Source organism: Bacteroides gallinaceum (genome assembly GCF_030373775.1).
In the GTDB taxonomy this organism is placed as follows: Bacteria; Bacteroidota; Bacteroidia; order Bacteroidales; family Bacteroidaceae; genus Phocaeicola; species Phocaeicola excrementipullorum.
In genome coordinates this window covers 57,672-115,342 of sequence record NZ_JAUDEN010000009.1, presented here as the reverse complement: position 1 = coordinate 115,342, position 57,671 = coordinate 57,672, and the positions used below count along the sequence as shown (strand labels likewise).

Here is a 57,671-nt window from a genome sequence, read left to right as displayed (position 1 = left end):
GTATATACGACATTACCTTTTATGGTTTTTCTCCGGCGGAAATAATTGAAAATTTCTGGAAAAATCATGGTTCCATACAAAGCAAAATGGAACGAAGGAAGTCCATCATACAAGAACTTACTGTGTCTGGAAGCAGTTTCACGTACAAAGATTTAGCTTATCTATTGCAAGTGGAGTACGGTACACGATATGATTATCATTCCATTACCAACGGGCAAGGAAATCGATTAGCCTATATTGCTGATTCAATGACCAAATACCAGCAACTTGACCTAAGTCGATACAATAATGCTGTGGTCTGCATTCGTGTTTCTGCTCAATACCCGTTAACCAACAAGGAACTGGACGATTTTAAGTGTAATGTCCGCTCATGGCTGAATTATGAAGACATTCAATTTGGCATTATAACAGAAGATAGTGATTGTAAAGAAGCAACGATTACTTTATTATTAAACAAACAAGCATAAATAAAGCACAGCAAAGGGAAGACTTGCAGTTCATTCGAGTAAACAGATGAAAATAAGAACAAGCCAAAACAAATTATTTTCTTCTCTATTTTATGTTTGATAGCATTTATTCTCCACCACAACCGTCAGTAATCCGTCAGTATATAAAAGTAAAAAGGAGCTAAGTCAGCGACTTAACTCCTTCATTTTCACCAGTCGGGGTGACTGGATTCGAACCAGCGACCACACGCCCCCCAGACGCGTACTCTAACCGGGCTGAGCTACACCCCGAATTGCGAGTGCAAAGGTAACGCTTATTTTTGAATAAACAAGCGTTTTGCGAATTTTTATTTTGTCTGTTGCCCTTAATTTATTTTGCCTGCCGGCAGAGGGGATCTCTCTATCCCATCGTTTCGCTATAGAAATCAAGCAGTTCGTAGATTTCTTCCTGTGTTGCCGTTTGGTTGATGCGGATATCCCCCACATCGGCAAGAAGCGTAAAATTGATGATTCCTGATGAAGAATTCTTTTTGTCGTGCCTCATGAAATTATACAGCGTTTCATAATCCTCACATGTGAAGTTGAGTTTGCCATAGTTTTCTTTGATGAACTGGATGGTCTGGCGGAGCTTGTCCTTGGGGAACCCGACCCGGATATGCGACAGGTAAAGCTCGCATACCATTCCCCACGCCACTGCATAGCCGTGAAGCACTGGGAGGTTGTTGTGGAGAGAGAAACTTTCGAAAGCGTGCCCGGCGGTATGTCCGAAATTCAGCGCTTTGCGGATATTTTTTTCGAACGGGTCTTTTTCAACAACGGCTTCCTTTATTGCCACAGACTCGCCGATAAGTTGCTGGAGCTTTGTATAATCAATGCCGTATGTGTCGAATTTCAACAGTTCAGCCCAGTGAGAAACGTTGCTGATAAGCCCGTGCTTCAGCATCTCAGCATAGCCTGACAATAAGTTCCTCCGGTCGATCGTCTTCAGAAATTCACTGTTGATGAGCACCTGGTCGGCGGGACAGAATGCGCCGATTTCATTTTTCAAGTCATTGAAATTGATTCCGGTTTTTCCTCCTACCGCTGCGTCCACCATCGAAAGCAGTGTGGTAGGTATGTTTATGTAAGAAATGCCCCTTTTGAAAGTGGCTGCGGCGAATCCGCCCAGGTCTGTAATCATTCCGCCTCCCAGGTTTATCATCAGCGAATGGCGTGTGCCGCCTTTTTCGCTCAGTTGTTTCCATACATAGGCCAGGGTTTCCAGATTCTTGTGGATGTCTTCGGGACCGACATTGATTTGTATGGCATCCTTTATGAAGTCCATGTCCTTTATCAGGGGAAGGCATTGCACGTTGGTATGTTCGTCGGTAAGGATGAACAGCTTGTCGAACGAGTGGGCGTTGACAGCTTCAGTCAGCTCTTTCTTGAAATTCTGACAGATGATAATTTCCTGTTTGCTCATATCTGTAGTGTTTGGAAGGCAAAATTAGAAAAAAAGTTAGAAGGATATTTGTTTTGGCTTACAAATAAGTATTTTTGCGTCCGGATTTTTTCCGGATGAAACATATGGGGAGAGCATTCCTGAACGGGCTTGCTGTTTTGATCTGAAAAATAAGTTAAAAGAGTGGGGGATTCGCTAAACCTTTGGAAGCGATGCGTGTCAAAAACACATTCATATTATTTTTAATTGGGTTTTAATAATGAAAAGATGGGTTTTGGGTTTACTGCTGATGGCAACTGGTGCCATTTCTGCTTTTGCACAAAGCGGAGGCGGTAAGGTGACTGTTTCGGGAACCGTAGTGGACGGAACAGACAAATCTCCGGTCATTCAGGCCGGCGTGCAAGTGTTGTCAGTGAAAGACAGTTCGGTGGTTGCGGCCAACGTCACGGATGTTGACGGAAAGTTCCGGGTTGCCGCACGTCCCGGGAAGTATTTGCTGAAAATTTCGTATATCGGTTATCGGTCCGATTTCCGCACGGTTTATCTCAACGCAAACCGTCCGCGTCTGAATATGGGCGAGATACCGCTTGAGATAGATGCAGTCATGTTGGGAGAGGCTGTGGTTGTGGCCGAAGCCCCCGAGGTGATAGCAAAGGAAGATACTTTGGTCTATAACAGTTCGGCTTACCGTGTGCCTGAAGGCTCTGCGCTTGAAGAACTAGTAAAAAAGCTTCCGGGAGCGGAGGTGGACGAAAGCGGCAAAATAACCATCAACGGAAAGGAGATTACCAAAATCATGGTTGACGGCAAGGAATTCTTTGCCGACGATCCGAATGTAGCGATGAAGAATCTCCCGGTGAATATCATTGATAAGGTCAGGGCATACGACAAACAGTCGGATATGGCAAAGATGACAGGTATCGATGATGGCGAAGAAGAAACGGTGCTCGACCTGAGCGTGAAGCCGGAACTGAACAAGGGATGGATAGGCAATGTGGACTTGGCTGCCGGAACTGAAGACCGCTACAGCGGAAAGATGATGGTAAACCGTCTTGTAGGGGGCAATCAGTTTACGGTTATCGGATCGGCTAACAATGTGAATGATGCCGGCTTTCCGGGCGGCGGAGGTGGCTTCAGAGGAGGAAGCCAGAACGGGCTGAATGCAACGAAGATGATCGGCTTCAATTATGCGGTTACAACGGAAAAGCTGGAAAGCGGAGGCAGCGTGAACTTCAACTATAAGGATACCGATGTCAGGAGCAAGCAGAACTCTGAAACCTTTGTTTCTTCCCAAAGCAGCTCGTTCAAGAATGCGATTGACGCTTCGCGCAACAAGTCAACCAATCTGAAGGCGGATTTCCGTCTGGAATGGAAGCCTGATACGCTGACATGGCTGATGTTCCGTCCGCGTTTTACTTATGGAAAGACAGACAACGGAAGCAGCTCTAATTCTTTTACATTCAACGAGGATCCGGAGCTGACCACCGATGAGCTTGTTGCTGCTGACGACATCACTTCGCTGGTGTCGGAAGAAAAGATTATCAATACGATTGTGCGCAATACATTGTCGAAGGCGGATAACATCAACGCGCAGGGGATGCTGCTGGTAAACCGCAGGCTGGGAAAACCCGGACGGAACATTACGATGAGGATGCGCTATAACTATACGAACAACGACAGCGAACAGTTTTCTGCTTCGCACACGGATTATTATCAGACGGCAGAAGAGGCTTTGGCAAACGGAGTGATGTCGGAAATTCTGAACCGTTACATTACTACTCCGACCAGAACGTCTGATTATGCGGTGCGTCTGTCGTATAGCGAACCGATATTCAAGGGAGGTTTCCTGCAGTTCAGCTATGACTTCCAGTACAGGAACTCGAAAACGGAAAATTCCACTTTCGACATGCCGGACGACTGGGCCGTGAACCAGGGATTCCTGTCTGACCAGGCCGTGTTTAATACCGACTTGAGCAAGAACGCCGAATACAACTATTTCAACCATCAGGCTGAGGTGCAGCTCCGTGTGATCCGCAACAAGATGCGCTTTAATGTGGGCGCGTCGTTCCAGCCCCAGCGTTCAACGCTGAGCTATACCATGGGTGACTATTCGATAGATACCGTGCGCACGGTGTTCAACTTTACTCCGACACTTGATTTCCGCTATAATTTCTCGAAAACGAGCCAGTTGCGCGTAAACTATCGCGGGCGAAGCTCTCAGCCGAGCATGACGGACTTGCTTCCCATTACGGACGATACGGACCCGCTGAATGTAAAGCTTGGAAACCCGGGGCTGAAACCGGAGTTCACGAATACGTTGAGGATTTTTTATAATACCTTCAATACGGAGAAGCAGCGTGGCGTGATGACGCACTTCAGTTTTCAGAACGTGATGAATGACATCAGCAACCGAAGGACATATGACGAAACAACCGGAGGCTACCGTACGATGCCGGAGAACATTAACGGCAACTGGAATCTGTTTGGCATGCTTGGCACGAATACGGCTCTGAGGAACAAGAAGTTTACCATCAACACTTTCACAATGGCCCGCTACAACAACATTGTCAGCTATATAAGCAGCCGTGAAACCTTGTCGGATACGGACAAGAATAAAACGCGCCAGCTGGTAATGAGCGAGCGTCTGCGCGGAACATACCGGAACGACTGGTGGGAACTGTCGCTGAACGGTTCGCTGACGTACAATCATTCGCGGAACAGTTTTCAGGAACAGAACAATATGGACACGTATCAGTTCTCCTATGGTGCCAGCACGAATTTCCGTCTGCCCTGGAACATGTCGGTTTCGACGGATATATCCCAGAATTCCCGCCGAGGATATACCGACAACAGCATGAACCGTGACGAGCTGATATGGAATGCCCAGATTTCACAAGATTTCTTGAAGGGAAATGCGGCTACGGTCAGTGTGCAGTTCTACGATATCCTGCGCCGTCAGAGCAATATCAGCCGTACCATATCGGCAGCCATGCGTCAGGATACCGAATACAATGCTATCTACAGCTATTGCATGGTTCATTTTATCTACCGCCTGAACTTGTTCGGAGGCAAGGGAGGGCGTGCTCCGATGGGGCCGGGCGGATTCGGCAATGGCGGGCATCACGGACCGGGCCCGAGGCGTTTCTAAAGCCATGAAGAGGGTGTGCCGGCTCATGTTCCTTATCTCTAGCCTGGAGATGTATGTCTTCAGCGTGGATATATATCTTTAGGCTAGAGATGCATATCCCAAGGCTGGAGATAAACTTGTTTCCATGTGTTTCGGCTTTCTGATATTGTTCTTTATCCGTTTTGTCTTTTGTTTTTTCACAAAATACTTGTATTTTTACGGAAATTCAAGTTCTGATGGAAATCGTAATCTGGAGCCACGTCTTTATGGCCGCATTCTATATCCTTTATTTTGCGGTTATCATAACCACCGTGTTTGTGGTTATACTTGACAACCGCAATCCGGTGAAGACTATGGCATGGATACTTGTGCTGTTCTTTCTGCCTGTTGCGGGACTTGTCTTTTATCTTTTTTTCGGGCGGAGCACCCGCAGGGAGCATCTCATCAGCCGGAAAGGGTATGCCCGTCTGACCAAGCGTCCGATGGCCGAATACCAGACTCAGGTTTCGCTGCATGCTCCTATCGAAAAACAGACGCTGATGAATTTCTTCAGCCATGTGAACGGAGCGCTTCCGTTCGGAGGTAACCGGACGACCGTTTATATAGACGGAGCTTCTATGCTGGCCGATCTGATAAAGGAGCTTTACCGGGCGAAACACCACATTCATGTAGAGTTTTATATTTTTGAAGACGACGCGGTGGGAAGACTGGTACGTGACGTGCTGATAGACAAGGCGCGCGAGGGGGTGAAAGTGCGTGTGCTGCATGACGACGTAGGATGCTGGAAAGTCAGTCATGCCTTTTATGAGCAGATGCTGTGCGAAGGAATCGAAGTCATGTCGTTTCTGAAAGTCCGCTTTCCCCAGTTTACGGGAAAAGTAAACTACCGCAATCATCGGAAGATTGTAGTGATAGACGGAAAAGTGGGTTTTGTTGGGGGCATGAATCTTGCGGAAAGGTATGTGAAAGGTGTTCCGTGGGGAGTGTGGCGCGACACGCATGCAAAGCTGGAGGGCAAGGTTGTGTATGGCTTGCAGACGGCTTTTCTTACAGACTGGTATGCGATGGACAGAACGCTGTTTACGTCGGCCGAGTATTTTCCGAAGACAGATGTGCGGGGAAATGTGGTTGCGCAGATTGTAACTTCCGATCCGGTGGGCGAATGGAGGGACATTATGCAGGGGCTGATGATGGCCATCTGCAGTGCCCGTCGTTATTTTTATGTTCAGACTCCCTATTTTCTTCCCGATGAAGAAGTGAAGACTGCCTTGCAGACGGCGGCTCTTGCGGGAGTCGACGTGCGTATCATGCTTCCCAAAAAGGCGGACACCTGGCTGATACACAAGGCATCTCTGTCATATCTGGCAGAAATGATGAAAGCCGGAGTGAAAATCTATCTTTACCGCAAAGGGTTCATTCATTCCAAACTGATGGTTTCGGACGATGAGTTCTCGACAATCGGTTCCACGAATATGGATTTCCGGAGCTTTGAACACAATTTTGAGGCCAATGCCTTTTTTTATGACAAGGATACGGCATCGGCCCTGAAGGAAATATTTCTGGCAGACCAGCGCGACTGCATGCTGCTTTCGCTGAAAGTGTGGGACAAACGTTCGTGGAAGAGCAAGGTCACAGAGTCGGTTGTCCGTCTGCTTTCTCCGCTGCTTTGAAGAGCGAAAAGTTCACGCTCCCGTAGTGTCTGTGCTCAACGAAGTTGGGATGCTTCTCAAAGCTTTGGTCCTTGCCATGCTCAAGCACGAAAAGTCCGTCTGGTTTCAGCAGGTTGTATTTAAAGATCAGATCCGGAATCTCTGCCAGTTCTTGCAGCGCATAGGGCGGGTCGGCAAAGATAAAGTCGAACTGCTCGTGGCATTTCTGTATGTATTTGAACACATCGCCTTTCAGAGGAAAGCATCTGTCGGTTTTCACTTCATTCATTATTTTGCGTATGAACGCATGGTGCTGCGGGTCTTTTTCTACAGATATGACCCGTTCGCATCCGCGCGAAACGAGTTCGATGCTGATGCTTCCGGTTCCTGAAAAGAGATCAAGAGCCGTAATGCCTCCTTCATCAAAGTCAATGTAGCCGTTCAGCACATTAAACAGATTCTCTTTGGCGAAATCCGTAGTCGGTCTTGCTTTAAAGGTATGGGGCACATCGAAATGCCTCCGCTTGTATATTCCACTGATTACTCGCATGAGATGGTAATTGTTTGGCCTGGTTAATGGTTCTTTCATCGGAATTTATCCGATAGGCAAAGGTACGAACTTTGTCCATGAAATGCAATAGTTCCTCTCCTTGAGGAGGGTGCTTCTCCGGTTTTTCCTTGATGTTTACACAGGATTGAAAGCCTTTTAAACAATATTGAAGCTATCGTTTCTTCTGCTGGACAATATTGTACGTTAATGAAATTTATAGCAACGAAATTGAAAGCTGCGGCGGCCTTGTTGGAATATTTTTGCAGCCGTAATACACGGGCCTTATGCCCGTAATTTATTAATCATAAAATAAATAATACTATGTCGAAGAAAAGATGTTATGTGCAGCGTATGCTTATGTGTTCGCTGCTGGCTGGCGGCTGTTTCTGTCTTCCCGGTTATGCCGGAGGGGGAGATAAGCCGGAGGCAGGAATGAAAACGGATGTCGTTGATGACATCGCACAGACGAGGAAGATTTCCGGTGTCGTATTGGATGATATGGGACCGGTAATTGGTGCAAACGTTTCTGTAAAGGGTACTTCCTCTGGTACTATTACGGATTTGGATGGAAGATTTGCTCTTGAAGTTCCGGAGGATGGAATTCTTGTTGTTTCGTTTATCGGTTATTCTTCACGGGAAATCCCGGTAAAAGGCAGAACCGACTTTACTGTTAAGCTGAGTGAAGATACGGAAATGCTGGACGAGGTGGTTGTGGTCGGTTATGGTGTGCAAAAGAAAGTGAACCTTTCCGGCTCTGTTTCTGCCATCGACGGTGAACAGATTGCTTCCAAACCTTCTACAGACGTGTTGTCTGCTTTGCAGGGAGAAATGCCTGGCGTGACAATTACGCGTACTGGCGGACAGCCGGGAGCGGAAACCGACGGAATGCAGATCCGTGGATATTCATCCGTAAACGGAGCTTCGGCTTTGGTTCTTATTGATGGTGTCGAGGGTGATATGTCAATGCTGAATGCAGATGACATAGAGTCTATATCTGTTTTGAAGGATGCCGCTTCGTGTGCCATATATGGTGCCCGTGCTGCTGCCGGAGTGGTGCTGATTACCACGAAAAACGGTACGGAAGGAAAGCCTAAGGTTTCTTATAACGGTTATGTTTCTTTTAATATTCCCGGGAATATGCCCGAGCGTATTCCAGCTTGGGAAGAGCAGGAATTTATCAATCTGTCGCGTATTCCGACAGGTGGTCCTGAATGGAATGCGGAAAAGTCATCGTGGGTGGGAAATCCGAATTTCAATTACCGTCCTTTGGCAAACGGTCGCTGGGATCTGTTTGACAGTGTGGACTGGTTGGGTGAAGGAACCAAAAACTTTACGTTGCAGCACAATCATTCGGTGTCTGTAAGCGGAGGGACCGACAAGGTCAATTATCTGGTGTCTGCCAACTATTATTATAAGAACGGTCTGTTGCAATATGGTCCGGATGATTATGACCGTTATAATCTCCTGGCAAAGATGAATGCCAGCCTTCACAAATATGTGGACTTGAGCGTCAATATCCAGTATCAGGGAGGAGAGAGAAACGAAAACTCATATGGTGCGGCCGATATCATGTCGCTTCTCTACTCCAACCGCGGACGTCAGCCCATTTATCAGCCTGAAGCGGAGAACTATCCGAACATCTATAACGGTGATTTGCAGAATAATGCCATCGACATTATGAAGAATGCCGGCGTAACAACCACCAAGAATGAAGCATTTATCGGAAAGGCTCAGTTGACAATCAAGGATTTTGTAAAGAATCTGCGCATCAACCTGAGTGCATCGCGCAATGCCGGATATTACTCTGAAGTCAGCAACAGCTGTACACTTACATGGTATAAGCAGACGGGTGCTGTGCAGCGGACACTTAATCCAGCTAACTCATTGACAAAAGCGAAGAACTCGTCTTACCATGATTTGCTGGAAGCTACAGTCAATTATTCTTTCAGCCTGAAAGACAAGCACAACTTCAGCATCCTTGCAGGTACGTCGTATGAAAACTATCGCTTGGACGGTATTGAAGGGATAGCCCGCAATATGTTATCGAACGATTTTTATTCGTTCAATTATTATGACAGTTCCATTGCCACGAACAGCAGTTTGAGTGATAACATTGAAACGTGGGCCATGATGTCCTACTTCGGGCGTATCAACTATAACTATAAGGAGAAATATCTTTTGGAGGCTAATTTGCGCTATGATGGAAGTTCCCGTCTGGCTCCTTCCAAACGCTGGAAAGCCTTTCCTTCAGTTTCGGCAGCATGGAGAGTGAATGAAGAAGAATGGTTCAATGCTGATTGGGTTAGCAATTTGAAGCTGCGTGCTTCGTGGGGACAGCTGGGTAACGGAGCCGTACTGGGGCTGTATGACTATATTCCGCTGATTTCTTATTCACAGAGTGATATGCCTTCCACTTATTTCGGTGAACGGTGGTATTATCAGGCGAGTCTGGCATCGGAGGATAAAACTTGGGAAACGGTGGAAACCACTAATTTGGGTATTGATTTCGGCTTGTTCAACAATCGTCTGAGCGGAACATTTGAGTATTATTGGAAGTTTAACAATGATATGCTTTCTGCTTTGCAGTTGCCTTCACAGATTGGTATTGATGTCCCTAATATGAATGTGGGCAAACTGAAGACCTGGGGATGGGACTTCAATATCAGCTGGAGAGATAAGATCAAGGATTTCAGCTATCAGATAGCCTTCAATATTTCGGATAGCAACAACAAACTCGTCAGATATGACGGTGCCAGCTATATCGGTGAGGGATTGGTAGAATTGCTGGAAGGCTATCCTATCAATACGATTTGGGGATATCAGACAGACGGTTTTTGGTCGAGCCGTGAAGAATATCTGCAATACAAGGCGGATCATCCGGGATACTCTACTTTCAATGACGGTGTTATTTCGGGAGGTGATGTTAAATATGTCGCCCAAGGAGATGCTGACCATACAATCGGTTCAGGTGAAGGTACTGCTGAAAATCATGGCGACTTGGTTTGTTTGGGAAACATTACTCCCCGCTATTTGTATGGAATCAGTCTGTCTGCTCAATGGAAAGGTTTCGATTTGTCGCTTATGTTCCAAGGAGTTGGCAAGCGCGATGTGATGTTAAGCAAAGATATGTTTCCTCTGTTTAAGGACGAACTGATGCCTTGGACCATTCATAGAGATTATTGGACGGAAACCAATACGGATGCTTATTGGCCGCGCCTTTATCAGTACAAGTCGGATGACTTTAACAGCAAGCCTGCCGACCGTTGGCTGCAAGATGCTTCTTATTTCCGTTTGAAGAATGTTACGTTGGGATATACAGTGCCCATCAGCAAGAAATACATGGAGAAACTGAGAATTTATGTGACAGGACAAGATCTGTTTGAGATTACTGACATGTTTTCTGTCATAGATCCTGAAGCAAAGAACAATGCTACGAGAAGTCTGTATCCATTCTTCCGCAGCTGGACATTGGGATTGAATATAACCTTCTAAAACTTGAAACATGATGAAGAGAATTTCCGCACTGATATTTGGTGCAATAATGATAAGCGGATGTTCGTTGGACAAATATCCGGAAACGACATTGACAGACCAGACTTTCTGGAAAACAGAAACCGACTTGCGGGGAGCATGCAACCGGCTTTATGTGGATCTGCCAGGATTTTTGACAGGAAACGGACATGACTTCCGTTCCGATGAACTGGTGAGCTATGTGCCGGATGATGTTTCTTCCGGAAACCGAAGCGTTCCGGAAAGGGATAATGACTGGAGTGATCCGTATAATAAAATCGGTGTGTGCAACAATATAATCGTAAAAGGCGGAGAAGCGCCGCTGCAGGAAGAAGTCCGCAGCAGATGGATTGCCGAGGCACGTTTTTTCCGTGCTTATTATTATTTTGATTTGGTTAAAAAATATGGGGACGTTCCCCTTATACTGAAGGTATTCACTTCAACGGACGACCCGGAAATCAAGAAAGGACGGGATTCGCGTGAAACGGTTATTCAGCAATGCTACGCTGATTTGGAATTTGCTTGTGAATGGTTGCCGGACATTGATGAATTGTCTGATGACAGCAATTGGGGACGTGTTTCCCGTTCGGCAGCTTTGGCTATGATTGTACGTATCGGTTTGTATGAGGGTACTTATATAAAGTATCACAATTTGGCAGAAGGCGACAGCAAGGCCCATCTGAAGAAAGCGATTGATGCGGCTCAAACACTTATGAGCGAAGGAAAGCATGAACTTTATCCGAATTTCCAGACCTTGTTCTATTTTGACGGGGAAGGACGGCAGAACAAAGAGAATATCTTCGTGAAACTTTATGGACCGAACGGAGCATCGAATGCGATTGTCTATCATAATCAGTCGTCTACCAAGGCTACACAGGGAGGAATCACACGCCAGATGATTGATAATTTTCTGTATGATGACGGTCTTCCGAAAGGCAAGTCTGCTTATGGCCAGTCGCCGGATACACATTATGATGATATTTTTACTCATAGAGATCCCCGCCTTGCCATGACTGTGTTTAAATATAGAGAAGCAGATGCTTTTAAAGGTGCTGTTTATAGGCCCTTTGATAATGTCAATGCTGGAAATACTTATGCTTATCCGATAAAAAAAGGATATATGAACAGTGAATTTGATACAAACGGAAGGGAGACGGTTGACAAGATGGTTATCCGTTATGCAGAGGTGCTTATCTCTTATGCGGAGGCTCTGTATGAGTACAAGGGTTCTATTTCTAACGATGATTTGGAAAAGACCATAAACGCAGTGCGCGGACGTTCTGGTTTCAATGTAGCGTTGACGAATGAATTTGTCAGTGCCAACGGACTGAATATGTTGGAGGAGATTCGCAGAGAACGTATGGTTGAGTTCATTGATGAGGGTCTTCATTATGATGATATCATACGGTGGAAGACGGCAGAAGACGTATTGCCTCAGCCGATGCTTGGCTTGTTTTTTAATGAAGACGAAAGTGCAATGACCCGCAACGAACTAGCCGGAAGGCTTACGGAAGCCGACGGCATGTACAACGGTGCGAAACTTTATGACCAGGCTGATATCTATGTCGTGGAAGACGGCACCGGCCGCAGTTTTAATCCGGACAGGGACTATTTGTATCCTATACCGTCGTACGAACTGGCCACTTCCGGCGGAAACATCAAACAAAATCCAAACTGGTAGAATTTTAATGAAGATCTGATTTATGAATACATTTAAGAATAGAATAGCATTTCTTTTTATGCTTTGCATCTGTTGCGCATTGACAGGATGCAGCAACGATCATGAAGAGTGGGAAGATGGAGATCCCGCTTCCGCCCACATTTATTATTATGGTTTTGAAAAGTGGGGAACCATTCCTGGAGGCAATGATGTAATTTATTCAGTGGCTCAGGGGGAAACTTTGACTGTCCCGACGCAGTTCCATAGCAGGTATGTGCGGTCTTATAGTCCCACGGTTTATTATTACACGACTCCCGTGCCCGGGGATGAAGGTGTTCAGTTGGTTTGCGGTACAGACTATGCGGTGGTTGATAAGGATGGAAATACATTAACACCAAATGCTTCCGGAGCATACGAAATGACATGGCCCAATGCTGCAGGCGGTGTGCAGAACATTTATATCAAGGCATTGAATGGTTCGAAGGGTTCTTTCCGCGTATTGACGTTTGATCCGAATGAAACAATGGACGTGACGGATGTAGCTACTACGACCATTGTAAAAACGGATGAATATGAGGTGCGTGCCTTTTCGGAAAACTATTATGTAACGGTGACGGTTGAATAAACAGATTGTTATAAGGAGTGCAGAAATATCGGCTTGCCGGATTTCTGCACTCCTTTTAATGTTTAAGAGAAGTCATATAAGCTTGGTTTATGTTGCCTATTCGCACAGGTCCAATGATAACATGTCAAATGGAATATCTGAAGGATATCTGTAAGGTGTCGGTTCTGTCTGTGAATTTATAAACGAAATGTTCTTTATGAATCTTTTCAGAAAATCTTCCTGTTTTTTTTGCTGCATTCCGTCGGATACATACAGCACATCCTGCTGTTGGTCAAGATTCAGCTGCTTCCAGAGATTGAGCAGGTAGTAGCATTTGTCGTTCATGTTCGAGGCTTTGAACGAATTGGCAAGGACAGGCTTCTGATTCTTGAACGCCAACAGATCGAGCGATTTCTGGTGAAGGATGGCAAACACTTCAGCGCGGCTGTTTCCGTTTTTTCTGCTCCGCAGAGTGAGGTATTCGATTGTGGGGCTGATTGATGCGAAGAAGCGCGCTTTCGGAAAGTGGTCTGAAAGCAGTTGGTGTGTCAGCTTGTCGATGGAGAACAATATGGCGATATTGCTCTTGCTCAGAATGTTGCAGAGAATGATTTCGTTGTTCTGCTTGGGAAGGTTCTGATAGAAAAGCAGTTCTGTCTGATCGTCTTCGTAAAGCTCGAAAGGAACCGGTGTATACCTTGACGTATGGATGAGTATGTTGGTTTGCCGGAAAGCATGTTTCAGCGTGTCCGTTTCGGCCAAAAACTCTTTTACGTTCGCAGCCATGGAATGTTGCGGGTTGACATGGAAAGTGCGGAACAGCACGTCCTCTCCGCCTTCGTCCGGATGGATGGCAAATGAAAATCCGTCGGTGCTTAGTCGGATGGATAAGGTATATCGGTCGGGTTGGTTAAAGTCTATCATGCTCTTTAAAGTTAGAGTGGTTTGTTGTTTTGTCTGCAATATTTCCGTGCATCTTGTCTGATTGTTGTTTTTTTGCTTTATATTCGTGTCACAAAAATAGTAAATTTGCTTGAACGATTTGATGTCGCCACTTATTTTATTTCGACGCTATGCTTACAGATGACTTGTTCCAACGGATCCGGCTGAATTTTCCGCATCCTCCCACTGCTGATCAGGAGAATGCGGTCAGGAAGTTTGCCGATTTTCTTGTTTCACCCTCAGACGAGGCCGTGTTTGTATTGAAGGGATATGCCGGAACGGGAAAGACTTCGATTGTCGGCGCTCTGGTACGGACGCTTGACGAGCTGAACCGGAAGTATGTGCTGCTTGCTCCCACGGGAAGGGCAGCAAAGGTCTTTGCACACCATTCCAATCATTCAGCTTATACCATTCATCGGCGGATTTACCGTCAGAAAGCGTTTTCAAATGAAACGGATAATTTTGTGATGGGGGACAATCTTTTGAAAGATACGCTCTTTGTTGTGGATGAGGCTTCGATGATTGCGAATGAAGGATTGTCGGGGACATCGTTCGGAACGGGACGCCTGCTGGACGATCTGGTTCAGTATGTTTATAATGGGAACGGATGCCGGATGATGCTTGTGGGGGATACTGCCCAGCTGCCCCCTGTGGGGGAAGAAGAAAGTCCTGCTTTATCGCGTTCCATGCTGGAAGGCTATGGATTGCAGGTGTCGGAATGCAACCTTACGCAGGTGGTGAGGCAGGCCGGAAACTCAGGGATTCTCTGCAATGCTACGCTCCTCCGTATGCTGATTACTCAAGAAGACTGCTTTTCGTTGCCCAAAATACGGCTGAAAGGCTTTCCGGATGTGAAGATGCTTCCCGGAAGCGAACTGATAGAAACCATCAGCGAGTGCTACGAATATGCCGGAATGGACGAAACAATTATCGTTTGCCGGTCCAACAAACGGGCGAATTTGTACAATAAGGGGATTCGGAGCACGATTCTGTATAGGGAAGACGAACTGAATGCCGGGGATGTACTGATGGTGGCCAAGAACAACTATTTCTGGGGAAAAGACTGCAAGGAGCTTGATTTTATTGCCAACGGTGATGTCGCTGTGGTTCGCAGGGTACGGAAAGTTCGCGAAATGTACGGGTTCCGTTTTGCCGATGTCCTGCTGGAATTTCCTGACTATCAGGGCTTGGAACTGGAGGCCAAAATCTTGCTTGATACGCTGCACAGCGATGCGCCTGCCCTGACCCGGGAACAGAATGAACAGCTTTTCAGCAATGTGATCGAAGATTATGCGGATGTAAGCGTAAAGCGCGAGCGGATGAAGAAGATGAAAGAAGATTCTTATTACAATGCTTTGCAGGTGAAGTATGCTTATGCCGTGACCTGCCATAAGGCTCAGGGCGGACAATGGAAGCGTGTGTTCATTGACCAAGGCTACCTGGCGGAGGAGATGATTTCGCCTGACTATTACCGGTGGCTGTATACGGCCTTTACCCGTGCCACGGAGCGGCTTTATCTGGTGAATTGGCCGGAGAAGCAGACGGAGGGGTGACGGATGCGGAATGTTCCGCCGCGGACTGTATTCTGGGGATAAGCCTGCGGCGGAACGGGCAGTTCATGCTATTCTGCTACCAGATAGGTATAAGTTTCTTCTTTGTAGTACTCGTAATCATCTTCTTCATAAACTTCGTGTATGATGAGCGTGTTTCCGGAGAAGCTCAAAGTGACGAACTCATCTTCATACCATTGGTTGTCCCACGAATAAAATATGGTTCCTGCATCTTTGTTCTTCCATTTCCATGATGAGATGCCGATTGCTCCATCTACGTAAGTAACCATATATGTTCCTGACTTGGAGAAAAGCACTTCGTCACCGAATGTTTCCATTATCTCATAATCCTGCCAGTTGTCGCGTGTTACGGTGGCACTGAATGATTGGTCGCCTTCCGTTAGATTTATTTCCAGTTTATCCATTCTCCAGGTGCGGCACAATGCGTTTGTCATGTCGTCGTCGGCCATCACCTCTTCTTTTTCTACGGTGAGGGTCACCGGGCCGCCTGTTTCGGGAGTCAGTTCGATGCCTGTAACTGTCTTGTCTTCGGCATAGATGATTTTGACGATGCCGAATCCTTCCAGATCGAAGCTTCCGTCAGCGAGTTGGGTGTATGTGCCGTAAATGATGCCGTTGTAGTTTGTTGCGCGCGACGCATCGGTCTTGTCCTGATAGAAGAAGCTGCTTTTCTTTTGTCCGCTTCTTGCCTGTTGTGCATAGTAGCTGCTGCCAGTGATGACAATGTAGTTTCCGCTTGCTCCCAGTTCGATGCTTCTGTATTGGGAGCCGGGTGAAGTGATGTTGTATTTTCCGCTGACGGATTCATACTTTGGGGTTCCTAAACTGATGCTTCCATCATCGTCGCCGCAGGATGTAAGAATCGGCGTAAAGAAAAGCAGCAAAACTGCGATGTACCAGAAATTTTTTAATGTCTTCATAGCTTTAATCTTTTAAATTAATAATGCGTAAGATAATAAGACTTTCTGGATTAAGAAAAAGACAGTTTTGGCTGTTTTTACTATGACTGGCCTAAGTGCAGTTATGAGGGGTGAAAATGTGATTATCCGGATGAAAAAATGATCATACCTTTCATGATATCTCCGTCTTTAAGGTAGAGATATGTGTCTTTAGGTTAAGTATATGTATCTTCAGACTGAAGATTTATATCTCCAGCCTGGAGATAAAGCATATGGGCCGGTATGTATGTCTTTATTTGGCGGAAAAAGGAAAACCTCAAGAAGAAAACTTGTCTTCCTCTTGAGGCTTTCCTTTGATGTGGATGGTGACGGCTTGTCAGAATCCGGCCAGTTCGATGATCTTGTCTACGGCAGCACTCAGTCCGTCGGGGTTCTTGCCGCCCGCCGTTGCGAAGTGAGGCTGGCCGCCTCCGCCGCCTTGAATCAGTTTGGCAGCCTCGCGCACCAGCTGGCCTGCGTTGAGTCCGTTCTTCACAAGGTCGTCGCTGATCATTACGGTCAGCATGGGCTTGTTCTCGAATGCGCTTCCGATGGCCACAAACAGATTTTCGGGAATCTGTCCTTTCAGTTGGAAGGCGATGTTCTTGACCGTATCGGCAGGCATCGGAAGAACAGACCTGATAACTTTTACGCCGTGGATTTCTTTTGCGCTCTCAATCAGTTTCGCCTTTATGTCGGCTTCTTTTTCTTTCATGAACGCTTCTACTTGCTTTTTCAAACCGGCATTCTCGTCAATGTATTTTCTGATGGCCGCTTTCAAATCAGGCGCATTGTTGAACAATGCCCTCAAGTCGTCGAGCGTGTCCTGGATGGAATCGAGCATTTCTTCTACCTTGGCTCCGGTAACCGCTTCGATACGGCGTACGCCGGCAGCTACCGAACTTTCGGAGATGATCTTCACCATTCCGATCTTTCCCGTGGCCGATACGTGTGTGCCGCCGCAGAATTCGATGGACGAACCGAACTGTACGACACGCACTTCATCGCCGTATTTCTCTCCGAAAAGCGCGATGGCTCCCAGTTCCTTGGCCTTTTCAATCGGAAGGTTGCGGTATTCCGTGAGAGGAATGTTCGCGCGGATCTTAGCGTTTACCAGATGTTCTACCTCACGCAGCTGTTCCGGAGTAACTTTCTGGAAGTGAGAGAAGTCGAAACGCAGCGAATCGGGGGTGACGAGCGAACCTTTCTGCTCCACGTGTGTGCCCAATACCTGGCGCAGCGCTTCGTCCAGCAGGTGCGTACACGAGTGGTTGGCTGCACAGGCTGCACGGCGGTCGGTGTCTACGCATGCCATCATCGGTGCATCCAGATGCTCCGGCAATTTCTTCGCGATGTGGATCGGCAGGTTGTTTTCTTTTTTAGTGTCGATTATTTCGATGGTTTCGAATTCGCTGACCAGCGCACCGGTATCTCCTACCTGACCTCCACTTTCTGCGTAGAACGGAGTTTCGCTGAGAACGATCTGATAGTAGGTCTGATTCTTCTGCTTGACTTCGCGGAAGCGGAGAATGCTTGTTTCATATTCCGTATAGTCGTATCCTACAAATTTGGTTTCGCCTTCTTTCAGCACCACCCAGTCGCCGGTTTCAACGGTAGCAGCGTTGCGTGCCCGCTGTTTCTGCTTCTGCATTTCGGCGTTGAACTCGTCTTCGTTCACCGTCATCTGGTTTTCGCGCAGAATCAGTTCGGTCAGGTCGAGCGGGAAGCCGAAGGTGTCGTACAGCGTGAATGCGTCTACGCCGCTGATTTCCTTTTTCCCGGCTGCCTTGGCATCGTTCATAACCTTGTCGAGCAGGCGTATGCCGGTTTCGAGTGTGCGGAGAAAAGTTTCTTCCTCTTCTTTCATCACCTTTTCGATCAGCGTCTGCTGAGCTTTCAGTTCGGGATAGGCGCCTCCCATGTTTTCTATCAGTACCGGAACAAGTTTGTACATGAATGCCTGCTTTTGTCCGAGGAACGTATAGGCGTAGCGTGTGGCGCGGCGGAGAATGCGTCGGATGACGTATCCGGCCTTCGCATTCGACGGCAGCTGTCCGTCGGTGATGGAGAAGGCAATTGTGCGGATGTGATCGGCCACTACACGCATGGCAACGTCTACTTTCGGATCTTTGCCGTAAGTAACGCCTGCAAGGTCGCCGATGGCTTTGATTATAGGCTGGAACACGTCGGTGTCGTAATTCGACTTCTTGCCCTGCAATGCCATGCAGAGGCGTTCAAATCCCATGCCGGTATCAATAACCTTTGCCGGAAGCGGTTCCAGGCTTCCGTCTGCTTTCCGGTTGTACTGCATGAACACCAGGTTCCAGATTTCTATTACCAGCGGATTGTCCTTGTTCACCAGTTCGCGTCCGGGAACTTTAGCCTTTTCTTCATCCGGCCGGAGGTCGATGTGGATTTCCGAACACGGGCCGCATGGGCCGGTTTCTCCCATTTCCCAAAAGTTGTCGTGCTTGTTTCCGTTGATGATATGGTCTTCCGGCAGATACTTTGCCCAGTAGGAAGCCGCCTCGTTGTCGCGTTCAAGTCCTTCTTCCGGACTGCCCTCGAATACGGTTGCATAGAGGATTTCCGGATTGATTTTCAGCACATCCACGAGGTATTCCCATGCCCATCCGATGACTTCTTTCTTGAAATAGTCGCCGAACGACCAGTTTCCTAGCATTTCAAACATGGTATGGTGATAGGTGTCATGGCCCACTTCTTCCAGGTCGTTGTGTTTTCCGCTTACGCGCAGACACTTTTGTGAGTCGGTGACGCGTTTGTATTTTGCAGGGTGGTTTCCAAGAATGATATCTTTAAACTGATTCATGCCTGCATTGGTAAACATCAGTGTCGGATCGTCTTTGATGACCATCGGTGCTGACGGAACGATCTGATGTCCTTTAGACTCGAAAAATTTGACGAACGAGTCACGAATTTCATTTGCTGTCAACATAATCGCTATCTTGTCTTGTAGTTAATATTCTCAAAATCGATTTGCAAAGATAATCGGTTTTATTATTTTTGTCTGTATGTTTGGTACAAAAACTTGATATGTTGTGCCTTAAAAAACTTCAAATCAGGACGTGAATGCGTAAAGTTTACTATATCTATAACCCTCGGACCCGTACGTACGACCGGATTTATCCTACCGTCAGGCAGCGGGTGCTGAGTTACTTGAGGCGTTTGTTTGTGGGAATGGGGCTGGGTGCCGGAAGCTTTATCGCGCTGCTTCTGGTGTTCGGATCTCCTTCGGAAAAGAATCTCCGGATTGAAAATGCCCGGCTGGTTTCGCAGTACAACATCTTGTCGAGCCGCCTGGATGAGGCGGAAGAGGTGATGTCGCGTTTGCAGCAGCGTGACGACAATCTGTATCGGGTGATCATGCAGGCCGATCCCTTGCCTGAAGAGCTGCGTACTGCAACTTATCATAATACCAACCGTTACCAGGATCTGGTGGGGATGGCAAACAGTGAGCTTGTCATCAATACGACGCGCAAGATGGATTTGCTTGCGCGTCAGATATACATCCAGTCGAAGTCGTTTGACGAAGTGGTGGCTCTTTGCAAGCAGCATGACAAGATGCTGACATGCATCCCGGCCATCCAGCCGGTGGCCAACAAAAACCTGAAGCAGACGGCCTCGGGGTATGGCATGCGCATTGATCCCATTTACAAGACAGTCAAGTTTCATGCGGGCATGGATTTCTCGGCCAATGTTGGCACGCCTGTGTATGTGACCGGAAACGGCAAGGTGAAACAGGCCGGATGGGACGGGCTTTATGGCAACTGCATCACCGTTGATCATGGATTCGGATACGTTACACGTTATGCGCACCTCAGCAAAATAAAGGTGAAGGTGGGGCAGGAAGTGGTCAGAGGTGAAGTGATAGGAGAGGTGGGCAGCACGGGCAAGAGTACGGGACCGCATCTCCACTATGAAGTGCATGTCAAGGGGCAGGTTGTGAATCCCGTAAACTATTATTTCATGGATTTGAGTGCCGACGAGTATGACAGGATGATAGAAATCGCTTCAAATCACGGTAAGGTGTACGACTAAAAGACTAGACATATGGCTTTCAAGACAAACAAGGAATTGAAACTGTATTACTCCATCAGTGAGGTTGCCCGGATGTTTGGGGTGAACGAATCATTGTTGCGGTATTGGGAAAAGGAGTTTCCGATAATCTCTCCCAAGAAGGTTGGTGGAAACATCCGTCAATACAGAAAAGAAGATATTGAAAATATCCGTCAGATATACTATCTGGTTAAGGAAAAAGGCATGACATTGGCCGGAGCCAAGCAGCGTCTGAAGGTGGGTCCGGAAAGTGTTGCACGGAACAGCGAAGTGCTTGAACGTTTGAAAAGCATCAGGGACGAACTGGAACAGATGCGCAAGGAACTTGATTACGTAACGTGAGGTGAGTGTTCCGGTATTTAGCGCAGAAGCACGGAATCGCAATCCGGATTTTCGTGCCTCTGCGCCAGAGTCTGGTTAGTCTGTGATTTCATCATCGAAATTCTCGATGCGGGTCACTTTATTGATATGCTCCAGCTTTTTCAGGTTGGAGCAGATTGTATTTACGTCATCCACATCATGTACGAGCAGTTGGATGCGTCCCTCAAAGATTCCGTCGTTCGACTCGATGTTCAGTTTGTGGATGTTCACGTTCAGCTGCTGCGAAATGATTTGCGTCACTTCGTTCAGAACGCCGATTCCGTCTATACCTTTTATATATACGTTGACGGGGAAATTCAAGGCCTTGCCTATTTCCCATTGCACGGCAAGCAGGCGGTTGCCGAAGCTGGATTTCAGTTGCGCGGCGATGGGGCATTGCCGTTTGTGGATAATGATGCGGTTGTTGTCATCAATGTATCCCAGCACATCGTCCCCTGGTATTGGCTTGCAGCAGTCTGCTATGATATAATGCTTCTGAAGTTCATCGGGAGTCAGTTTTACAATCTTTTTCTTGTCGATGTTCAAAGGCTGTGCAGCCTGTTCTGCCTGCTGCGGCTGTTTGGATTTGCTGCTTCCGAAGGCAAAGGATATATATTTCTTCCAGCTTGTTGTGGCAGGTTTCTCTTTCAGTTCGTTCCGCTCAAGATCTCCCAGTATAATGCTTTTCTGTCCGATCTTGTAAGTCAGTTCGTCGGCCGATTTCAGATTATGCAGTGTGCAGAGCTTTTGGATATTTTGCTCATTGTATTCCAGTCCTTCTTTTTTGAAGAAATCGCTGAGCATGTCTTCACCCTGCATTTGGAATTCCTTTCTTTCCCGTTTCAGTATGGATGAGATTTTCGCCTTTGCTTTTGCCGTGGTCGCGAAATTGATCCACGACGGCTGCACTTTCTGCGATTTGGATGTAAGGATTTCCACCTGATCTCCGCTTTGCAGTTTATGGCTTAGCGGAACCAGCTTGTGGTTGACCTTGGCTCCGATGCAATGGCTCCCCAGAAAGGTGTGTATGGAGAATGCGAAGTCAAGAGCCGTCGCATTTTGCGGCATGGTCTTTATTTCTCCTTTAGGAGTGAATACAAATATTTCTGAAGCGAACAGATTCAGCTTGATGGTATCAAGGAAGTCGAGCGCGTCCGGTTGCGGATCGTCCAGAATCTCTTTGATTGTTTTCAGCCATTTGCTGAGTTCTCCCTCGTCTTCGCTTCCTCCGCCTTCTTTGTATTTCCAGTGAGCGGCAAATCCCTGTTCAGCCACATCGTTCATGCGCTCGCTTCGTATCTGCACTTCAATCCACTGTCCTTTGTTGCTCATCAAAGTGACATGGAGAGCCTGATAGCCGTTTGCCTTGGGGTGGCTTACCCAGTCGCGCAGACGGTCGGGGTGCGGTTTGTATATTTTTGAGATGGCTACATAAATGTTGAAGCAGTCGTTGAGTTCCTCTTCTTCGTTTCGGGGGGTAAAGATGATTCTTACGGCAAGGATGTCATAGATTTCTTCAAACGTGATGTGCTTGTTTTGCATTTTGTTCCATATGGAGTAGGGCGATTTGATTCTTGCCAGGATGCGGTAGGGAAGCCCCATCTTGTTCAGTTGTGCCCGTATCGGTGCGGTAAACTCTTCGAATACCGTTTCACGTTCGGCCTGCGTAGCTTTCAGTTTGTTTTCGATTTCCTGATAAGCTTCCGGATGTTCGTATTTGAAGCTCAGGTCCTCCAGTTCGGTCTTGATCCGGTTCAGTCCGAGCCGGTTGGCAAGAGGAGCGTAGATGTAAAGCGTTTCTCCTGCAATTTTGTACTGCTTGCTTGGAAGCATTGAACCGAGGGTGCGCATATTGTGCAGGCGGTCGGCTATCTTAATGAGTATCACCCGGATATCATCGTTCATCGTCAGCAGCAGCTTTTTGAAATTTTCGGCCTGTGCGGAAGCTCTGTCCCCGAAGATTCCTCCGGATATTTTTGTCAGTCCGTCAACGATCTGCGCTATTTTAGGTCCGAACAGGTTTTCAATGTCTTCTACCGTGTAGTCTGTGTCTTCCACGACATCGTGGAGCAGAGCTGCGCAAATAGACGTAGATCCCAGTCCGATTTCACAGCATGCGATGCGTGCAACGGCTATGGGGTGCAGTATATAAGGCTCGCCCGAACGCCTGCGCACTCCTTTGTGCGCTTGTCGGGCGAAGTTGAAAGCTTTGGTGATGATTTCTACTTTTTTTCTGTGCCTGCTTTCAAGGTATCTGTCCAGCAACTCTTGAAATGCGTCGTCAATCAGTTTTTCATCTGCTTGCTCTTGCGTAAGTTTTTCATCTGTCATATTTCTCTCCCTCGTTTTGAATCTGTTTTGCAAAAATAGGAAAAAATATGAATCATGCAAGCGAATGTTAGTTTTTCTTTATCTGATTCTGAGCGACTTACCAGCCCGTATATTACTTCCCTTTATTCCGTTCAGTCTGCGTAACTGATTGATACTCACACCGTATCTGGCTGCTATTCCACCTAAAGTTTCTCCGTTGCGAATACGGTGGTACACGGCTTTTCCTTTGCTTGTTCCCGTTGCATTCTTTACCGCAACGGTTGAGCGTCTTGTCAGGTAGGTGTCTGCCTTGTAAGCGTAAATGCTGTCTTCCTTGTCGATGAAGGTGCTGACCATGTTTGTCGGAAGCCGCAGTGCATACGGCTTTTCGTTTCCGGGTATGAGGTCTTTCTTAAATTCCGGATTCAGTGCGCGAAGTTCGTCAATGTTGATTTTGCATACGTCGGCAACCTGGTTCAGGTTCAGCGGGCGTGAAACGTGGATGGTATCCGTGCTTTCGGGCATTCTCATTTCCATGGGACTGATGTAATGCTCGCAATAATAGGTCATGATGTAGTTTGCCGCTATGAATGCCGGAACATATCCTCGGGTTTCCTTTGGGAGATAATTGTATATTTCCCAAAAGTCTTTGTCGCCTCCTGCGCGTCTGATAGCTTTGTTGATGGTTCCCGGTCCGCAATTGTAGGCTGCCAGCACCAGATTCCAGTCCTGATAGATGTCGTACAGGTCTTTCAGGTAACGGGCTGCGGCACGTGTAGACTTGATTGGGTCGCGCCGTTCATCGACCAACGAGTTGACTTTCAGTCCGTATACTTGTCCTGTGCGCAGCATGAATTGCCATAATCCGGTGGCTCCTTGTGTGGAAGTTGCCATCGGATTCAATGCCGATTCGATGACCGGAAGGTATTTCAGTTCGAGCGGAAGGTCATACAGGTCAAGCGCCTCTTCAAAAATTGGCATATAGAAATTGTTTGCGCTCAGCATAAACGCTACTTTCTGCCGGAGGCGGGTTGCATACATGTCAATGAATTTCCGTACAATTTCGTTGTATGGCATTTCTATAATTGCGGGAATCCGTTTGAGCCGGTCCATATAGATGGAGTCGCTGACGGGCGGATTCTCGGTGCGCATGGTGCAGTTTTCGTTCGGGTTGATATAGTGCTTTGATATCCAGTCAAGATACAGGCTGTCTGTTGTAGAGATCATGCCCTGGGGCAAATCAATTTCCTCCTTTTGTCCGTCTGCTGCACTAATGACAATACTCTTTTCCGTTTCTTGTCCCGAAAGCAGTGATATGCTGAGGGTTGTGCAGGTAAATAAGCTGAATAATAGTTTTTTCATGGTTTAAAAATTAATGCTGCATTGCACTCCGATTCCTTGCGGACGGCCTCGGAACGCATCGTTAAAAACTGTCGGCTGCCATGTCATGGTCAGGTCTTTGCTGATATCGAAATCAGAAAGCTCGGCATCTACGTATGCGTCGATCACCGAGAGCAGATATACTCCGATAAAGGCGAATATGCTTAAGTCCCTTTGCCGGCGGTATAAGTCTTTTCTTCTTCTGAAAAGGTCTTGATAATGTTCCAGTCTGTCATTCACGTCTACGCCGGGGGGAAGGAAGTCTTCATAGCTGTTGTTGTTCGGATTGTTGCTCATGATGTCCTGATAGGCTTGAGAGTAATCCTTGTACATTTGCCCGTTCCACGTCAGCGCATAGGCACAACCGACAAATCCTCCGTAGATAATAGGCAGCTTCCAGTATTTTCTGTTGTATATTTGTCCGGCTCCGGGTATAACCAGGCTGAGCCATACCGTCTTGTTAGAGTTGGGGATCCACCGTTTCTTCTCTTGCTGCGGCATTGGAACCGTTGACTGGATTGAATCATTCTTTCGTGCCAGTTCGGCCGTGTCTATCGGCGCTTCGAGGGATGCGATCTTTTCATTTTCCAGCCACTCGGCAGAATCACGGGCAAATGTGAGCGTGTCTTTCAAGCTGATTGCCTGAAGCGAGTCTTTCCGGTCCATGGCCCGGATGGAGTCTGCCGACAGGATTCTTTCCCGGTGCTTGCGTGCACGCTGGGCATGCGCTTCCGTGTATCCCATGAATGAAGCGCAGCAGAACAGCAAGAAGGACAGAATATATGTAAATGTATGCGGTTTCAAATTGTCTGTTGTTTATTCCGATTTCTTCAAGGAATCCAGAATTTCCATTATACGTTCAAGGTCTGATTCACTGTTGAAAGGAATGCTGATCTTTCCTTTTCCTTTCGGAGTGCATGATAGCTGCACTTTTGTTCCGAAAAAAGAGCAGAGATGATTCTGCAGCATGGTATATTCTTCTGAAAGTTTCGTGCCTTTAGGAGTAATCTTTTTTCCTCCCGATTCCACACTTTCTCCCGATGCCAGTGCTTTTACGATTTCTTCAACCTTTCTGACCGAGTATCCCTGTGAAATGATTTCGTTGAATATCTTGATTTGGGTTTTCGGATCGTCCAGCGCAAGAAGCGCTCTGGCATGTCCCATATCTATTTCTTTGTTTTTCAAAGCCATCTGTATGGGGGCAGGCAGTTTCAGCAGGCGCAGGTAGTTGGTAATGGTGGCGCGTTTTTTTCCAACCCGTTCGCTTAGCCGCTCCTGCGTCAGTCCGTATTGTTCGATGAGATGCTGGTATGCCAAGGCTATCTCCAGCGAGTTCAAGTCTTCTCGCTGGATATTTTCAATCAGTGCCATTTCCATCACATTCTCGTCATCGGCTGTGCGGATGTAGGCGGGAATTGTTGTGAGTCCGGCCATTACGGATGCCCGATAGCGCCGTTCTCCTGCAATGATCTGATAAGAGTCTTCCGACAGTTGCCTCAAGGTTATCGGTTGGATGATACCTATTTCCCCGATAGATTCGGCCAGGTCTTGCAGGGCGATCGGATCGAACTCCCTTCTCGGCTGGTTCGGATTGACAGAGATCTTGCTCAGCTCGATTTCATTGATTGATGAAGAACCTGACGTCTTCACTTCTTCGCTTGAAATCAGAGCGTCAAGCCCTCGTCCCAATGCATATTTCTTTTGTACTGCCATTTGCTTACTTACTGTTTCTTGTTATAATTTCATTGGCCAAGGCCAGATGGTTTTTCGCTCCGGTAGAGTCTGCATCATACAGAATGGCCGGAATGCCGTGGCTGGGAGCTTCGCTCAACTTGACATTCCGCTGGATGATTGTCTTGAATACCAGCTCCTGAAAATGCCTTTTCACTTCATCGTAAATCTGGTTTGCCAGTCGGAGGCGTGAATCGAACATAGTCAGCAGGAATCCTTCAATTTCCAGCGACGGGTTCAGTTTGCTTTTTATAATTTTTATTGTGTTCAGCAGCTTGCTGATTCCTTCCAAGGCAAAATATTCGCATTGTACCGGAATGATTACAGAATCGGCTGCTGTAAGCGCATTGATGGTTATCAGTCCCAAAGAAGGCGAACAGTCAATCAGGATGTAGTCGTATTCCCCTTTCATTGGTTCAAGAGCCTGGCGCATGATTTTTTCTCTTTTTTCGAGGTTGAGCATCTCGATTTCTGCTCCAACCAGGTCGATGTGAGAAGGAATGATGTCCAGCCCGTCAATGTCTGTCGTATAAATGGCTTCCCGGATATCCGCCTGGTTGATAAGACATTCGTAGATTGAACAGTCAATATCTTTCAAGTCTACACCAAGACCGGATGAGGCATTAGCCTGTGGGTCAGCGTCAATCACTAGTACTTTCTTCTCGAGAGTAGCTAAAGATGCAGCCAAGTTGATGGTGGTTGTGGTTTTTCCGACTCCACCTTTCTGATTGGCTATAGCAATAATTTTTCCCATATTAATCAGTTTAATCTGATTGCGAAGTAACTAATAATATGTGACACTTTCCATCAATGGAGGGTTACTTTTTGATGAAATGTTGATAAGTCACAGCTTTTGTTAATAACTTCAGCGTTGGCAAAGATAGGAATTTTCGTTTAAATCCGATTGCCGGTTTGATAAGATTAAGATTTGTTGTAACTTTACGCTCGCTAAACGAAACGCTTATATATGACAGAAAAACCATTGCTGCTGTTGTCAAATGATGACGGCTTTGACTCTAAAGGACTTAAGGAACTCATTGAAACTTTGCGCCCTATGGCTGACTTGATTGTGGTGGCCCCTTCCGGTCCCCGCTCCGGTTCTTCGGGAGCCATTACGTCGCAAGTGCCTCTGCGCTGCAGTTTGGTTTCTGAGGAGCCGGGGGTGACAGTCTATAAATGTAGCGGAACTCCTGTTGATTGTGTGAAACTCGCGTTGAATTCTTTTGTTCCGCGTATGCCTGATATGGTGATAGGGGGCATCAATCATGGAGATAATTCTTCGGTTAATGTCCATTATTCCGGAACAATGGGAGTGGTGATAGAAGGCTGTCTGAAAGGAATACCGTCGGTGGGATTTTCTTTATGTAACCATGCTCCCGATGCTGACTTCTCTGCAACTTTGCCTTATGTGCGCCGTATCGTTGCAAATGTTTTGGCCGAAGGGCTGCCTGTGGGAGTTTGCTTGAATGTGAACTTTCCTGATGTACCGGATCTGAAGGGGGTAAAGGTTTGCCGGCAGACTGACGGTGTGTGGGCAAGCGAGTTTGCTGAAAGAAAACATCCGCATGGGGATGTCTATTATTGGATGACAGGAGTTTATGTAAACAATGAACCTGACGCGCCTGATACGGATCATTGGGCCCTTGACCACGGATATGTTGCCATAACTCCCACCCAGATCGACATGACGGCTTATGGACAGCTGAAAAGGATTAATGACTGGAACTGGAATTTATGAGATATTATCTGATTGTAGGGGAGGCTTCGGGGGATTTGCATGCTTCTAATCTGATGAGGGCTATCAGAAGGGAAGATGCTTCTGCCGAATTCCGTTTTTTCGGGGGCGATTTGATGGCTGAAGCCGGAGGTACAAGGGTGAAGCATTATAAGGAACTGGCTTATATGGGATTTATTCCGGTTCTGCTTCATTTGCGTACAATTTTCCGCAATATGGACTTTTGCAAAAAGGATATCGTTTCGTGGAATCCCGACGTGCTGATATTAGTGGATTATCCCGGCTTTAATCTGAAGATCGCCGAATATGTAAAGGCGCATACTCGAATTCCGGTATTCTATTATATTTCTCCGAAAATCTGGGCATGGAAGGAATACCGGATAAAAAATATCAAGCGTGACATTGACGAACTGTATTCTATATTGCCATTTGAAGTTGAGTTCTTCAAAAATCATCATTATCCGGTCCATTACGTTGGAAATCCATGTGTAGATGCTGTTGGTGCATATTGTGCAGAGCATGCTGCCGATACGAAAGAACGGTTTCTGGCGGACAACTCTCTTTCTCCGCGACCGATTGTCGCTTTGCTTGCCGGAAGCCGCAAACAGGAAATTAAGGATAACCTGACTCGTATGCTTCAGGCTGCGCAAAGTTTTCCGGATTATCAGTTTGTGGTAGCTGGGGCTCCCGGCATTGAGCCTGATTTTTATGGAACTTATATTGATGCGGAAACGAAAATCGTTTACGGGCAGACTTACAGGCTGCTGAAGTATGCTTCTGCCGCTCTTGTGACCAGCGGTACGGCCACTCTTGAAGCGGCTCTTTTTCGTGTTCCCCAAGTGGTGTGCTACTATACGGCTGCAGGAAAGCTCGTTTCTTTTCTGCGCCGCCATATTCTGAAGGTGAAATATATCTCTTTGGTGAACTTGATAGCAGGGCATGAAGTTGTGGCAGAACTCGTGGCAGATGGAATGACCGCAGATAATCTGAAGAAAGAGCTTGCGGGGATTTTGCCGGGAGGAGAAAAGCGGGAGAAAATCTTGTCTGGTTACGATGAAATGATTCGGATTCTGGGAAATTCGGGCGCATCGGAGCGTGCGGCTAAGATGATGGTCGGACGGCTGAAAGAAATCCGCACATGCTGACGGATAGAAAAAAGGGCATGAACTTGCGCAATAATTAGCTTTCAAGTTCATGCCCCTTGTTTGTCTTAGGACTTTATTTGAAAAGTGAAATTACATATAAATAGATAACAGATGCCGGTACGGCCATCAGTGTGCTGTCAAAGCGGTCGAGCATGCCTCCGTGTCCGGGCAGAATATTGCCCGAATCCTTGATGCCCAGGGTGCGTTTCAGTAAAGATTCAGTCAGGTCGCCCCATGTACCGAATACAACGACAGTAAGTCCGAGCCCGATCCATACTCCTAATGGCATGAAAGGGAAGAAATGTGCCATTATGACTGCCGCTATGGTACTGAAAACCCCGCCGCCGATAGAGCCTTCCCATGACTTCTTGGGAGAAATCCGTTCGAACAGACGATGTTTTCCGAACAATACCCCCGTGCAGTAAGCCCCGGTATCATTTATCCAAGTGAAAACGAAAATGGACAGCGGAAGTATCGGATTGTACTCCGATGCGCTTCCCGTAAGACTTGTGTGGAAAGCCAGTATATTCAGTGCAGCAAAAGGAAGTGCAATATACATTTGGCTCATCATTGTGTATGCAATGTTATGCAACGGATTTTTCCGTTTCAGATACAGCTCTGCTATCATCAGATAAATGATCAGAAACAGATAGGGAATAAGTATTTCATTCTGTCCGGGAGCTATACCGATATAGGCAAAGCCGAAAAACAGAAACACGCCTGCCAGCATGCAGATGCTTTTGTTTATCTGAACCCCGTCCTGCTTGCTGACTATCGTTCCGAATTCGCGGATTGTCAGAGCGGTAATCAGGGCGAACAGAATACTGAATGAAACCGGTCCGCCCAAGATTCCTCCCACCAGCACCGCTACGAAGATAATTCCGGTTATTGTCCGTTGTATAAAATTGTTTTTCACGATATGATGAGTTTAATTACTTGCTGTTATTGTTCGTTTCCGTAGTAGCATTGCCGTCAGCCGGAATCCCGTTTTCTCCGTTGCCTTCTTCTTTCTTCTCTGGCAGCTGTTGTTCGTCTGTCTTGTTTTCTAGACTCTTTGTTTCCTGAGCTTCCAGCTTTTCTGATTCAGCCATGATTTCTTCTGAACGGGACGTCCATGGGCGTTTTCCGAAAATCTTTTCAACGTCTTCTGCAAAGATTACTTCGCGTTCTATCAGCAGTTGCGCCAGTTTGTTGTGTCCCTCGCTGTGCTGTTTCAGCAATTCTTTTGCCCGCGTATACTGTTCGTTGATCATGTTTTGCACTTCCTGGTCAATCATCTCGGCAGTACGTTCGCTATAAGGCTTGGTAAAGCTGTATTCGTCTGTACTGCTATAGTAGCACAGGTTCGGAAGTTTGTCGCTCATGCCCGCATATGCAATCATGCCGTATGCCTGTTTGGTAACCCGTTCCAGGTCGTTCATGGCTCCCGTTGAAATATGTCCGATGAATAATTCTTCGGCTGCCCGTCCTCCTAAAGTGGCACACATTTCGTCAAGCATCTGTTCTTTGGTTGTAAGCTGTCGTTCTTCAGGCAAATACCAGGCAGCACCCAAGGCACGTCCTCGGGGAACGATTGTCACTTTTATCAGCGGGTTGGCGTGTTCGAGCAGCCATGATACGGTGGCATGTCCAGCTTCGTGCAGTGCTATTGAACGCTTTTCTGCGGCCGTCATTACTTTGGTCTTTTTTTCCAGTCCGCCCACAATGCGGTCGATTGCTGCCAGAAAATCATCTTTACCCACTGATTTCTTCTGGTGGCGGGCTGCAATCAAAGCTGCTTCGTTGCAGACATTGGCAATGTCGGCTCCACTGAATCCGGGAGTTTGCCGCGCAAGCAGGTCCACATCTACCGTGTTGTCGAGTTTCAGCGGACGGAGATGGACACCGAACACCTCTTTTCTTTCATTCAGGTCGGGAAGGTCCACGTATATTTGCCGGTCAAAACGGCCTGCACGCAACAAGGCTTTGTCAAGAATGTCCACACGGTTGGTTGCGGCCAGAATGATTACGCCACTGTTTGAACCGAAGCCATCCATTTCAGTCAGCAGCTGGTTCAGTGTATTTTCGCGTTCGTCGTTTCCTCCCATGCTCGGATTTTTTCCGCGGGCACGTCCGACTGCATCTATTTCATCAATGAAGATGATGCACGGAGCCTTTTCCTTTGCCTGGCGGAAAAGATCACGTACGCGTGAAGCTCCTACGCCCACAAACATTTCTACGAAATCAGATCCTGAAATCGAGAAGAAAGGCACATCGGCTTCTCCGGCAACGGCTTTTGCCAGCAAAGTCTTTCCTGTTCCCGGAGGTCCTACGAGCAATGCTCCTTTGGGAATTTTTCCTCCCAGTTCTGTATATTTCTGCGGTTGTTTCAAGAAATCTACAATTTCCTGTACTTCTTGCTTGGCTGCTGCTTGCCCTGCTACATCCTTGAATGTGATGCGGTTGGTTCCTTTCTCGAACAATTGAGCCTTGCTTCGTCCCACGTTGAATACGTTCGAAGCGCCGCCGGCACCTCCTCCGCCTCCCATGCGGCGCATGAGGAATATCCACAGTCCGATAAAAAACACAATGGGAAGCAGATTCCAGAACAGCATTCCGAAGTAGTCGCTTTTCTTGTCATATTGGATCGTGCCTTTGAAGTTTCCGTTTTGCTGTTCTTCCTCTATGAATTTGTCGAAAGTGTCCATCGAGCCTATCTGCACAGTTACGGCAGGACTTCTTCCCACCTTGTCGGCATCTTTCTTGAATACATCCACGATGTGTTCCGGTTTGATGTAAACCTCCAGCGTGTTGTTGTCATATGCCACGATTTTGTCGGCATATCCTTGGGTTACCATGTCCTTGAATTCTGTATAGTTTACTTCTTTTGTGGCGCTTCCTCCGTCACTGGTAAACCACAGCCATGCAAAGACCAATGCAATCAGCACGTACAGCCACGTCAGGTTGGGACGTGGAACGTTGATTTTTGGCTTGTTTCCGTTGCTGTTGTTATTGTTGTTCGTATTTTCGTTCATATGTTGTTTCGTTTAAATGGTGGATTCCAATCAGTCCAGATCGGGAATTGAGGTCAGCTTGGCATCTGCCCACAAATGTTCGAGGTCATAAAAGTTCCGGACTTCAGGCAGAAAAATATGGACAATCACATCGCTGTAGTCCATAGCTACCCATTGTGCGTTTCTCTGTCCGTCGATGGAAACGACTTTTGTTCCAGTTTCTTTTCTCACATGGTCTTTGACTGAGTCTGTTACAGCCAGAACCTGGCTTGGAGAATTTCCTTGGCAAATAACGAAGTATTTGCATATTGTATCTTCTATGCCGGTCAAATCAGCAGTGATGATGTTTTTTCCTTTCTTCTCTTGAATACCTTCGATTATTTTCTCAATAAGTTGTTTCGTTTCGTTCATCTAATTATTTCTTTTTTAATGAATGATTTTGTAAAAAAGTAAAGTCAGGCAAATATACTTGCTTTTCTGTATATCACGAAAGAAAGTAACTTATTTATCTTTTTCTTTTGTATTTTTTTGTTGGTTTTGTTCCTGCCGGGAGCTTCGCGGCATGAGAAAAAGTCTAAAAAATCAGATAATGGATGAAATTTTCCGCGAAAATGTTTGTATGTTCCAAAAATGTTGTACCTTTGCACCGTCAAATTAAAAATGACGGTCGTTCTCTGATTTTGGGCTATGGTGTAATGGTAACACAACAGATTCTGGTCCTGTTTTTCTTGGTTCGAGTCCGAGTAGCCCAACTTCATGTGATGAGGTCTTCATGGAGAGGATATCATCAGTCAGTTTGGGCTATGGTGTAATGGTAACACAACAGATTCTGGTCCTGTTTTTCTTGGTTCGAGTCCGAGTAGCCCAACAAAGAGGCATGATTCCGGTGATGCCTCTTTTCGTATCCGACAAACACTTGCCGCATGATTTTTTTGTCCGCTAATTTCTTCCCGTTGAACTCTTTTAACGCTTATTTTTTCGATTGTATGTATTTGCGTCATACTTTTACGCTGAATTGTATGAATATTTTATAATGAATGAGAATATGATAAGGCTAAAGGTTTTGTTTTTATTCTTTTTGGCACTTCAGTCAGCGGTTGGAATGGCTCAAACAGAAGTTTCTTTTCAAGTAAAAGGGATATTGCTCGATTCTTTGACACAAGAAGGCGAACCGTATGCCACTATCCGAATAGTCCGCGATGATAAGCCGGAAAAGCCTGTCAAAATGATGGTGTCTGACATGAAGGGGCGTTTCAGGGAAACGGTTTCCGGGAAGGGAAAATTCACGCTATCCGTCACTTCGGTGGGGCGTACCACGATTGTCCGAAAGTTTACGGTAAAGGAAAGCGGCGAAACGTTTGATTTCGGAACAATTTATATGACTGATGCCGCCAACGAACTGGGAGTGGTGGAGGTTGTAGCCCAGAAACCGCTGGTAAAGGCTGATATTGACAAGATAGAATACAGTGTGTCGGATGATCCTGATTCGGAAACCAATACCATGCTGGAGATGCTGCGTAAGGTTCCTATGGTAACGGTTGATGGCGAGGATAATATAAAGGTAAATGGGAGCAGTTCGTTCAAGGTGTATGTGAACGGCAAGCCAAACAGCATGATGAGCAATAATCCGACCGAAGTGTTGAAAAGTATGCCGGCAAATACCATCAAGAAGATAGAGGTAATCACCAATCCGGGACCGAAGTACGATGCCGAAGGAGTAGGAGGGATTCTGAATATCATCACTTCCGGAGGGGGTTTTGAAGGGTATACCGTCACGTTGAGTGGAAACGCCAGCAATACGGGTGCCGGAGGCGGAGCGTTCGGTACGGTGCAGAAAGGAAAGTTTACGTTGAGTGCCCGTTACAATTATAATTACAACAACAGCCCAAGGAGCTATTCGGGAGGCAGCCAGCGTGCTACGGACATCTCTTCGGATGTGGCCAATCTGGATTATGACGGGAGCAGTAAAGGGGATGGTTCCTTTCAGTCGGGGAGCATAGAAGCCAGTTATGAAATAGATACATTGAATCTGGTAAGCGTTTCATTCGGTCTGTGGGGAGGGAGCAACGACAGCAGAGGAAACTCCCGTTATGCAGGGACATCTCCAGCCGACGGAAGCTCTCTTTACCGTTATGTCACAGCTTCCGGAAGCGAATCGTCATGGTATTCCATCGACGGAGGCATTGACTTCCAACATATATCGCCTGCAGTCAAAGAGCGTATGCTGACTTTATCCTACAGAGTGAACTCACGTCCGCAAACTTCTGATTCCAATACGGAATATACGATTGATGAGGGATATGATGTAGACTGGGGCGAATATCTGCGCCGGCTGGAAGACCAGCGCAATGACGGAGAGCAGAATACTACGGAACATACTTTCCAGACTGATTTCACGACTCCGCTCGGGAAGAATCATAAGGTGGAAACCGGAGTGAAATATATTTTGCGCAACAATTCTTCCGACAACGACCGTTATCTCCGTGCGGCAGGAGCTTCCGAATTCCTTTTTGATGAGGAGCACAGTACGCATTACCGCCATCAGAATGATATCATTGCCGCGTATCTGGGTTATGGACTTACCTTGAAAAAACTTTCCGGCAGGCTGGGCGTGCGTTATGAACATACTATTGAAGACGTGAAGTACCTGTTGGGGAGAGGAGAAGATTTCCGGAAAAACTATGATGACGTAATACCTTCTGCTTCGCTGGGATGGAAACTGACTGACCTGTCGAATCTCCGGCTGGGGTATAACATGCGTATCTACCGTCCGGGGATATGGTATTTGAATCCTTATCTTGACGACAGCAATCCTTCCAGTCTCTCTCAGGGAAATCCGGAGCTGGAAAGCGAACACAGCCATTCATTTTCGTTGAGCTACAGCAATTTCACTTCTAAATTCAACATAAACCTTGCGGCACGCTATTCATTTACCAACAACAGCATTCAGTCGGTAACGAGTCTGGTGTCGGAGGATGATATTCCCGACTTGTCGGCCGAAAACCGGACTGGCAAGGATGTGCTTTATACCACTTATCAGAACATCGGAAAAAGCCGTGATTTTAATCTGAGTGCATATGCGAACTGGAATGCCAGTCAGAATACGCGCATTTATGCCAATCTGTTCGGCGGATATACGAAGCTGAAAGGTGCTGACGGACTGGAGAATGACGGATGGAATTTCTTCGGATATGGAGGAGCGCAACAGAGTTTCAAGCATGACTGGCGTTTGAGTATGAATGTGTTCGGACAGACACCCTGGGTTATGCTGCAGGGAAAGGGAAGCAGTTTCTTCAGCTATGGAATCTCCCTGAACAAGTCGTTCATGAAGCGGAAACTGACTCTTTCAGCATATGCCAACAATTTCTTCAAGAAATACAACCGCTTTTCATCGCACATTGAAGGTTCGGGATTTATCAGCGACAGTTGGAACGAATATCCTCAGATGCGCTTCGGGTTCAGTATCAGCTATCGTCTGGGTGAACTGAAGGCAAGCGTAAAGAAAGCCGTCCGCACCATCACCAACGATGATGTGAAGTCGGGTGAAGGAGGGGGTGGCGGAGGCATATCCGGCAACTAAGGAATCAGCAGCGATGAATCGCCGTAGCTCAGAAAACGGAAGCCGTGGTTCAGCGCATAGTCGTAAATTTTCTGCCAGTCACCTTTTACGAATGCCGAAACCAACAGCAGTAATGTGCTTTGCGGCTGGTGGAAATTGGTCACCATCTTTTTCACTATTTTGTAAGTGTATCCGGGCGCGATGATTATCTGGGTGCTGGTGTGCAGTGCTTCCAGACTATGGCGGTTCATGTAGTCAAGAACCTGCCGGAGTGCTTCGGTCGCGGTCAGTTGCGGATTGGTATCATAAGGTTGCCATTGGCTTACGTGCAGCTCTTCTTCGCTGGCATCGGGGTGTTCGCTGATGGAAACTCCTATGTAATAAAGACTTTCCAGTGTGCGTACAGAGGTCGTTCCTACAGCTATGGCCTGCCCGTTGTGAGCTATCAGCTTTTCGACCGTCTTTTTGTTGACAGAGATATATTCAGTGTGCATTTCGTGCCCTTCGATTTCTTCACTTTTCACCGGCTTGAATGTTCCGGCACCGACATGCAGGGTAACCTCTTCCAAATCGATTCCCTTCTTTTTCAATGCGTCCAGCACCCGTTCCGTAAAGTGCAGTCCGGCGGTAGGAGCCGCTACCGATCCTTTGATTTTCGAATAAACCGTCTGGTAGGTTTCCTTGTCGCTTTCCTGCGTTTCCCTGTTCAGGTAAGGCGGAATGGGGAGCTCGCCGAACATTTCCAGGATATCGGCAAACGTGATTTCCGGATTGTCCCATGTGAAGTCGATCCAGTGGCTTGTTCCGCGGCATTCTCCACGTTCGGCGGTCAGGGTAATCGTCTTTCCTTTTACTGTCATTTCTTTGTGGAGCGGACCTTCTTTCCATTTTTTCAAGTTGCCTATCATGCAGAGCCATGCCGAATGCCTGGTCTGCTGGAAGTTCAGCGCATAGTCGTTGGGACATGCCGGCTCCAGGCAGAATATTTCGATAAGTGCTCCGGTTTCCTTGCGGAAATGCAGCCGTGCCTGAATGACTTTTGTATTGTTGAAGATCATCAGTTCTCCCGGTTCCACATAGTCGGGCAGTGAGGTGAAGCGGTCTTCGCTCACTTCACCGTGCCGGTATACCAGCAGTTTCGACTGGTCGCGGACAGGCAGCGGGAATTTGGCGATGCGTTCGTCGGGCAGCGGGTAGTTGAATTCGTTTATTTTGATATGTCTTGTTTCTTCCATTGTCGTTTGATAAATTTCTGCAAAGGTACAATATTTTGCCGGATAATTATCCCGTTTTGTTGAGATACAGCATGTCATCCCGCATCCAGCCGGTCAGAATCCCAAGAATTTCTTTTCTGTTTCCAGATCGTGGTCTGTCATTTGGGGCGACGGGATGTTGCACATCCGGATGATGTCTTCCGGCTGGCAAGTATAGGCATAGTAGCGCTTCTCTGTTTCGTCAAGCGACTCGTAGCTCTTCAGTATTCCTTTGGTCTTCAGGAACTCTTCACGGCTTATGCTGTCAGACACTTTCATGAACAGAATTCGGCGCGCTATCGGATTGTAGTTGTAGTCGCAGCAGGTGTAGATTCCTCTCAGAAAGGGCGGCCGGTCGTACATGGGTATTTTCAGGCAGATGTAAAATAAGGCCAGTTGAGGCGGTTGGCTTTCGTTGAACATCAGGTAAAGATGATTCTGTCCGTTCATCATCACTGCTCCCCAGTGCGTTGTCCCATATACATTCTGATGTCCTACTTCCACATAGTTCCCGTTTTCGGAAGGAGCGATGAGGTAAGGTTCGATTTTCATTGCCTTGCTGCTCGACGAGATGCTGTAGCTCAGATAGAGTCCGCTGTAGTTGGTTATCTGGTTTACGCTTTCTTTCAGGTTGTTTCCCAATGCGTCGAGAAACGGATTGGCCGAATTCTCTTTCTGTTTCTGCGGAGCCGCGCTCATCGTGAGCAGAACGTTCTTAAGTATGGGAAGCGAGCCGAGCAGCTTCTTTTTTGAAACGTTGTTCACCCACACCAGTGCCTTGTCGAGTGCTTCTCCTTCGCTGCATCCCTTGTCCAGCTCCTTGAAATAAGCAGGAAGCACGGTCGAATAGATGGCCGAGAGCACGCTGGGAGAAAAGCCCGACTTTTCGGCTATTTCCTTCATCTTTATTCCTTTTTGTCTGAGAAAGCAGATCCGCTCGTATATCTCTTTCAGTTCGTCCATACGTTAGGCTTTAATGTTTCGGTGTTGAGAGCCTGTTTATAAGTATTTTTATCCGCCCCTTTTTGCGTTTGTTTCCGGTCTGTTTCCCTGCTTTCACCCGTCAGACAGCCCGCTGTCATCCCCGTAAAAACTGAAAAAACATCCTCGAAAACAATTCTCAAACCGAGGCAGAGCAAAATTTAAACGGCTTTGAAAATCGGTGCGTAAAGGTACGAATTATTTTGAAATATAGTCTTGCGTGAGATGTTACAATAATGTTTCAAGCATATTTCGTGCAGGTTTCGTTCTTGTGATGAATCTGTTTCATGAATGTTTCTGAATTATTTCGTGTTTATGATTCATGGTTTATTCATTTTTCTCTTCGCCTGCCCTTTCTACTTTTGCGTCAGATACAGAAAAAGAACATTATGGAATCATCCTTACATAGAGAAAGACGGAAAGACATGCCCGACTGGATATTTGTGCTTTGGGCAGGCGGGACGGCGCTGTTGTCGTATTCGCTTGTATATGCACTCCGCAAGCCATTCACGGCCGCTGAGTTTGAAGGGCTTCAGGTGGGAGGAATGGACTACAAGATAGCGGTCAGCATCATTCAACTGCTGGGGTATGTGACGGCCAAGCTCTTAGGAATCAAGTATATTTCGGAACTGAAGCCCGAAGGACGGCTGAAATTCATCATCGGATCGGCCGCCCTGTCGGAAATCGCGCTGCTGGCTTTCGGACTGCTTCCCTTACCTTATAATATAGCGGCTTTGTTTTTCAACGGACTTTCGTTGGGGTGCATGTGGGGAGTTATTTTCAGTTTTCTTGAAGGAAGACGCACCACCGACATCCTGGCGAGTATCATGGGGGTGAGCATGGCGCTTAGTTCGGGAGTGGCCAAGTCGATGGGACTTTATGCACTCAACAGCCTGCATGTGAGCGAATTCTGGATGCCTGCTTTGATTGGAGCCTTTGCATTTCCGTTGCTTTGCGTGCTGGGCTGGACGATGACAAAGTTTCCCAAGCCCACAGAAGCGGACATTGCCTCGCGTTCGGTGCGTGTAACGCTGGACGGACATCAGCGCTGGATGCTTTTCCGCCGCTTCATGCCTGTGCTTTTGATGCTGTTCGCCGCCAATCTCCTGCTGACAGTGCAGCGCGATGTGAAAGAAGACTTCATCGTATGCATCATCGACGTAAGCACCATCTCTTCATGGGCATTCGCTCAAATCGACTCGATAGCGACGCTGGTTCTTCTGGCGACATTCGCCCTGCTTGCCACGACCTATGATCATCTGAAGGTGCTTTGTGTGCTGCTGATCCTTTCTGTTGCCGGTATGGGAACGCTGGCGGTTATTGCCGCCAACTTCGAGCAGATGAATCTGCCCGTTACCATCTGGCTTTTCCTCCAGAGCCTTTGCCTCGACATGGCTTATCTGAGCTTTCAGACTATCTTTTTCGAGCGGTTCATCGCCTGCTTCAAAATCAGGGGAAATGTAGGATTCTTTATCATCACCATCGATTTTGTTGGATATATGGGAACGCTGGCTCTGCTGGTTTTCAAGGAAGTGTATGCTTCGCATGTCAACTGGACCCTTTTCTATAATCAGATGAGCATCTATATCGGCGTTGCATGCTGCCTGGCGTTCGTCGGTTCGCTGATTTACATGATCCGTGCCAGCAGGAGGTTCAGAAAAGACCCCGATGCTTTTTCCCTGTCCGGAAAAGCAAGTGGCGAAGCTGGCGATAAAGAAGATAAGACAGACAACAATTATTTAATGACAAATGTGATATGAAAAAAATTGAATGTGTGATTCTGGACTGGGCGGGTACGGCCGTTGACTATGGCTGCTTTGCTCCTGTATCTGCCTTTATCGAAAGTTTCAAGTCGTTGGGCCTTGAAGTGACGGCTGCCGAAACGCGTGCCCACATGGGACTGACCAAGATTGAAGAAATCCGGGCTTTGTTCAAGATTGAGCGTGTGGCGAATACTTTCCGTGAAAGGTACGGGCGCGATTACAATGAAAATGACATTCAGGCCTGCTATGCTGAGTTCCAGCGTCTGCTGTTCGCTTCCTTGCGCAGCTATTCCGGGCCGATCTCCAGGGTGGTTGAAACCATCGATCTCTTGCGCTCACAGGGCATTGTTATCGGTTCGACAACAGGCTATACGAAAGAGATGATGGACATCGTGATTCCTGCCGCCGCCGAACGGGGTTACCGGGTGGACAATTGCGTGACTTCGGACGGTTTGCCTGCGGGACGTCCTTATCCTTACATGATATACAAGAACATGTGCGACTTGGCTGTTCCGTCACGTTTTTCCGTCCTGAAATATGGCGATACCATTTCCGACATCAAGGAAGGCGTGAATGCCGGCGTATGGAGCGTGGGCGTCGTGTTGGGGAGCAACGAACTGGGGCTGACCGAAGAGGAAGTGAACGCCATGCCTGCCGGTGAACTGAAAAAGCGGATGCTGGAGGTGAGATACCGCATGTATGCTGCCGGAGCACATTATGTGGTGGATTCGATAGAAGAGCTTCCTGCACTGATTGAGAGCATCAACGCACGAATGAACAGGGAATGAACGGAATGTTGAAAATATAAAAAACAGAACAGATATGCGACCTTATTTACTGTTGACCCCCGGTCCGCTGACTACGAGCGAAACCGTGAAAGAAGCCATGATGAGTGACTGGTGTACATGGGATGAAGATTATAACATCGGTATTGTAGAAGTTATCCGCAAGCAGCTGGTGGAACTGGCAACCAGCCGGCCGGAAGAATATACGTCCGTGCTGATGCAGGGCAGCGGGACGTTCTGCGTTGAGGCTGCCTTAGGCTCTGCCATACGTCCGGACGACCATCTGCTGGTTGTTGCGAACGGCGCTTACGGAAAGCGCATGGGGGTGATTGCCGGATATTATCATCTGAATTGCCATGTGATGCAGTTTGACGAAACTCAGGCCGTTGACCCGAAGGAGATTGACGGGTATCTGAATGCACATCCGGAAGTGACTCACGTGTCGGTGGTGCATTGTGAAACTACTACAGGCGTACTGAATCCGCTGGCAGAGATTGCCGGGGCGGTGAAATCGCACGGCAAGGTGCTGATTGTGGATGCGATGAGCAGCTTCGGCGGAGTTCCTGTCGACATGGCTGCCTTAGGCATCGATTTCCTGATCAGCAGTGCGAACAAATGTATCCAGGGTGTTCCGGGATTTGGTTTCGTCATAGCCCGCCGTTCGTTGCTGGAGCAGTGCAAGGGAGTGGCGCGTTCGTTGTCGCTCGACTTGTACGACCAGTGGGAAACAATGGAAAAAGGCCACGGAAAATGGCGCTTTACTTCGCCCACCCACGTGGTGCGTGCTTTCATGCAGGCCATGAAGGAGCTGCAGATTGAAGGGGGAGTGGAGGCGCGTCATGCCCGCTATTGCGAGAACCACCGCATTCTGGTGGAAGGGATGCGTTCGCTGGGGTTCAAGACCCTGCTCCCCGACAATGAGCAGTCGCCGGTCATCACGTCTTTCTATTATCCGAGTGCGGATTTTGACTTCAAGGCGTTCTATTATGCGCTGAAATCGAAAGGCTTTGTGATTTATCCGGGAAAGATTTCGCAGGCAGACACGTTCCGTATAGGAAACATCGGCGATGTATTTCCTGCCGACTTTATCCGCCTGATTGAAGCGGTCAGAGAGCTGAATATAAAGATCGGCTGACACAAACGGCGTTGGAAAGGCCGGACGCGGAATGCGGAAATGCGGGGAAGAGAATCGGAGAGTCTTCGCGTTTCTGCGTTTCCGCGCCCGGCTTTTTTTGCTCCGCTCTTGATTCCGGAGCGTCTTTTTTTGATTTTATTCTGAAAAGTGTCTACATTTGTATGCGTATGAAATGAAAAAGAAAACAGACGGAATTATGAAAATAGGAGATAAAGTCCGTTTCCTGAGCGAAGTGGGAGGCGGCATTGTGAAAGGATTTCAAAGCAAGGATGTGGCGCTGGTAGCCGATGAAGACGGATTCGAAATACCGATGCTGGTGAAGGAGTGTGTAGTCGTGGAAACGGATGACTACAACGTTCCGCTCAAGACGGCCCAGAAGCCAGCTCTTCCTGAAAAGGAAGAAGAAGAGGAAGACAGCCGTCCGGTTACTTACCGTGCGCCGGAAATCCGCGGAAACGACGTGCTGAACGTATTTCTGGCCTTTGTGCCGCAAGACCTGAAAGCCATCTCGTCGACATCGTTTGACGCTTATCTCGTGAACGACAGCAATTATTTTGTCGATTATCTCTATCTGTCGGCCGAAGGGAAGAGCTGGACGCTCCGGAGCCGCGGGACTGTGAAGCCCAACATGAAGCAGCATCTGGAAGAGTTCGACAAGTCGGAACTGAATGCGCTGGAGCATGTGGCGGTGCAGGTTCTTGCTTATAAGGACGACCGTACCTTCCTGCTGAAGCCTGCCGTAAGCCAGGAGTTGCGCATCGATACCGTAAAGTTCTACAAGCTGCATACGTTCCAGCCTTCCGACTTCTTTGCAGAGCCTGCGCTGGTTTATGATGTGGTGAAGGATGATGAGGCGGTGAAACAGGTGTATGTTTCGGCTGATGACATCAAAACGGCTCTCTTGCAGAAGTCGGTGCCGGATGCGCCCGCACGGCCTAAGGAAGAGCAGCGGAAAGTGAAGAATAACATCGTGGAGGTAGACCTGCATATCCATGCGCTGCTGGATGATACGGCGGGAATGAGCAATTCGGAAATGCTGGACTACCAGCTTGACGTGTTCCGCAAGACGCTGGATGAGTTCAAGAACAAGAAAGGCCAGCGCATCGTGTTTATCCATGGAAAGGGGGACGGGGTGCTGCGCCGTGCCATCCTTGATGAACTGAAGCGGAAATACAAGACCTATACCAGCCAGGATGCTTCGTTCCGTGAATACGGATTCGGAGCCACAATGGTTACAATCCATTAATTACCAACTGATTGAATTAGCTATATGGGAACGCTGAAAGAAATGCTCTCGCACGACCGTTTTGCGGCTTGTGCCGGAGTGGAACTTCTTGAAATCAGTCCGGGATATGCCAAAGCCCGGATGGAAGTGACAGACAATCATCTGAATGCCGGGGGAGTGTGCCAGGGCGGTGCATTGTTCACGCTGGCCGACCTGGCTTTTGCAGCAGTGGCCAACAGCCGCGAGAAGCTTACGCTTTCGCTCAATGCGCAGATCACGTTTCTCCGTCCGGCACGGAAGGGATATGTTTATGCCGAAGCGAACGAGGTGTTCAACCATGCCCGCGTGCCTTTCATCGAAGTGCGCATCATGGACGAGAATCTGCAGCTGGTCGCTGTCCTCACCAGTTCGGGATATCGGAAAAGCGAAGAACTGGATGTGGATGGACTGGAATAGCCGGGTGGCTTGACTGAAGTGGAGGTTCCGGAAACTGCTCCGAAGGCATCTTTTGGGGAACCTGTATGCTTTTGCTGTTTTTCTGACCGTTCGGACGGGTGAGTCTGTGCGGTCATTTTTATGCTTTTGTGCGTTCGGAAAATCATTTTTGTCCGCAGAGAAAAGGCGGAGTAACGCGGATGAATCTTTATCTCCAGACTGGAGATTTACATCTTTAGGCTGGATACATATATCTTTAGTCTGGAGATGCATGTCTTTAGTCTGGAGATAACCTTTTTGCGCTGGCATCGGATGTTTGAAAATGAAAGTCTGCCTTTATTTTCCGTCCGGCGAATGTGTGGCTTAATTTTATGGCATACAGACCGTTTGCGCATGATGTGGCGGATTTATTTTCTCTTTTTAATTAGTTTAACTATATAGTTTAGTTGTGTAACTAAAACTTTTAGTTTATTTGTGGAACAAAAAGATATCGTTATGAAAACACTGACAGGAAAAGAAGAAGAAGTGATGGGATTTTTCTGGGAGAAAGGCCCCCTGTTCGTAAGGCAGATAGTGGAGCTTTATGAAGAGCCGCGTCCGCATTTCAATACCCTTTCGACGATTGTGCGCGGGCTGGAGGAGAAAGGCTATCTTTCTCACACGGCGTTCGGAAACACTTACCGGTATTTTCCGGTGGTTTCGCGTGAAGAGTTCAAGCGCCGGACGCTGAAGGGGGTGATAAGCAAGTATTTCAACAATTCGTATCTCGATGTCGTTTCTTCGCTGGTCAAGGAAGAAGAGCTTTCGCTTGACGAGCTGAAGGAGCTTGTGCGCCGTGTGGAAGAGGCGGATCGGGAAAAAGAAAGGAAATGACACGAAGCGTATGGGAGAAGTTCTGGTTTATATATTGAAGTCATCGGCGTGCCTGGCTGTATTTGTCGTATTCTATAAAGTGCTGCTGAGCCGGGAAACGTTTCACCGCTTCAACCGGTGCATGTTGCTGGGCGTGGCGGTATTGTCGTGTGTGCTTCCGTTGGTGCAGATTCACTTAGACAACGGGGATGCAGCCGTTCCTTCTTTCTTTGTGGCGGAAGAATGGTGGCTTGCGCAGGATGTGCTTCCGGAATATGGCACTCAAGAGGCGGCGTTTCCGTGGGCAGGCTTTGTCGTGCTGCTTTACTTTGCCGGGATGCTGGCCACGTTTTTCTGGCATGTTGCCTCTGCATTCCGTATGTTCCGGCTGCTTGACGGAGCCAAGAGAGAGCAGCTTTCTGACGGAAGTGTCCTCGTGCTGCACAGGCGTGAGGCGCCTCCGTTCAGTTGGATGAAGTTTGTGGTGATGTCTGAAAAAGACTGGCGCGAAAATGGAAAAGTGATTCTTCTTCACGAAGAGGCGCACGTGCGTCTGTACCATTCGTACGACCTTTTGTTTGCTGGGCTGCTGGCATGTGTCCAGTGGTTCAATCCGGCCGTATGGTGGCTGAGGCGCGAGTTGCAGGCGGTGCACGAATATGAAGCTGACGAAGCGGCCGTGTGTGGCGGAGCCGATGCAAAAGAATATCAGTTGTTGTTAATAAAAAAAGCCGTTGGCGCAAGGCTCTACTCTCTTGCCAACAGCTTTAATCACAGTTCACTTAAAAAACGTATCACTATGATGATCAAAAGAAAATCCAATCCGTGGGCGCGCATGAAGTGTGTTTATGTGCTTCCGCTGGCAGCCGTGGCGGTTGCCGCCTTTGCACGTCCTGAAGTTTCAGACCCGTTGGGCGAAATTTCGAATGCCAAAGTTACAGATTTGTCCGCATTTGTGAAAGCGGATGAGGTTAAAAGTGTGGAAAACGGACCGGCAGCGCAGCCGAAAGACAGCCTGAAGGGCAGAATGCTGATTTTGAAATCGAAGAAAGGAAGCCTGAAAGACAACGAAGTGGTGGTTGTGGGCTATGCTTCTGCCGATGAAAGCAAGGCCGAAAAGATATTCGATGAGATGGACATGGTGCCGGAATATCCCGGAGGGATGAAGGAGTGCTTCCGTTTTCTTGCTATGAACCTGCGTTATCCTGTAAAGGCCATTGAAAATCATATAGAGGGAAATGTGGCCGTTCGTTTCGTTGTGGAAAAGGACGGAAGCCTTTCAGGCATGCATGTGCTGCAAGGAGCAGATCCGTATCTGGATGCCGAGGCACTTAGGGTGATCGGTTCGATGCCGAAATGGAATCCTGGACGTGTGGACGGAAAGTCGGTGCGGACAAGATTTGTTCTGCCTATCGTGTTTAAGCTTCAGGAGCAGGAGGGAAAGGCAGATGTGGATAAGGTTGCAGGAACGGACGAAAAGCCGGTGGAACAGGATTTGTCAAAAGCACTGATCCTTGTGGACGGAGAAAAATATACGGGCGATCCTGGCAAACTCGACCAAAACCAGATAGAAAGCATCAGTATATTTAGAAAAGGTGCCAAGGGTATAGAGGAGTATGGTGATGAAGGAAAAAACGGAGTGCTTCTCATCAAGACCAAGAAAGCGGGCAAGCTGAACACTTCCGAATCTGAAGTTGAGCATAATGTGCAGGAAAAAAATGCTGTGCTGCGCATTGCAACATCGGACGAAAATAAAAGATAAAAGACAGAATCCTTAAAAAAACGAATAATGTTTGTTCGTTTCTTTAAGGATTCGTTACCTTTGTGCTTGAAAATACAAAATACAGTTATGAAAGTCCGTGATTTTATAGAAGAGAATAAGAGCACAGGGAAGCCGGTCTTCTCGTTCGAGATTCTGCCTCCGCTCAAAGGTAACAGCATCCAGAAGGTTTATAATGTAATCGACAAGCTGAAAGAATTCGGTCCGAAATACATCAACATCACCTCGCATCACAGCGAAACGGTCTACGTGCCCCAGGCTGATGGAAACTTGAAAAAGGCTACGGTGCGCAAACGTCCGGGTACGGTGGCTGTGGCCGCGGCCATTCAGAACAAGTACGGCATTCAGGCTGTGCCGCACATTATCTGTAAGGGATTCACGAAGGAAGAAACGGAATATGCGCTGCTCGACCTGAACTTTTTGGGGATTTCCAACCTGCTTCTTTTGCGCGGAGATGCGAAATCGCTCGACATTCCTGCAAAAGACAGGGATTTGTATCACGAACACGCCACCGATCTCCAGCGGCAGGTGAATCTGTTCAACCAGGGAATCGCGCTCGACGGATCGAAGATCGAGGGCATAGACACGCCTTTCTCTTATGGCATGGCCTGCTATCCCGAAAAGCATGAGGAGGCTCCCAACATGGAGTCGGATATTTATTATCTGAAAGAAAAGGTTCGCAACGGAGCGGACTATGTGGTGACTCAGATGTTTTTTGACAATGAGAAGTATTATTCGTTTGTAGAACGCTGCCGGAAAGAGGGCATTAATGTGCCGATCATTCCCGGAATCAAGCCGGTAGTGCTGAAGAGTCAGCTTACGGTACTGCCGAGAGTGTTCCGCACGGACATTCCCGAACCTTTTGCCGCCGAGCTTCGAAAGTGCAAGACGGACGACGAAGTGAAGGAAGTGGGTGTGGAATGGAGCATCGAGCAATGCAAGGATCTGATTCGCCACGGTGTGGAAGGACTGCATTTCTATACGCTTCTTGCATCAGACAGCGTGCGGAAAATTGCGGAAGCGATTTATTGAGGCAGGAATTTATTGCCTTGCAGGAGCTAAAGGGAGTTAGGGGAGTCCGTCACCCTCGCAGGGGTGTAAGCCGGTTGTTCCGCAGACTCCCTTTGCCCTTTTTAAGGAAACTACATGGCAATCCTCCGGAGACGGATGCGGAGGTTCGAAAGTTCCGCGTCGGTATGAGGTGAAGCCGGCTTGTGAGGCTTGACGGTTACGGTGTGCGATTTCCCGTTCAGTATTTCGGGAAGAGTTATTTCCTGTTTGTATGTGACGGGCTTTTCTGCTGTGCGGAATAAATAGCCGAACCGGTTTTCAAAACGGTTGTAGAGCCGTATGACTATGCAGTTCTTTCCTTTGCGCAGCGGAATGGCTACCTGTTCCTTGCGGAAAGAGCATCGGTAGTGATTCAGGTGTTTCATGATGGAAACTCCGTTCACGCAGACCTCAATGCCGTTTCCGGCACCTATTTCCGCTATCACCCGTTGCTGCCGGGGAGATTCGACCTCCTGCATCAGGTAGTAGGTTTCAAATGGCTTGCAGGCCACTGTTCCGCTGTCTGCATCCAGCTTCTTCCAGCCGTTTCTTTCCGTTTCCGGAGCTGCCGGAGCGTCAAATGAAGTATGTTTGGGGCCGCATAGGTAAAGGCCTCCCCATGTTGTCCCGGGCAACGGATCTTGGCTTTGCGGTTTTCCTTCGCCCAACTCTACCGTATAAGTCTTTTGGTCGATGGTCAGATCGATTGTCTTCCCTTTTTCTTGCGGAGTGTAAATCAGATCAAGCTGTTTGAGAAGAATCTGGTCGAAATTCCACGAATATCCGATGATGCTCTTGTAGTTGGTGTAATAGTCGAAGCACGAATAACTGTAGAGGGGTGTCGCGTTCTGTGCGGTCAGTGACGTGCTCCTTACGTTTTTCCCGGGGAAGCGGGTGATTTCTTTGTCGAAGTCTAGAGTGAGCACATGAATCACGCTGTCTTTGTAGGCTGAAGCCGGGACGGTGAGCACAATCTCGTCCCCGTATTGCAGGTAGGATGCCATTTTTCCGTCCCCCTTTTCCAGCACGTATCCCGGCATGTTGAAAGTGATTTTTCCGTCTTTGGGATAGTTGCCTGAAAGAAACAGATAGAGCTGCTTCCCTTTTCGTGCGGCTGTTCCCCAGTCAAATTCTTCGTTGAAGGGAGAAGAATCACTTCCGTATACTGCATATCCGTACTGCCCGAGCCATTTCCCGATTCTTTCCAGCACCTGTCTTTCGAATGAAATCACATTCCCTTGTCCGTCGGGACCGATATTCAGCAGGTAGTTTCCTCCGTGAGAAACCACGTTGGCCAGTGCGCGCATCTTTTCTGCGGCTTTTTCTTTTGCATTTTCCCGTTTTTGCCACGAACGGTAGCCCCATGTTTCGTTGAACATCGAGGCGCATGTCTGCCACGGTGTCTGGAGAGTAGCGTCCGGATATTGGTTGTCGCCCATCACGCAGAAGTCGTAGCAATCGTTTCCGAGCCTTCCGCTTACCATGCACGAAGGCTGTATCCGGTGTACCAGTTCATAAAGCTCCCTGCTTTGTTCCGGCGTGTTCGACCCCATGTCAAACCATAGCTCTGAGATAGGTCCGTAGCGGGTGAGCAGTTCTTTCAGCTGTGCCTTGCTGTATTCGTGGTGTTTGGACGGAATGAAATTCGCATTGTGCGGTGCCATAGGAGAAGCATACGGGCAATGCCAGTCGATGAGCGAGAAGTAGAGCCCGAAATTCAGTCCCGCGCGTTTGCAGGCTTCCGCCATTTCTTTCACCAGGTCACGTTTGCATGGCGATGCGTCATAAATGTTGTAGGCTGTCGTTTTCGTGCGGAACAGGCAGAATCCGTCGTGATGTTTGCTGGTGAGCACAACCGAGCGCATCCCGGCACGCTTGGCAAGAGCGGCGATTGAGTCTGCATTGAAGCAATTCGGATTGAACTCTCCGGCCAGTGCTTCGTATTTGTCTTTTGGAACGGGAGCGAAAGCCATGATCTGTTCGCTGTATCCTTGTGTCACGGGTTTTCCTTTCCACACGCCTCCCAATTTGGAGTAAAGCCCGAAGTGGATGAACATTGAGAATTTGTTGTCCTGCCATTGGCGGAAGGATTGGGTATCATGCCCGGCTTGCATTCCGGCGCTTGCCAGCAGAAGGCAGAATAAGATAACGAACTTTTTCATGGGTTTTGCTTTTCTTGAAAGCAAAGATAGTGACTTCATTTTGTGAAATGAAAAAAAAAGCTATTTTTGTGATGACGACCTTTTTAATTAATTCTATATGAAAAACTTGGCATTTGTGTGTTGTTTGCTGGCTGTGGTGCTTGAAGCTGTGGCCGGACTTCCGGAAAGGGAGCGCGGGGACGGCCTGCTTGTGCGTGTGGGGGCCGGAGCAGGCTTTGCAAATCAGGCCGGAACGGGCGAATCGGCGTGGTATGGCCCGAAACAGAAAGGGAACTGCGGCTTCCAGTACAATGTGGATGTGCTGAATTATTGTAGAAGCCTGGGTTATGGTGTGACGTTCAGGCATTATCTGCATAGCCGTGACATAGCGGGAAGTGTTCCTGATCTGCTGGACGAAGATGTGCAGGTCATGTATGTCGCTCCCCAATTCTCGAATATCGACAAGAGCCTGTTTTTTGAAGGACTTACAAGCAACATTGATTTGGGAGTGGGATATGCCCACTACAAGAGCAGCGGAACGGTTGGCCGGTATGCATACGATGCGCCAGCTTCAGGCTTCGGCGTGAATGTGAACATCGGACTCGCTTATCAGGTGAACCGGCATCTGAGCACAAGACTTTCCCTTTCGGGAGAGTTTTACTGGTTCTATAATCTGCATGATGGGAACGACTATTCTTTTGAATCTCCCTTTGCCCGGCGTGACAAGCTTAAAATGGTGATGATCATTCCCCAGCTATCTGTGGCGTACCATTTTTAGCGTTCCGCACATGGGCGTTTGTTTTCATGAAAATGAGCGGTCATCCTCATCGTGATGGCCGCTCATTTTGTCAGGGTTGTGCGCTTATTCTTCCGTGTCAAGCAGGATGTCCATTACCTGGCAGGCGCATTTCGCTACGGATGTGCCCGGTCCGAAGATGGCGATAACGCCAGCCTTGTACAGGAAGTCATAGTCTTGCGGAGGGATGACACCTCCGGCAAACACCAGAATGTCTTCGCGTCCCATGCGCTTCAGCTCTTCCATGATTTGCGGAATCAGTGTCTTGTGTCCTGCGGCCAGCGAAGAAACTCCCACGGCATGTACATCGTTTTCTACCGCTTCGCGCGCAGCTTCTTCCGGAGTCTGGAACAACGGTCCCATGTCTACGTCGAAACCGCAGTCGGCAAAGCCGGTTGCCACTACTTTTGCACCTCGGTCGTGTCCGTCCTGTCCCATCTTGGCTATCATGATACGCGGACGGCGCCCTTCTTTCTTTGCAAATTCTTCGGTCAGTTCGCACGCTTTGGCGAAATCTGCATCCTTTTTACTTTCTGATGAATACACTCCTGATATGGTTCTGATTACTGCTTTATAGCGTCCCACTACTTTTTCGCAGGCGTCTGATATTTCTCCCAAGGTAGCGCGTACACGGGCCGCTTCTACCGCCAGTTCCAATAAGTTGCCCTTGCCGGTGCGTGCGCATTCGGTGATGGCTTCCAGCGCCTTGTCTACTTCGGCCTGGTTTCTTCCTTCTTTCAGGCGGCGCAGGTTTTCGATCTGTTCCTGACGCACTGCGGTGTTGTCTACTTCCAGAATATCGATCGGATCTTCCTTTTCCAGCCGGTACTTGTTGGTTCCCACGATGGTCTGTTCGCCCGAGTCGATACGTGCCTGGGTGCGTGCGGCGGCTTCCTCAATGCGCATTTTCGGAATGCCTGTTTCGATGGCTTTGGCCATGCCTCCCAGCTTTTCAATTTCCTGTATGTGCTCCCATGCCTTGTGCGCGATTTCGTTGGTCAGTGATTCCACGTAATAAGAACCTGCCCACGGATCGATGTTCTTGCAGATCTGGGTTTCTTCCTGAATGTAAATTTGCGTGTTGCGTGCGATGCGTGCCGAAAAGTCGGTAGGCAAGGCGATGGCTTCGTCCAGCGCATTGGTGTGGAGTGACTGGGTGTGGCCCAACGCCGCTGCCATGGCTTCGATGCATGTGCGTCCGACGTTGTTGAACGGGTCCTGTTCGGTGAGCGACCATCCCGAGGTTTGCGAGTGTGTGCGCAGAGCCAGCGATTTCGGGTTCTTCGGATTGAACTGCTTTACGATTTTTGCCCAAAGCATACGTGCCGCGCGCATCTTGGCGATTTCCATAAAATGATTCATTCCGATGGCCCAGAAGAACGAAAGGCGGGGAGCGAAAGCATCGATGTCGATTCCCGCGGCGATGCCGGCACGCAAGTATTCCAGTCCGTCGGCCAGCGTGTAGGCAAGTTCGATGTCGGCTGTGGCTCCGGCTTCCTGCATGTGGTAGCCCGAAATGGAGATTGAGTTGAACTTCGGCATCTTCTGCGAAGTATATTCGAAGATGTCAGAAATGATCTTCATGGAGAAGGCTGGCGGATAGATGTAGGTGTTGCGCACCATGAACTCTTTCAGAATGTCGTTCTGGATGGTTCCGGCCATCTCTTCCAGCTTTGCCCCCTGTTCCAGTCCGGCGTTGATGTAGAATGCCATGACGGGAAGCACCGCGCCGTTCATAGTCATCGACACAGACATCTTGTTCAGTGGAATTCCGTCGAACAGCACCTTCATGTTGTCGAGCGAGCAGATGGAAACGCCTGCCTTGCCCACATCTCCCACTACGCGCGGATGGTCCGGATCATATCCGCGGTGAGTAGGAAGGTCGAAAGCAACCGACAGACCTTTCTGTCCTGATGCCAGGTTGCGGCGGTAGAATGCATTAGACTCTTCAGCGGTGGAAAATCCGGCGTACTGGCGGATGGTCCATGGGCGGAAGGTGTACATCATGGAGTACGGTCCTCTGAGATAGGGAGGAATGCCGGCCGCATAGTTCAGGTGCTCCATGCCTTCCAGGTCTTCCTTTGTATAGACGGGTTTCACCGGAATCTGTTCGGGCGTGTTCCAGTTGGCTGTAATGTTGTTTTCTTTCTGCCATTCTTTTCCGTTTTGGGGGTGGAATCCGGCAAATATATCAATATCTTTAAAATTCGGTTTCATGGTTTGTCCTGATTTACAGTAGTTGTTTGTTATACTCGCGTAAGGTTTCCAGCACGTTGCAGCGCACATGGATGAAATTCTCGATTCCGGCAGCTTTCAGATCGTCCATGCATGCCGGGGCTCCTGCCACGATAAACATCGCGCGTCCGTTGAGCGCCTTGAATGCCGGGATTGCATATGCTGCATACTCGTCATCGCTTGAGCAGAGCACTACGATGTCCGCTTTTGCTTTGAGAGCCGCTTCAACTCCCTCTTCAACCGTGGCGAAGCCTAAATTGTCGATAACCTCATAACCTGCACAGGCGAGGAAATTGCACGAGAATTGGGCGCGTGCCTGACGCATGGCCAGGTTGCCGATGGTCAGCATGAAAGCTTTCGGACGTTTGCCCGAATGTTCCGTTTCCAGGCGCAAGGCCTCGAACTCGCTTGCCGCACGTTCAGTATTCAGTGCCGGGAAAGGCTTTTCGCATTCGTGTCCGTGCTCTTTTCCGTTTCCGCAGCAGCAGGCATGTTCCAAAGGCGCCTTGTTGCCGGCCTGTTCGCTAAAGTTCGGATACTGGTTGGTTCCCAGCAGAATCTCTTTTCTTCTGGACACAGCCTCGTGGCGCGTCTTGTTGCTGGCATTCACCGCATTCTGCACTGTTCCGGCTTTGATGCCTTCCAGCATTCCGCCCTCATCTTCTGTCTGAAGGAAAAGTTTCCATGCTTCTTTGGCGATGGAGGCGGTCAGCGTTTCGATATAGTATGATCCTCCGGCTGCATCTGCCACACGGTTGAAGTGAGATTCCTCTTTCAACAGGAGCTGCTGGTTGCGCGCCAGACGTTCCGAGAAATCGTTGGGCGTTTCATATACCTTGTCGAACGGAGTGACTGTGATGGAGTCGACTCCTGCGATGGCTGCGCTCATCGTTTCGGTCTGTGTGCGGAGCAGGTTTACGTAAGAATCAAATAAGGTGAGATTGAATGTCGATGTTTCCGCATGTATGTTCATCATGCACGATTCTGTCCGTTCCGGCTTGTATTGCGCCACGATATTTGCCCAAAGCATGCGTGCGGCGCGGAACTTGGCAATTTCCATGAAATAGTTTGAGCTGATGCCGAAGTGGAACTTGATTTTCTTTGCGGCCAGATCAGCCGGCACTCCCGCTTCGGTCAGTTGGCGCATGTATTCATTTCCCCAGGCCAGTGCATATCCCAGTTCCTGGTAAATGTAGGCACCCGAGTTGTTCAGCATGACTGAGTTGACTGCAATGCACCGGAAGTTGGGATAGTCTTTCAGCGTTTCGGCGATTTCCTTTCCGAAAGCGAACACGCCGCTCACGTCTTTCCCCTTTTGCAGCATCTTGCTGATCGGGTCGAAGTTGAGCGAACCGTGAAGCTTTTCCGGGCTGTATCCTTTTTCCTTGAAATAGTCAGCCAGCAGTTGGGCGAGGAGCAGCGTGTGCCGCTGGCAGGTGGAGAAGTTCAGTTCGATGCATTCGCAACAGATGTCTTGCAGGAGCGTGCGGATGAATTCGGCATTCAAGTCGGACTTTTTTACGGAGAATCCCAGCGAATCCACCCCTTTGTTCAGAATGTCGAGTGCCTTGGCGTTGGCAGCCTTTGCATCGTCCGCCACAATGTCCTGCCGGATGAACCAGGTGTTGTCGTCTTTCTTGTTTCCCCTGATGTAGGGAAATTCGCCCGGCAATCCTTCGGTCGTTTTCAATCCTTCAATGTCTTCCTGGCGGTAGAAAGGCTTTACCTTGAACCCTTCGTTGGTTTTCCATACCAGCTTCTTTTCGTAATCGGCCCCTTTCAGGTCTGCCATCACTTTGTCTGTCCATTCTTGGGTAGACACAGGAGGGAAATCTGAAAACAGTTTTTCTTTATTATCTGCCATAATTAGATGTGTTTTGTTGATATTCAGATTTAAAATAATGTTCGGGCATGTGCCTTCGAGAGCAAATATACGAAATATTTGGATTCTTAGGCTTGTATCCGCCATGATTTTCATCGGAATAAAAAGGACAAAATCCGCGAAGTGTCGCACGGATGTTGTATATTTGTCATTGTGATGTAACGGGCATGAGCTACTTTTGTCCGGAAATCGTTTGATAATTCATCAAAAAACCGGTTTTATTATGAAAAATAGACTTGTTTGTTTGGTTGCCTTGTGCTGTATGGGAGGCAGCCTGTTTGCGCAGCAGCTTCGTTTCGGAAGCGACGGAAAGTTCAAGATCGTGCAGTTTACAGATGTTCACTGGGTGGCCGGCAATCCGGCAAGCGAGGAGGCGTCCGTGCGCATGAATGAAGTGCTGGAGGCAGAAAAACCCGATTTTGTCATCTATACGGGCGACTTGATTTATGGACGTCCCGCAACCGAAGGGCTTGACAAGGCACTTGAGCCTGTCGTTTCGCGGAATATACCCTTTGCCGTAACATGGGGCAACCATGATGACGAGCAGGGCATGACCCGAGAGCAGTTGAGCGACTACATCCAGGCGAAGCCGAATAACCTGACCGGTACGGTGGAAGGCCTTCCGGGAGTGACAAACTATATCCTTCCGGTCCGCTCTTCTGACGGGGCGAAAGATGCCGCAGTGATGTATGTACTTGACAGTCATTCGTATTCCGGGCGGAAGGATGTGAAGGGATATGACTGGATCAAGCCCGAGCAGGTGGAATGGTTCCGCAGAGAGAGCGCAGGGTATACGGACAGGAACGGAGGGAAGCCGCTGCCTGCTCTGGCATTTTTCCATATACCTCTTCCCGAATACAACCAGGCAGCTCAGGATGAAAAGGCTTTGCTGATAGGCACGCGCAAGGAAAAGGCATGTGCGCCGGCTCTCAATACGGGGCTGTTTGCAGCCATGCTGGAAGCCGGTGACGTGATGGCTACCTTTGTAGGCCATGACCATGTGAATGACTATGTGGTGAACTGGTACGGGATGCTTCTCTGCTACGGCCGCTTTACCGGAGGAAAGACAGTGTACCATGACATACCGGGAGGAAACGGTGCCCGTATCATTGAACTTACGGAAGGCGAACGCGGCTTCCGCACATGGATCCGCTTGAAGGACGGCAAGGTGATCAACGAAGTAAGCTTCCCGGAGTGACTTTTTCCCGGGCGTTATGAACCGGCAGGAACGGCGTTCGGAAAAAACGCTTTCTGGGGCAAAATCTATATCTCCAGACTAGAGATGCAAATCTCCAGACTGGAGATACATATCTTTAATGTGAAGACACATATCTCCAGCCTGGAGATAAAGAATAATTCAAGGCATATAAAACAAGCGTACCCTCTGCCGTGCTTTTGAAGTCCGTCGGCTGGCAGGCAACCTGTCCGTTTCCGTCTGCTTTATCCGATATTTTTCACCTTGATCAGGTATTCGGCAATCTGTACGGCATTGAGTGCAGCCCCCTTCTTGATCTGGTCGCCAACGATCCAGAAAGTGAGTCCGTTCTCGTCGGCCAGGTCCTTTCTGATGCGTCCCACATATACGGGATCCTTGCCTGCGAGGAACAGCGGCATGGGGTATTCCTTCTTTTCGGGATTGTCCATCAGCACCAGTCCTTCTCCGTGTGCGAAAGCCTCTCTTGCCTCCTCTACCGAAACCGGCCGTTCCGTTTCAATCCAGATGCTTTCAGAGTGCGAGCGCAGGGCCGGCACGCGTACGCAGGTTGCGCTTACCTTCACGTCGGAGTGCATGATCTTGCGCGTTTCGTTATACATTTTCATTTCTTCCTTTGTATATCCGTTGTCCGTGAACACGTCGATCTGAGGGATCAGGTTGAATGCAAGCTGGTATGCGAACTTTTCCACCTTTACCGGTTCTCCGGCCAGCACCTGGCGGTATTGTTCATACAGTTCGTCCATAGCTGCCGCTCCCGCGCCGCTGGCTGCCTGATAGGTTGACACATGCACCCGTTTGATGTGTGTCAGGTTCTCGATGGCTTTCAGTGCTACAACCATCTGGATGGTCGTGCAGTTCGGGTTGGCGATGATGTTGCGCGGACGATTCAGCGCATCCTCCGCATTCACTTCCGGAACGACCAGCGGAATGTCTTCTTCCATGCGGAATGCGCTGGAGTTGTCTATCATCACTGCGCCGTATTTGGTGATTGTTCCGGCAAATTCTTTCGATGTGCCTGCTCCCGCCGAAGCGAAAGCGATGTCTACCCCTTTGAAGTCATCGTTGTGCTGCAGAAGTTTGACTTCGATTTCTTTTCCCCGGAATGTGTATTTGCGTCCGGCACTGCGTGATGAGCCGAATAACAGCAGTTCGTCGATCGGAAAATTTCTTTCATCGAGCACCCGCAGAAACTCTTGTCCTACGGCACCGCTCGCACCTACAATTGCTACTTTCATCTTCGTATATCTGTTAAATTAGTTCCTTATTGCATCGTATATGACGGAAAGTGTGGCAAAATATCAGAGCTTTCAATCAATTCGCAAAATTACAACATTTTGGGATACAGAAGTGAAAATGCGGAACTTTTTTCGTATTTTTGTACCCAAATAGATTTAAAGTCTTCCCTTTTTATGAAAGAATTGCTCGATTTGGTTCGTTTCGATATAAGCTTGCCTGTCACTGACCCGACATGGATCTTCTTTTTGGTATTGGTAATCATACTTTTCGCGCCGATTCTGCTTGAAAGACTGCGCATTCCGCACATTATCGGGATGATACTGGCAGGTATTGTCGTTGGCGAGCATGGCTTCAATATCCTTGCGCGCGACAGCAGTTTCGAGCTTTTCGGAAAGGTGGGGCTTTATTACATCATGTTTCTGGCCGGGCTGGAGATGAACATGGAGGACTTCAAGAGCATCCGCGTGAAGGCCACGGTGCTTGGAATCCTGGCTTTTGTCATTCCGCTGGGAATAGGCATCTGGACCAATCTTTATCTGCTTGATTATGCGCTTGTAACTTCCGTGCTGCTTGCCAGCATGTATGCGTCGCACACGCTGATCGCTTATCCGATTGTAATCCGTTATGGAATCAACCGGCAGCGGGCGGTGAGCATTGCGGTGGGGGGTACGGCGGTAACCGACACGCTGACATTGCTTGTGCTTGCGGTCATTGCGGGCATGTATAAGGGAGAAACCTCTGACATGTTTCTTGTGTGGCTTGTGCTGAAAGTCGTGGTGCTGAGCGTGTTGATCATGCTGACCTTTCCGCGTATCGGGCGTTGGTTTTTCCGGCGGTACAGCGATCAGGTGGTGCAGTACATCTTCGTGATGGCGATGATGTTTCTGGGCGCTGCTCTGATGGAGCTTATCGGGATGGAAGGCATTTTGGGCGCTTTTCTTGTAGGACTGGTTCTGAACCGGCTTATCCCTCATGTTTCTCCGCTGATGAGCCATCTGGAGTTTGTGGGGAACGCCTTGTTCATTCCTTATTTTCTGATAGGTGTCGGAATGCTTATCAATGTAAACATTCTGTTCGGGCATTTCGATTCTATCAAGGTGGCTTCGGTGATGATTGTTGTGGCTTTGACAGGCAAGTGGATCGCTTCATGGCTCACACAGAAGATCTATCGGATGCGG

The 57,671-nt window shown here is 48.2% G+C and carries 42 protein-coding genes and 3 tRNA genes (2 of these 45 cut by a window edge); 25 read left to right on the top strand and 20 right to left on the bottom strand.

Annotation, left to right across the window (positions count from 1 at the left end; all coding sequences use genetic code 11):
- Nucleotides 1–467 carry the 3' portion of a hypothetical protein gene (locus QUW60_RS06930; protein ID WP_258338657.1) on the top strand. 289 nt of this gene lie to the left of the window's left edge, so only the last 467 of its 756 coding nucleotides appear in the window; the start codon falls outside the window, past its left edge; it ends in the stop codon at nucleotides 465–467.
- A gap of 195 nt (nucleotides 468–662) precedes the next feature.
- On the opposite strand, the gene QUW60_RS06925 is transcribed toward QUW60_RS06930, so the two are convergent.
- Both QUW60_RS06925 and aroB read right to left on the bottom strand, forming a co-directional pair.
- A tRNA-Pro gene (locus QUW60_RS06925) sits at nucleotides 663–737 on the bottom strand.
- Nucleotides 738–846: 109 nt separating this feature from the next.
- Nucleotides 847–1,908: a 3-dehydroquinate synthase gene (gene aroB / locus QUW60_RS06920; RefSeq protein ID WP_289559417.1), complete on the bottom strand. Its 1,062-nt coding sequence runs from the start codon at nucleotides 1,906–1,908 to the stop codon at nucleotides 847–849.
- Between the two features lie 238 nt (nucleotides 1,909–2,146).
- Here aroB and QUW60_RS06915 point away from each other — a divergent pair, with 238 nt between their 5' ends.
- Nucleotides 2,147–5,035: an outer membrane beta-barrel protein gene (locus QUW60_RS06915; RefSeq protein ID WP_289559415.1), complete on the top strand. Its 2,889-nt coding sequence runs from the start codon at nucleotides 2,147–2,149 to the stop codon at nucleotides 5,033–5,035.
- A gap of 215 nt (nucleotides 5,036–5,250) precedes the next feature.
- Complete coding sequence (cls, locus tag QUW60_RS06910) at nucleotides 5,251–6,684, top strand: cardiolipin synthase (protein ID WP_289559413.1); 1,434 nt, start codon at nucleotides 5,251–5,253, stop codon at nucleotides 6,682–6,684.
- On the opposite strand, the gene QUW60_RS06905 is transcribed toward cls, so the two are convergent.
- Nucleotides 6,644–7,213 carry an RsmD family RNA methyltransferase gene (locus QUW60_RS06905; RefSeq protein WP_258338653.1) on the bottom strand — a complete coding sequence of 190 codons (570 nt, stop codon included), beginning with the start codon at nucleotides 7,211–7,213 and terminating at the stop codon, nucleotides 6,644–6,646. The two genes, cls and QUW60_RS06905, sit on opposite strands and share 41 nt — an antisense overlap.
- A 321-nt stretch (nucleotides 7,214–7,534) precedes the next feature.
- On the opposite strand from QUW60_RS06905, the gene QUW60_RS06900 reads away from it, so the two are divergent.
- Genes QUW60_RS06900 through QUW60_RS06890 form a run of 3 tightly spaced genes read left to right on the top strand, consistent with a single transcriptional unit; the run spans nucleotide 7,535 to nucleotide 13,008 of the window.
- Entirely contained in the window at nucleotides 7,535–10,705 is a 3,171-nt protein-coding gene (locus QUW60_RS06900; RefSeq protein WP_289559411.1) for a SusC/RagA family TonB-linked outer membrane protein, read from the top strand.
- 10 nt (nucleotides 10,706–10,715) lie between these two features.
- Nucleotides 10,716–12,404: a RagB/SusD family nutrient uptake outer membrane protein gene (locus QUW60_RS06895; RefSeq protein WP_309148251.1), complete on the top strand. Its 1,689-nt coding sequence runs from the start codon at nucleotides 10,716–10,718 to the stop codon at nucleotides 12,402–12,404.
- A gap of 22 nt (nucleotides 12,405–12,426) precedes the next feature.
- Nucleotides 12,427–13,008, top strand: a complete 582-nt coding sequence (locus QUW60_RS06890) for a hypothetical protein (protein ID WP_258338651.1) — start codon at nucleotides 12,427–12,429, stop codon at nucleotides 13,006–13,008.
- Between the two features lie 96 nt (nucleotides 13,009–13,104).
- On the opposite strand, the gene QUW60_RS06885 is transcribed toward QUW60_RS06890, so the two are convergent.
- Entirely contained in the window at nucleotides 13,105–13,911 is an 807-nt protein-coding gene (locus QUW60_RS06885) for a DUF3822 family protein (RefSeq protein ID WP_258338650.1), read from the bottom strand.
- Nucleotides 13,912–14,060: 149 nt separating this feature from the next.
- Between QUW60_RS06885 and QUW60_RS06880 the strand changes: the two genes are divergently transcribed.
- Nucleotides 14,061–15,482 (top strand): ATP-dependent DNA helicase, encoded by a 1,422-nt coding sequence (locus QUW60_RS06880; protein ID WP_289559409.1) that lies wholly within the window; start codon nucleotides 14,061–14,063, stop codon nucleotides 15,480–15,482.
- A gap of 68 nt (nucleotides 15,483–15,550) precedes the next feature.
- On the opposite strand, the gene QUW60_RS06875 is transcribed toward QUW60_RS06880, so the two are convergent.
- A complete protein-coding gene (locus QUW60_RS06875) occupies nucleotides 15,551–16,420 on the bottom strand; it encodes a hypothetical protein (protein WP_258338648.1) in 870 nt (289 codons plus the stop codon).
- A 355-nt stretch (nucleotides 16,421–16,775) separates the two neighbouring features.
- A complete protein-coding gene (gene alaS, locus QUW60_RS06870; RefSeq protein ID WP_289559406.1) occupies nucleotides 16,776–19,394 on the bottom strand; it encodes an alanine--tRNA ligase in 2,619 nt (872 codons plus the stop codon).
- A 134-nt stretch (nucleotides 19,395–19,528) separates the two neighbouring features.
- On the opposite strand from alaS, the gene QUW60_RS06865 reads away from it, so the two are divergent.
- Nucleotides 19,529–20,497, top strand: a complete 969-nt coding sequence (locus tag QUW60_RS06865; RefSeq protein ID WP_258338646.1) for a M23 family metallopeptidase — start codon at nucleotides 19,529–19,531, stop codon at nucleotides 20,495–20,497.
- A gap of 12 nt (nucleotides 20,498–20,509) precedes the next feature.
- Nucleotides 20,510–20,857: a MerR family transcriptional regulator gene (locus tag QUW60_RS06860; RefSeq protein ID WP_258338645.1), complete on the top strand. Its 348-nt coding sequence runs from the start codon at nucleotides 20,510–20,512 to the stop codon at nucleotides 20,855–20,857.
- 75 nt (nucleotides 20,858–20,932) lie between these two features.
- Here the strand turns inward: QUW60_RS06860 and QUW60_RS06855 are convergent, their stop codons facing one another.
- The 5 genes from QUW60_RS06855 to QUW60_RS06835 all read right to left on the bottom strand — a co-directional run bounded on the left by QUW60_RS06855 (nucleotide 20,933) and on the right by QUW60_RS06835 (nucleotide 27,050).
- Complete coding sequence (locus tag QUW60_RS06855; RefSeq protein WP_258338644.1) at nucleotides 20,933–23,206, bottom strand: RelA/SpoT family protein; 2,274 nt, start codon at nucleotides 23,204–23,206, stop codon at nucleotides 20,933–20,935.
- Nucleotides 23,207–23,284: 78 nt separating this feature from the next.
- A complete protein-coding gene (locus QUW60_RS06850; RefSeq protein ID WP_258338643.1) occupies nucleotides 23,285–24,547 on the bottom strand; it encodes a lytic transglycosylase domain-containing protein in 1,263 nt (420 codons plus the stop codon).
- Nucleotides 24,548–24,550: 3 nt separating this feature from the next.
- Nucleotides 24,551–25,369, bottom strand: a complete 819-nt coding sequence (locus QUW60_RS06845) for a DUF5683 domain-containing protein (RefSeq protein WP_434736819.1) — start codon at nucleotides 25,367–25,369, stop codon at nucleotides 24,551–24,553.
- 12 nt (nucleotides 25,370–25,381) lie between these two features.
- Nucleotides 25,382–26,278, bottom strand: a complete 897-nt coding sequence (locus QUW60_RS06840) for a ParB/RepB/Spo0J family partition protein (RefSeq protein ID WP_258338642.1) — start codon at nucleotides 26,276–26,278, stop codon at nucleotides 25,382–25,384.
- 4 nt (nucleotides 26,279–26,282) lie between these two features.
- A complete protein-coding gene (locus QUW60_RS06835) occupies nucleotides 26,283–27,050 on the bottom strand; it encodes a ParA family protein (protein WP_258338641.1) in 768 nt (255 codons plus the stop codon).
- A 213-nt stretch (nucleotides 27,051–27,263) separates the two neighbouring features.
- Here QUW60_RS06835 and surE point away from each other — a divergent pair, with 213 nt between their 5' ends.
- Together surE and lpxB are read left to right on the top strand one after the other, a co-directional pair.
- The gene (surE, locus tag QUW60_RS06830) at nucleotides 27,264–28,034 is read left to right on the top strand and encodes a 5'/3'-nucleotidase SurE (protein WP_289559402.1); all 771 of its coding nucleotides are present in this window, start codon (nucleotides 27,264–27,266) and stop codon (nucleotides 28,032–28,034) included.
- On the top strand, nucleotides 28,031–29,176 hold the full coding sequence (gene lpxB / locus QUW60_RS06825; RefSeq protein ID WP_258338639.1) for a lipid-A-disaccharide synthase: 1,146 nt from the start codon (nucleotides 28,031–28,033) through the stop codon (nucleotides 29,174–29,176). Before surE ends, lpxB begins: the two co-directional genes overlap by 4 nt.
- Before the next feature lie 73 nt (nucleotides 29,177–29,249).
- Here lpxB and QUW60_RS06820 read toward each other — a convergent pair whose 3' ends face one another.
- Genes QUW60_RS06820 through rsfS form a run of 3 tightly spaced genes read right to left on the bottom strand, consistent with a single transcriptional unit; the run spans nucleotide 29,250 to nucleotide 32,580 of the window.
- Entirely contained in the window at nucleotides 29,250–30,092 is an 843-nt protein-coding gene (locus tag QUW60_RS06820) for a phosphatidate cytidylyltransferase (protein ID WP_258338593.1), read from the bottom strand.
- A gap of 16 nt (nucleotides 30,093–30,108) precedes the next feature.
- On the bottom strand, nucleotides 30,109–32,190 hold the full coding sequence (gene ftsH / locus QUW60_RS06815; RefSeq protein ID WP_258338594.1) for an ATP-dependent zinc metalloprotease FtsH: 2,082 nt from the start codon (nucleotides 32,188–32,190) through the stop codon (nucleotides 30,109–30,111).
- Between the two features lie 30 nt (nucleotides 32,191–32,220).
- Nucleotides 32,221–32,580 (bottom strand): ribosome silencing factor, encoded by a 360-nt coding sequence (gene rsfS, locus QUW60_RS06810; RefSeq protein ID WP_258338595.1) that lies wholly within the window; start codon nucleotides 32,578–32,580, stop codon nucleotides 32,221–32,223.
- 270 nt (nucleotides 32,581–32,850) lie between these two features.
- Between rsfS and QUW60_RS06805 the strand changes: the two genes are divergently transcribed.
- The 3 genes from QUW60_RS06805 (at nucleotide 32,851) to QUW60_RS06795 (ending at nucleotide 35,749) form a co-directional block, all read left to right on the top strand.
- Nucleotides 32,851–32,921: transfer RNA gene (locus tag QUW60_RS06805), tRNA-Gln, on the top strand.
- 45 nt (nucleotides 32,922–32,966) lie between these two features.
- A tRNA-Gln gene (locus QUW60_RS06800) sits at nucleotides 32,967–33,037 on the top strand.
- Nucleotides 33,038–33,271: 234 nt separating this feature from the next.
- A complete protein-coding gene (locus tag QUW60_RS06795) occupies nucleotides 33,272–35,749 on the top strand; it encodes a TonB-dependent receptor (protein ID WP_289559399.1) in 2,478 nt (825 codons plus the stop codon).
- On the opposite strand, the gene QUW60_RS06790 is transcribed toward QUW60_RS06795, so the two are convergent.
- Nucleotides 35,746–36,963, bottom strand: a complete 1,218-nt coding sequence (locus QUW60_RS06790; RefSeq protein ID WP_289559397.1) for an S-adenosylmethionine:tRNA ribosyltransferase-isomerase — start codon at nucleotides 36,961–36,963, stop codon at nucleotides 35,746–35,748. The two genes, QUW60_RS06795 and QUW60_RS06790, sit on opposite strands and share 4 nt — an antisense overlap.
- Nucleotides 36,964–37,056: 93 nt before the next feature.
- Nucleotides 37,057–37,944, bottom strand: a complete 888-nt coding sequence (locus QUW60_RS06785) for a hypothetical protein (protein ID WP_289559395.1) — start codon at nucleotides 37,942–37,944, stop codon at nucleotides 37,057–37,059.
- Nucleotides 37,945–38,351: 407 nt separating this feature from the next.
- On the opposite strand from QUW60_RS06785, the gene QUW60_RS06780 reads away from it, so the two are divergent.
- From QUW60_RS06780 to metF, 8 genes are all read left to right on the top strand, one after another.
- Nucleotides 38,352–39,722, top strand: coding sequence for a DUF5690 family protein (locus tag QUW60_RS06780; protein ID WP_289559392.1), 1,371 nt, complete (start codon nucleotides 38,352–38,354; stop codon nucleotides 39,720–39,722).
- A complete protein-coding gene (gene phnX, locus QUW60_RS06775) occupies nucleotides 39,719–40,513 on the top strand; it encodes a phosphonoacetaldehyde hydrolase (protein WP_289559390.1) in 795 nt (264 codons plus the stop codon). Before QUW60_RS06780 ends, phnX begins: the two co-directional genes overlap by 4 nt.
- A 34-nt stretch (nucleotides 40,514–40,547) precedes the next feature.
- The gene (gene phnW / locus QUW60_RS06770; protein ID WP_258338601.1) at nucleotides 40,548–41,645 is read left to right on the top strand and encodes a 2-aminoethylphosphonate--pyruvate transaminase; all 1,098 of its coding nucleotides are present in this window, start codon (nucleotides 40,548–40,550) and stop codon (nucleotides 41,643–41,645) included.
- Nucleotides 41,646–41,841: 196 nt separating this feature from the next.
- Nucleotides 41,842–42,891: a DUF2027 domain-containing protein gene (locus QUW60_RS06765; protein ID WP_258338602.1), complete on the top strand. Its 1,050-nt coding sequence runs from the start codon at nucleotides 41,842–41,844 to the stop codon at nucleotides 42,889–42,891.
- Between the two features lie 24 nt (nucleotides 42,892–42,915).
- On the top strand, nucleotides 42,916–43,326 hold the full coding sequence (locus QUW60_RS06760; protein WP_258338603.1) for a PaaI family thioesterase: 411 nt from the start codon (nucleotides 42,916–42,918) through the stop codon (nucleotides 43,324–43,326).
- A 474-nt stretch (nucleotides 43,327–43,800) separates the two neighbouring features.
- The gene (locus QUW60_RS06755; protein ID WP_258338604.1) at nucleotides 43,801–44,178 is read left to right on the top strand and encodes a BlaI/MecI/CopY family transcriptional regulator; all 378 of its coding nucleotides are present in this window, start codon (nucleotides 43,801–43,803) and stop codon (nucleotides 44,176–44,178) included.
- A 10-nt stretch (nucleotides 44,179–44,188) separates the two neighbouring features.
- Entirely contained in the window at nucleotides 44,189–45,919 is a 1,731-nt protein-coding gene (locus QUW60_RS06750) for a M56 family metallopeptidase (protein WP_289559386.1), read from the top strand.
- Nucleotides 45,920–46,006: 87 nt separating this feature from the next.
- Nucleotides 46,007–46,969: a methylenetetrahydrofolate reductase [NAD(P)H] gene (gene metF / locus QUW60_RS06745; protein ID WP_258338606.1), complete on the top strand. Its 963-nt coding sequence runs from the start codon at nucleotides 46,007–46,009 to the stop codon at nucleotides 46,967–46,969.
- Nucleotides 46,970–47,079: 110 nt separating this feature from the next.
- Here metF and QUW60_RS06740 read toward each other — a convergent pair whose 3' ends face one another.
- The gene (locus QUW60_RS06740; protein WP_258338607.1) at nucleotides 47,080–49,149 is read right to left on the bottom strand and encodes an alpha-L-fucosidase; all 2,070 of its coding nucleotides are present in this window, start codon (nucleotides 49,147–49,149) and stop codon (nucleotides 47,080–47,082) included.
- A gap of 97 nt (nucleotides 49,150–49,246) precedes the next feature.
- Here QUW60_RS06740 and QUW60_RS06735 point away from each other — a divergent pair, with 97 nt between their 5' ends.
- Nucleotides 49,247–49,906 carry a hypothetical protein gene (locus QUW60_RS06735; protein ID WP_289559383.1) on the top strand — a complete coding sequence of 220 codons (660 nt, stop codon included), beginning with the start codon at nucleotides 49,247–49,249 and terminating at the stop codon, nucleotides 49,904–49,906.
- An 84-nt stretch (nucleotides 49,907–49,990) separates the two neighbouring features.
- Here QUW60_RS06735 and scpA read toward each other — a convergent pair whose 3' ends face one another.
- Together scpA and mutA are read right to left on the bottom strand one after the other, a co-directional pair.
- On the bottom strand, nucleotides 49,991–52,141 hold the full coding sequence (gene scpA / locus QUW60_RS06730) for a methylmalonyl-CoA mutase (protein WP_289559381.1): 2,151 nt from the start codon (nucleotides 52,139–52,141) through the stop codon (nucleotides 49,991–49,993).
- Between the two features lie 13 nt (nucleotides 52,142–52,154).
- Complete coding sequence (gene mutA / locus QUW60_RS06725; protein ID WP_289559380.1) at nucleotides 52,155–54,023, bottom strand: methylmalonyl-CoA mutase small subunit; 1,869 nt, start codon at nucleotides 54,021–54,023, stop codon at nucleotides 52,155–52,157.
- A gap of 241 nt (nucleotides 54,024–54,264) precedes the next feature.
- Here mutA and QUW60_RS06720 point away from each other — a divergent pair, with 241 nt between their 5' ends.
- Nucleotides 54,265–55,239, top strand: coding sequence for a metallophosphoesterase family protein (locus QUW60_RS06720; RefSeq protein WP_289559378.1), 975 nt, complete (start codon nucleotides 54,265–54,267; stop codon nucleotides 55,237–55,239).
- A gap of 242 nt (nucleotides 55,240–55,481) precedes the next feature.
- Here QUW60_RS06720 and QUW60_RS06715 read toward each other — a convergent pair whose 3' ends face one another.
- Entirely contained in the window at nucleotides 55,482–56,492 is a 1,011-nt protein-coding gene (locus tag QUW60_RS06715) for an aspartate-semialdehyde dehydrogenase (protein ID WP_258338612.1), read from the bottom strand.
- 174 nt (nucleotides 56,493–56,666) lie between these two features.
- On the opposite strand from QUW60_RS06715, the gene QUW60_RS06710 reads away from it, so the two are divergent.
- On the top strand, nucleotides 56,667–57,671 hold the start of the coding sequence (locus QUW60_RS06710; RefSeq protein ID WP_258338613.1) for a cation:proton antiporter. 1,140 nt of this gene lie beyond the right edge of the window; only the first 1,005 of its 2,145 coding nucleotides appear in the window; the start codon lies at nucleotides 56,667–56,669; the stop codon falls past the right edge of the window.

Coding starts and splice junctions, on each gene's coding strand:
- aroB (WP_289559417.1), bottom strand. CDS start 1,908: ATGAGCAAACAGGAAATTATCATCTGTCAGAATTTCAAGAAAGAGCTG.
- QUW60_RS06915 (WP_289559415.1), top strand. CDS start 2,147: ATGAAAAGATGGGTTTTGGGTTTACTGCTGATGGCAACTGGTGCCATT.
- cls (WP_289559413.1), top strand. CDS start 5,251: ATGGAAATCGTAATCTGGAGCCACGTCTTTATGGCCGCATTCTATATC.
- QUW60_RS06905 (WP_258338653.1), bottom strand. CDS start 7,213: ATGCGAGTAATCAGTGGAATATACAAGCGGAGGCATTTCGATGTGCCC.
- QUW60_RS06900 (WP_289559411.1), top strand. CDS start 7,535: ATGTCGAAGAAAAGATGTTATGTGCAGCGTATGCTTATGTGTTCGCTG.
- QUW60_RS06895 (WP_309148251.1), top strand. CDS start 10,716: ATGATGAAGAGAATTTCCGCACTGATATTTGGTGCAATAATGATAAGC.
- QUW60_RS06890 (WP_258338651.1), top strand. CDS start 12,427: ATGAATACATTTAAGAATAGAATAGCATTTCTTTTTATGCTTTGCATC.
- QUW60_RS06885 (WP_258338650.1), bottom strand. CDS start 13,911: ATGATAGACTTTAACCAACCCGACCGATATACCTTATCCATCCGACTA.
- QUW60_RS06880 (WP_289559409.1), top strand. CDS start 14,061: ATGCTTACAGATGACTTGTTCCAACGGATCCGGCTGAATTTTCCGCAT.
- QUW60_RS06875 (WP_258338648.1), bottom strand. CDS start 16,420: ATGAAGACATTAAAAAATTTCTGGTACATCGCAGTTTTGCTGCTTTTC.
- alaS (WP_289559406.1), bottom strand. CDS start 19,394: ATGTTGACAGCAAATGAAATTCGTGACTCGTTCGTCAAATTTTTCGAG.
- QUW60_RS06865 (WP_258338646.1), top strand. CDS start 19,529: ATGCGTAAAGTTTACTATATCTATAACCCTCGGACCCGTACGTACGAC.
- QUW60_RS06860 (WP_258338645.1), top strand. CDS start 20,510: ATGGCTTTCAAGACAAACAAGGAATTGAAACTGTATTACTCCATCAGT.
- QUW60_RS06855 (WP_258338644.1), bottom strand. CDS start 23,206: ATGACAGATGAAAAACTTACGCAAGAGCAAGCAGATGAAAAACTGATT.
- QUW60_RS06850 (WP_258338643.1), bottom strand. CDS start 24,547: ATGAAAAAACTATTATTCAGCTTATTTACCTGCACAACCCTCAGCATA.
- QUW60_RS06840 (WP_258338642.1), bottom strand. CDS start 26,278: ATGGCAGTACAAAAGAAATATGCATTGGGACGAGGGCTTGACGCTCTG.
- QUW60_RS06835 (WP_258338641.1), bottom strand. CDS start 27,050: ATGGGAAAAATTATTGCTATAGCCAATCAGAAAGGTGGAGTCGGAAAA.
- surE (WP_289559402.1), top strand. CDS start 27,264: ATGACAGAAAAACCATTGCTGCTGTTGTCAAATGATGACGGCTTTGAC.
- lpxB (WP_258338639.1), top strand. CDS start 28,031: ATGAGATATTATCTGATTGTAGGGGAGGCTTCGGGGGATTTGCATGCT.
- ftsH (WP_258338594.1), bottom strand. CDS start 32,190: ATGAACGAAAATACGAACAACAATAACAACAGCAACGGAAACAAGCCA.
- rsfS (WP_258338595.1), bottom strand. CDS start 32,580: ATGAACGAAACGAAACAACTTATTGAGAAAATAATCGAAGGTATTCAA.
- QUW60_RS06795 (WP_289559399.1), top strand. CDS start 33,272: ATGGCTCAAACAGAAGTTTCTTTTCAAGTAAAAGGGATATTGCTCGAT.
- QUW60_RS06790 (WP_289559397.1), bottom strand. CDS start 36,963: ATGGAAGAAACAAGACATATCAAAATAAACGAATTCAACTACCCGCTG.
- QUW60_RS06785 (WP_289559395.1), bottom strand. CDS start 37,944: ATGGACGAACTGAAAGAGATATACGAGCGGATCTGCTTTCTCAGACAA.
- QUW60_RS06780 (WP_289559392.1), top strand. CDS start 38,352: ATGGAATCATCCTTACATAGAGAAAGACGGAAAGACATGCCCGACTGG.
- phnX (WP_289559390.1), top strand. CDS start 39,719: ATGAAAAAAATTGAATGTGTGATTCTGGACTGGGCGGGTACGGCCGTT.
- phnW (WP_258338601.1), top strand. CDS start 40,548: ATGCGACCTTATTTACTGTTGACCCCCGGTCCGCTGACTACGAGCGAA.
- QUW60_RS06765 (WP_258338602.1), top strand. CDS start 41,842: ATGAAAATAGGAGATAAAGTCCGTTTCCTGAGCGAAGTGGGAGGCGGC.
- QUW60_RS06760 (WP_258338603.1), top strand. CDS start 42,916: ATGGGAACGCTGAAAGAAATGCTCTCGCACGACCGTTTTGCGGCTTGT.
- QUW60_RS06755 (WP_258338604.1), top strand. CDS start 43,801: ATGAAAACACTGACAGGAAAAGAAGAAGAAGTGATGGGATTTTTCTGG.
- QUW60_RS06750 (WP_289559386.1), top strand. CDS start 44,189: ATGGGAGAAGTTCTGGTTTATATATTGAAGTCATCGGCGTGCCTGGCT.
- metF (WP_258338606.1), top strand. CDS start 46,007: ATGAAAGTCCGTGATTTTATAGAAGAGAATAAGAGCACAGGGAAGCCG.
- QUW60_RS06740 (WP_258338607.1), bottom strand. CDS start 49,149: ATGAAAAAGTTCGTTATCTTATTCTGCCTTCTGCTGGCAAGCGCCGGA.
- QUW60_RS06735 (WP_289559383.1), top strand. CDS start 49,247: ATGAAAAACTTGGCATTTGTGTGTTGTTTGCTGGCTGTGGTGCTTGAA.
- scpA (WP_289559381.1), bottom strand. CDS start 52,141: ATGAAACCGAATTTTAAAGATATTGATATATTTGCCGGATTCCACCCC.
- mutA (WP_289559380.1), bottom strand. CDS start 54,023: ATGGCAGATAATAAAGAAAAACTGTTTTCAGATTTCCCTCCTGTGTCT.
- QUW60_RS06720 (WP_289559378.1), top strand. CDS start 54,265: ATGAAAAATAGACTTGTTTGTTTGGTTGCCTTGTGCTGTATGGGAGGC.
- QUW60_RS06715 (WP_258338612.1), bottom strand. CDS start 56,492: ATGAAAGTAGCAATTGTAGGTGCGAGCGGTGCCGTAGGACAAGAGTTT.